The sequence below is a fragment of the Caballeronia mineralivorans PML1(12) genome (genome assembly GCF_001028175.1).
Taxonomy (GTDB): Bacteria; Pseudomonadota; Gammaproteobacteria; order Burkholderiales; family Burkholderiaceae; genus Caballeronia; species Caballeronia mineralivorans.
Genome location: NZ_AEJF01000190.1, coordinates 1 through 49,651, shown reverse-complemented (window position 1 = coordinate 49,651; position 49,651 = coordinate 1). Strand labels below are relative to the sequence as shown.

At 62.0% G+C, this 49,651-nt stretch carries 39 protein-coding genes; 24 read left to right on the top strand and 15 right to left on the bottom strand.

The window, feature by feature from the left end; all coding sequences use genetic code 11:
* Nucleotides 1-518: exodeoxyribonuclease V subunit gamma (locus EOS_RS32720; protein ID WP_047896357.1), on the bottom strand; the 518-nt coding region annotated here is incomplete at its 3' end.
* 267 nt (nt 519-785) lie between these two features.
* On the opposite strand from EOS_RS32720, the gene EOS_RS32715 reads away from it, so the two are divergent.
* On the top strand, nt 786-3,545 hold the full coding sequence (locus tag EOS_RS32715; RefSeq protein WP_047896356.1) for an FUSC family membrane protein: 2,760 nt from the start codon (nt 786-788) through the stop codon (nt 3,543-3,545).
* A gap of 52 nt (nt 3,546-3,597) precedes the next feature.
* Here EOS_RS32715 and EOS_RS32710 read toward each other — a convergent pair whose 3' ends face one another.
* Together EOS_RS32710 and EOS_RS32705 are read right to left on the bottom strand one after the other, a co-directional pair.
* On the bottom strand, nt 3,598-3,798 hold the full coding sequence (locus EOS_RS32710) for a hypothetical protein (RefSeq protein ID WP_047896355.1): 201 nt from the start codon (nt 3,796-3,798) through the stop codon (nt 3,598-3,600).
* Nucleotides 3,799-3,920: 122 nt separating this feature from the next.
* Complete coding sequence (locus EOS_RS32705; protein WP_075645426.1) at nt 3,921-4,397, bottom strand: Lrp/AsnC family transcriptional regulator; 477 nt, start codon at nt 4,395-4,397, stop codon at nt 3,921-3,923.
* A gap of 149 nt (nt 4,398-4,546) precedes the next feature.
* Between EOS_RS32705 and EOS_RS32700 the strand changes: the two genes are divergently transcribed.
* Nucleotides 4,547-5,089: a cysteine dioxygenase family protein gene (locus EOS_RS32700; protein ID WP_047896353.1), complete on the top strand. Its 543-nt coding sequence runs from the start codon at nt 4,547-4,549 to the stop codon at nt 5,087-5,089.
* A 49-nt stretch (nt 5,090-5,138) separates the two neighbouring features.
* On the opposite strand, the gene EOS_RS32695 is transcribed toward EOS_RS32700, so the two are convergent.
* Nucleotides 5,139-7,703 carry a mechanosensitive ion channel domain-containing protein gene (locus EOS_RS32695; protein ID WP_082163592.1) on the bottom strand — a complete coding sequence of 855 codons (2,565 nt, stop codon included), beginning with the start codon at nt 7,701-7,703 and terminating at the stop codon, nt 5,139-5,141.
* A 160-nt stretch (nt 7,704-7,863) separates the two neighbouring features.
* Complete coding sequence (locus tag EOS_RS32690) at nt 7,864-8,349, bottom strand: hypothetical protein (RefSeq protein ID WP_087882029.1); 486 nt, start codon at nt 8,347-8,349, stop codon at nt 7,864-7,866.
* Nucleotides 8,350-8,655: 306 nt separating this feature from the next.
* Between EOS_RS32690 and EOS_RS32685 the strand changes: the two genes are divergently transcribed.
* The 6 genes from EOS_RS32685 (at nt 8,656) to EOS_RS32660 (ending at nt 19,533) form a co-directional block, all read left to right on the top strand.
* A complete protein-coding gene (locus tag EOS_RS32685; protein WP_047896351.1) occupies nt 8,656-8,964 on the top strand; it encodes a hypothetical protein in 309 nt (102 codons plus the stop codon).
* Between the two features lie 702 nt (nt 8,965-9,666).
* Complete coding sequence (locus EOS_RS32680) at nt 9,667-10,497, top strand: IclR family transcriptional regulator (protein ID WP_047896350.1); 831 nt, start codon at nt 9,667-9,669, stop codon at nt 10,495-10,497.
* Nucleotides 10,498-11,023: 526 nt separating this feature from the next.
* On the top strand, nt 11,024-12,385 hold the full coding sequence (locus EOS_RS32675) for an MdtA/MuxA family multidrug efflux RND transporter periplasmic adaptor subunit (RefSeq protein ID WP_047896349.1): 1,362 nt from the start codon (nt 11,024-11,026) through the stop codon (nt 12,383-12,385).
* Nucleotides 12,386-12,418: 33 nt separating this feature from the next.
* The gene (locus EOS_RS32670) at nt 12,419-15,538 is read left to right on the top strand and encodes an MdtB/MuxB family multidrug efflux RND transporter permease subunit (protein WP_047896348.1); all 3,120 of its coding nucleotides are present in this window, start codon (nt 12,419-12,421) and stop codon (nt 15,536-15,538) included.
* 4 nt (nt 15,539-15,542) lie between these two features.
* Nucleotides 15,543-18,836 carry an efflux RND transporter permease subunit gene (locus EOS_RS32665; RefSeq protein WP_047896347.1) on the top strand — a complete coding sequence of 1,098 codons (3,294 nt, stop codon included), beginning with the start codon at nt 15,543-15,545 and terminating at the stop codon, nt 18,834-18,836.
* A 40-nt stretch (nt 18,837-18,876) separates the two neighbouring features.
* Nucleotides 18,877-19,533, top strand: a complete 657-nt coding sequence (locus tag EOS_RS32660; protein ID WP_047896346.1) for an SDR family oxidoreductase — start codon at nt 18,877-18,879, stop codon at nt 19,531-19,533.
* Here the strand turns inward: EOS_RS32660 and kdpE are convergent.
* The 5 genes from kdpE to EOS_RS32635 all read right to left on the bottom strand — a co-directional run bounded on the left by kdpE (nt 19,509) and on the right by EOS_RS32635 (nt 25,642).
* Nucleotides 19,509-20,207: a two-component system response regulator KdpE gene (gene kdpE, locus EOS_RS32655; protein WP_047896345.1), complete on the bottom strand. Its 699-nt coding sequence runs from the start codon at nt 20,205-20,207 to the stop codon at nt 19,509-19,511. The genes EOS_RS32660 and kdpE overlap by 25 nt on opposite strands.
* Nucleotides 20,194-23,040, bottom strand: a complete 2,847-nt coding sequence (locus EOS_RS32650; protein ID WP_047896344.1) for a sensor histidine kinase — start codon at nt 23,038-23,040, stop codon at nt 20,194-20,196. Before EOS_RS32650 ends, kdpE begins: the two co-directional genes overlap by 14 nt.
* A 366-nt stretch (nt 23,041-23,406) precedes the next feature.
* Nucleotides 23,407-24,381, bottom strand: a complete 975-nt coding sequence (locus tag EOS_RS32645) for a quinone oxidoreductase family protein (protein WP_047896343.1) — start codon at nt 24,379-24,381, stop codon at nt 23,407-23,409.
* Nucleotides 24,382-24,438: 57 nt separating this feature from the next.
* Nucleotides 24,439-24,825, bottom strand: a complete 387-nt coding sequence (locus EOS_RS32640; protein WP_047896342.1) for a methylglyoxal synthase — start codon at nt 24,823-24,825, stop codon at nt 24,439-24,441.
* A gap of 37 nt (nt 24,826-24,862) precedes the next feature.
* Complete coding sequence (locus tag EOS_RS32635; protein ID WP_047896341.1) at nt 24,863-25,642, bottom strand: SDR family oxidoreductase; 780 nt, start codon at nt 25,640-25,642, stop codon at nt 24,863-24,865.
* A gap of 356 nt (nt 25,643-25,998) precedes the next feature.
* Here EOS_RS32635 and upp point away from each other — a divergent pair, with 356 nt between their 5' ends.
* From upp to EOS_RS32570, 12 genes are all read left to right on the top strand, one after another.
* The gene (gene upp, locus EOS_RS32630; RefSeq protein WP_047896340.1) at nt 25,999-26,652 is read left to right on the top strand and encodes a uracil phosphoribosyltransferase; all 654 of its coding nucleotides are present in this window, start codon (nt 25,999-26,001) and stop codon (nt 26,650-26,652) included.
* A 407-nt stretch (nt 26,653-27,059) separates the two neighbouring features.
* Entirely contained in the window at nt 27,060-27,788 is a 729-nt protein-coding gene (locus EOS_RS32625; protein ID WP_047896339.1) for a YebC/PmpR family DNA-binding transcriptional regulator, read from the top strand.
* Nucleotides 27,789-28,347: 559 nt separating this feature from the next.
* Entirely contained in the window at nt 28,348-29,637 is a 1,290-nt protein-coding gene (purD, locus tag EOS_RS32620) for a phosphoribosylamine--glycine ligase (RefSeq protein WP_047896338.1), read from the top strand.
* A 198-nt stretch (nt 29,638-29,835) separates the two neighbouring features.
* Nucleotides 29,836-30,759: an oxygen-dependent coproporphyrinogen oxidase gene (gene hemF / locus EOS_RS32615; protein WP_047896337.1), complete on the top strand. Its 924-nt coding sequence runs from the start codon at nt 29,836-29,838 to the stop codon at nt 30,757-30,759.
* Between the two features lie 24 nt (nt 30,760-30,783).
* Entirely contained in the window at nt 30,784-31,509 is a 726-nt protein-coding gene (locus tag EOS_RS32610; RefSeq protein WP_075645425.1) for a nicotinate-nucleotide adenylyltransferase, read from the top strand.
* 4 nt (nt 31,510-31,513) lie between these two features.
* Nucleotides 31,514-31,954: a ribosome silencing factor gene (rsfS, locus tag EOS_RS32605; protein ID WP_047896335.1), complete on the top strand. Its 441-nt coding sequence runs from the start codon at nt 31,514-31,516 to the stop codon at nt 31,952-31,954.
* 67 nt (nt 31,955-32,021) lie between these two features.
* A complete protein-coding gene (gene rlmH / locus EOS_RS32600) occupies nt 32,022-32,492 on the top strand; it encodes a 23S rRNA (pseudouridine(1915)-N(3))-methyltransferase RlmH (RefSeq protein WP_047896334.1) in 471 nt (156 codons plus the stop codon).
* Nucleotides 32,493-32,560: 68 nt separating this feature from the next.
* Nucleotides 32,561-33,181 (top strand): Maf family protein, encoded by a 621-nt coding sequence (locus EOS_RS32595; protein WP_047896333.1) that lies wholly within the window; start codon nt 32,561-32,563, stop codon nt 33,179-33,181.
* A 7-nt stretch (nt 33,182-33,188) separates the two neighbouring features.
* Entirely contained in the window at nt 33,189-34,658 is a 1,470-nt protein-coding gene (rng, locus tag EOS_RS32590) for a ribonuclease G (protein ID WP_047896332.1), read from the top strand.
* Nucleotides 34,659-34,888: 230 nt separating this feature from the next.
* On the top strand, nt 34,889-35,215 hold the full coding sequence (locus EOS_RS32585) for a hypothetical protein (protein ID WP_047896331.1): 327 nt from the start codon (nt 34,889-34,891) through the stop codon (nt 35,213-35,215).
* 2 nt (nt 35,216-35,217) lie between these two features.
* Nucleotides 35,218-35,430: a hypothetical protein gene (locus tag EOS_RS32580; protein WP_047896330.1), complete on the top strand. Its 213-nt coding sequence runs from the start codon at nt 35,218-35,220 to the stop codon at nt 35,428-35,430.
* Nucleotides 35,431-35,663: 233 nt separating this feature from the next.
* The gene (locus EOS_RS32570) at nt 35,664-35,972 is read left to right on the top strand and encodes a hypothetical protein (protein ID WP_047896328.1); all 309 of its coding nucleotides are present in this window, start codon (nt 35,664-35,666) and stop codon (nt 35,970-35,972) included.
* Nucleotides 35,973-35,996: 24 nt separating this feature from the next.
* Here EOS_RS32570 and EOS_RS32565 read toward each other — a convergent pair whose 3' ends face one another.
* A complete protein-coding gene (locus EOS_RS32565) occupies nt 35,997-37,190 on the bottom strand; it encodes a glycosyltransferase (RefSeq protein ID WP_047896327.1) in 1,194 nt (397 codons plus the stop codon).
* A gap of 516 nt (nt 37,191-37,706) precedes the next feature.
* Here EOS_RS32565 and EOS_RS32560 point away from each other — a divergent pair.
* The 4 genes from EOS_RS32560 to EOS_RS32545 all read left to right on the top strand — a co-directional run bounded on the left by EOS_RS32560 (nt 37,707) and on the right by EOS_RS32545 (nt 43,458).
* On the top strand, nt 37,707-37,928 hold the full coding sequence (locus EOS_RS32560) for a hypothetical protein (protein ID WP_047896359.1): 222 nt from the start codon (nt 37,707-37,709) through the stop codon (nt 37,926-37,928).
* A gap of 543 nt (nt 37,929-38,471) precedes the next feature.
* Nucleotides 38,472-41,699, top strand: coding sequence for a multidrug efflux RND transporter permease subunit (locus EOS_RS32555; protein ID WP_047896326.1), 3,228 nt, complete (start codon nt 38,472-38,474; stop codon nt 41,697-41,699).
* 230 nt (nt 41,700-41,929) lie between these two features.
* Nucleotides 41,930-43,006, top strand: a complete 1,077-nt coding sequence (locus tag EOS_RS32550) for a TIGR03118 family protein (protein ID WP_047896325.1) — start codon at nt 41,930-41,932, stop codon at nt 43,004-43,006.
* Nucleotides 43,007-43,158: 152 nt separating this feature from the next.
* Nucleotides 43,159-43,458: a hypothetical protein gene (locus EOS_RS32545; protein ID WP_047896358.1), complete on the top strand. Its 300-nt coding sequence runs from the start codon at nt 43,159-43,161 to the stop codon at nt 43,456-43,458.
* Nucleotides 43,459-43,597: 139 nt separating this feature from the next.
* On the opposite strand, the gene msbA is transcribed toward EOS_RS32545, so the two are convergent.
* The 4 genes from msbA to EOS_RS32525 form a co-directional block, all read right to left on the bottom strand.
* A complete protein-coding gene (msbA, locus tag EOS_RS32540; protein WP_200908730.1) occupies nt 43,598-45,325 on the bottom strand; it encodes a lipid A export permease/ATP-binding protein MsbA in 1,728 nt (575 codons plus the stop codon).
* A gap of 277 nt (nt 45,326-45,602) precedes the next feature.
* The gene (locus tag EOS_RS32535; protein WP_047896323.1) at nt 45,603-46,892 is read right to left on the bottom strand and encodes an O-antigen ligase family protein; all 1,290 of its coding nucleotides are present in this window, start codon (nt 46,890-46,892) and stop codon (nt 45,603-45,605) included.
* A complete protein-coding gene (locus EOS_RS32530; protein ID WP_047896322.1) occupies nt 46,889-48,025 on the bottom strand; it encodes a glycosyltransferase family 9 protein in 1,137 nt (378 codons plus the stop codon). The genes EOS_RS32535 and EOS_RS32530 overlap by 4 nt, the downstream gene beginning before the upstream one ends.
* 59 nt (nt 48,026-48,084) lie before the next feature.
* Nucleotides 48,085-49,365, bottom strand: a complete 1,281-nt coding sequence (locus tag EOS_RS32525; RefSeq protein WP_047896321.1) for a nucleotide sugar dehydrogenase — start codon at nt 49,363-49,365, stop codon at nt 48,085-48,087.
* Between the last annotated feature and the right edge of the window lie 286 nt (nt 49,366-49,651).

Sequence of the window (49,651 nt, the reverse complement as noted above, 5' to 3'; positions counted from 1 at the left end):
GGCAGGCGCGGGCCGTTCGCGTCGAGCGCGCCGCTGGCGGAGGCCAGGATCGAGCCGCCCGCCTGCCAGTGCTGCAGCCATTCCGGCCGATACGTCAGATAGTGATCGAACACCGTCGCAATGCGGCGCGCGAGTTCGTAGCGCATGGAGTCGTCGGCGGCATCGAGGTACGCACGTAGCCGCGACGAGCCCTCCGGCGCAGCTTCGGTCATTGCACCGAGCAGCCGGAAACAGCGCCACACCAGCCGGTCGGGCGCGAACGGCGAATGCTCGGGCACTGGCAACACCCCGCCGATTTGCGCCCACAGCCATTGCGCGAGATAACACAGGTCCACGTTCGCGCAGATGCCGAAGCGCGCGGCCATGTCCAGCTCGAGCCGCCGGCGCACCGCCGCGCTCGGCACGATGATCGTCTGGCTCGCGAACGGATTGCCGTCATTCAATGCGAACGCGGCGACGTCCTCGAGCAACGCCTGCGACAGCGTTTCTTGGCGATTCGAATAAAAGAGTTCGAGCATGGATCCTGCTAGTTGAGCGTGAGTCGAACGTGTGAGTCGAACCTGATAGGAAACGGCTTGTTCTGCAAACCCAAGGACGTGTCGCGAGGTGAAACGACAGGATAGCAAAGGCCGTTCTCAACCGGGATTCGTCCGAACGGGCTAGGTTTCGATGCCATCGAGTTGGGTTAGACTCGAAGCCACATTGAACGCAGGTCCGAGTGCCCGATGTGGCAAACCGAGACTATGCCGGGACCTAAGACACCCGGGCAGCAAACTAGGAAGTCGATGCGTTACTCGCTAGAAATCAGAAAATTCATTTATAGCCAGTACTTCTTCGGTGGCTTGCGGATCGCGCTCGGCGTCTCGCTGCCGGCCATACTGATGCTGACGGTGTTTCACAATCGTGAACTCGGCTTCACGATTGCGACCGGTGCGCTGGGCGCGAGTGTCGTCGACATGCCGGGGCCGCTGAAGTACAAGCATAACGAGATGCTGGCGTGCACGGTGATCGGCTTTTTATCGGCGCTGGCTACCGGAATCGCGAGCGCGAATGCAGTGACGCTGTGGCTGAGCGTCGTGCCGCTCACGTTCGTGTTGTCGCTGATCGTGGTGTACGGCAACCGCTGGCCGCAGATCAGCTTCGCCACGCTCTTCATGATGATCGTGACGCTGGAAGAGCATTTCACGCCGATGCAGGCGCTCGTCAACGCATCGTGGATCTTGCTCGGCGGCCTCTGGTACACCTATTGGGCCACGTTCGTCAGCCGCTCGCTGGTTTATCGGATCGAGCGGCAAGCGCTGGCCGAGAGCGTGTTCAGTTGCGCCGAGTATCTGCTGGCGCGCTCCGAGTTTTACGATCTCGACGCCAATCTCGACGAGTGTTATCGAAAGCTGATCGAAAAGCAGATTGCCGCTGTCGAGCGTCAGGACGCGGCGCGCGACATCGTGCTGCGTAACCTGCCGAAGTTGCGAAGCGGCAAGCTCGACGCACGACGCGTCATGCTCTTCAACCTCTTTATCAATGTGGTCGACCTGCACGAGATGTTCGTGGGCGCACACACGGACTACCCGCTGGTACGCAACACCTTCGGCGGAGCGGACATCCTGATCTTCTATCGCGACCTGATGAGAAAGGCCGCGCTCGATCTCGAGGACATTGGCCTCGCGGTGCTGCAAAACCGGCCGGCGCGAGCGCGGATCAACGTGAAGGCCGAGTTGCGCGCGATCGAATACGAGCTCGACCAGATGCGCCGGCACGGCGTCCCGCAGAAAAACCCGGAGGCCTATTCAGCTGTGTCGTCAGCGTTCAGACGGCTTTGGAGTGCGACACGGCTGATCGACAAAATGCGTCGCCGGACGCGACATGATCCGAGCGTTACCGAGACGGAGATTCGCGTCGACCCCAAGTTGTCGCGTTTTGTGTCGAGCCGGCGCGTGCCGTTCATGCAGATTTTTTCGAACCTGACGATGGCCTCGCCAAGCTTCAGGCACGCACTGCGCGTAACGATCGCGGTCGGCGTCGGGTTCTGGCTCGGACGCCTGTTGCCGCTCACCAACGCGTACTGGATCGTGATGACCACGGTCATCATTCTCAAGCCCGGTTATTCGCTCACCAAGCAGCGCAACGTGCAGCGGATCATCGGCACGGCGATTGGCTGTGCCGCGTGCGTCGGGTTGATCCTGGTGGTGAAAAACCCGCACGTGTTGCTCGTGGCCATGTTCGCCTGCATGGTCATGAGCTACAGCTTGCTGCTCTTCAACTACACGGCGAGCGTGGTGTTCACATCGGCTTATGTACTGCTGATGCTGCACTTGCTCGCGCCGGGCGGCATGCGGCTGATCGGAGAGCGCGCCATCGATACAGTGGTTGGATGCGCCATTGCGATCGCCGCCAGCCATCTGTTTCCGTACTGGGAATACCGGCTGATGGGCAAGCAGGTGCGCGACATGATCGCCGCGATGCGCAATTACCTCGAGGCAAGCTGGTGGTGGACCGGCAAGCCCGCGGCGCAAGCTGAAGCAAAGAGCGCGGCCGACGCCAATCTTTTCGCCGATGCCAACGCCGCAACGGCGGAAGCGGCGACAGCCGCACTTGCACGGTCCGAGGCTGGCGAAGCGGAACTTGCGACTGCGGAGGAAACCTCTTCCCGCAGCGTGCTCAGTGAGACCGGCGGTGAGACCGGCGGTGTGGCCGGCGCCAGTCAGTCACCGGTCGTGAGCAACGTGGCATCTGCTTCAGCCGAAACGGCGATATCGGATAGAAGCAGCCCAGCTACCCGCACGAACGAAGCAATAACCGTGAGGCAAACGGACCCTGTTTCAGCCACGGATACGCCGGGCGCGACATACTCGGCCGCGCCCGTGAAGCCAACGGACGCCGCGACAACCAGGACCCCGGGCCAATTGGCGACACGACGCGAACCGGCTCTAGCTGAAACGAGCGGCAAGCGCTCGACGACGGCATCGGCATCGAAGAAGAAAACCGTTACCGGCGAAAGCGCGGCCGCGACCGCTAAATCTGGCGCCTCTGCCGCAGCAGCCGTGGCAGCGGAAGCACTCGACAGTGACTTCCGCTATCGCCTCGCGCGCAAGAACGTGCACATCGCGTTTGCGAATCTCGCTCAGGCGTTCCAGCGCATGATGCTCGAACCGAAGGCGCAGCAGAAGTTCGTGCCTGAACTCAACGATCTGCTGATCCGCAGCCACGTGCTCGCATCGCAGATCACGGCGGCGGGACCGTTATTGCAATCGGTAGGGAAGTCCGCTGCGGGTCATGCAGCGCAACCCGTGCAGCGCGCGCTGACCGTCATCCGCGACAATCTAACGCAGGCGCAGGAGGGGGTGCCCGTCCCCGACGATCAAGCCGAGCAGTCGAAGCTGCTCACGCGCGAACTGGATTCAATGGTGGTTGGCGCGGAGCGTGCCGAAGATATCCCGGCCGATGCCGTCCAGGATCTGAAGCTGCTCGCGCATCAGTGCAAGCAGATGCTGACGGCCTCGCTCCTGATTCGCAAGGACGCGAGCCTCATCAACTTGCCGGAGTGAATGGCGAGTCAGGCCACTCACGCATGGGCGCAAGGCGTTGCTGAAAAGCGCGTTACTGGGAAGCGCCGGCCGCGGGCGCCGCGGGTGCAGTAACGCTCGCCGGCGGGTTTTCTCTTTCGTACTCGCGCTTGTCGCGGATCGCGTTGAAGAACAATGTGCCGATCACAAGCAGCACCACGACCACGATAAGAATGCTGATCGCGACGGTGGGGTTCTTCCGCGTCGGGGCCTTTTTGCGGCGGTCATCGGTCATGAAATCGAAGCTCTGAGTGGGATTGGACGAAGCGCAGGATCTTACCCGACATGGATTTCAGAAGGGTTGCGCCAGTCTGCCATTCGCCACGCTGCAACGCGCTCCACGTCGCGCCCACAACCTCAGTTCCCTGTGACCCCGAGCGGCGGCCGCACGGGCAGCGCGGTGGAATATTTGATCTGCTCCATCGCGAAACTCGAACTCACGTCATAAAGCGGGACAGCGCGGATTAGCGACTTGTAGACACGGTCGTAATCGTCGATATCCGACACCACCACGCGCAGCAAATAATCCGTCTCCCCGCTCATTCGATATACCTCGACCACTTCGGGGATATCGCGTACGGCGCGCGTGAAGTCCTCCGCCCAGGTCTGCGTGTGCTGGTTCGTCTTCACCGCGACAAATACCGTTGTCCCAACGCCCAGCTTGCGTGGATCGCAAAGCGCGACCTGAGCGCGAATCACGCCGGTTTCCTTCAGCCGTTGCACGCGTTTCCAGCACGGCGTCTGCGAGAGATTGACGCGTGTCGCCAGCTCGGCAATCGGCATTGTCACATCTTCTTGCAGCAGTTCCAGCAACTTGCGATCGATGAGGTCCATGCCCACAGCCCGCCCCTTATAGGAAATTATTCTACTTTTCCGCGCCTTGACGAAATTATATGGAAACTTTTTCCACATGCAAACCGGTATAAATGAGACTCGGCTTTCCGCTCCTTTCTGCTTGATTCCGCTTCTTCACGAGCCTCGCCATGACCCTTGCCCTCGATCCAAAATCGCCGCTCGCGCTGTTGTCCCAAACACTCGATCAAGCCTGTTGCCTTGATCCGTCGTCGGCGGGATTCGCGCTTGGCGTGCGTGCGGCACTGGGCGGGTTATCGAGGGGAACTGGCCTTTTATCGGACGCCCAGCGTGAAAGCGGGCTGGATTGTTACCGGCGGCATTTGCTCGTCGCCGATCCGCTCGGCCGCTACGCCGTCGCCGCGCTCGTCTGGCAAGCCGGTCAGGCAAGTCCGGTGCATGGCCATCACACGTGGTGCGCCTACACGGTGATTGAAGGAACGCTGTCCGAGACGCTGTTCGCGTGGGATGCCGATGCGCATCGGGCAGTTGCAACGCGCCGCCACGAGCGGGCTTGCGGCGCGGTGTCCTTTGTCGGCCCAGGGCGCGGGGCGATTCACCAGTTGGGGAACGCGTCGGCCACGGGACAGACCGCCGTTTCCATCCATGTCTATGGCGTGCCCGGCGCGCAGATCTCGACACACGTCAACGATCTCGTCGCGGTCGCCGCTTAACGCGCGTGGGCATGGGCGTTGGGCTAATACCGATGCCGAAACACCCGCCCTACGCTTTCCCCGGCTCCGACGCCGTCGGAATCTGGGGCGGCACCTGGACGGATTGATCGGTGGGCGGCGGCGCGGGCTGCGGCTCGTGCGACACGTCCCGCGCTTTCGCGGCCGCGCTCCGCTCCACGGGCGACAATGGCACTGGCTCCGTCACCTCCTCCAGCTCCTCCCACGACGCGTCTTTTTTCGCCGATTCCCGCGACACGCGCACCTGCATTTGCGGCACGGGAACGTCCATGCCGATCTCGTCCATCTTGCGTTTTACCCTTACGTTGAACGCCCGCGCGACGCTCCATTGCTGCAGCGGCAGCGTCTTGATCTGCCCTTTCACGACCATCCAGTTGGGATCGAAACGGTCCAGTCCCCACACTTCGATCGGCCCCAGCATCTCGCGCCGGTATCGAAAATCGGCCATCAATTCCGCGCCGACTTCGCGAATCATCTGCGTGATCTGGTCGACATCTGCAGAAAACGGCACCCGCACTTCGAACACCGCAAAAGCAAAATCGCGCGACAGATTCTTCACCACCTTGATCTGCGAGAACGGAATGGCGTGAATGGCGCCCTGCCCGTCACGCAGCCGCACGGTACGGATGGTGAGCGTTTCCACCACGCCCGCGTGGCCGCCGTCGACCTCGATCGAATCGCCAACGGAAATGGTGTCCTCGATGATGATAAAAAGCCCCGTGATCAGATCGGCCACGAGCGATTGCGCGCCAAAGCCTACCGCCAGCCCGATCACGCCGGCGCCAGCGAGCAACGGCGTTACGTTCAGCCCGAGATTGGCGGCAGTAACAATCGCCGCGACGCCCAGCAGTCCGACGAACACCACGTTGCGGATCAGCGGCAGCATGGTGCGCGCGCGCATGCTCGGACCGCGCCCCTTGCCGCGCGGCGTATTCGGATTGAGCGCCTCCTGAATCCCGGTATCGATCAGGATCCACGCCAGCCAGGCGATGAGAATAGTCAGCAGGATCGCACTCACCGCGTGCGTGACGCCGCGCGCGGCAACGCTTTCTTCAGCGAGTTTCGTGAGCGAAAACCCCCAGAAACGCGACGCGAGTTCGAGGAAAACCAACCAGATCGCCAATACGACCAGACGGCCAAAAAACTTGAAAAGCCGTCGCACGTAGGCCGATTGCCGGCGCGTCTTGCGTTGCGGCAGACGCGTCACGCGCAACACGACGGCGCTAAGAAACAGTCCGACCACCAACAGCCCAGCGGTTGCGATCGCCATCTGCAGCACGTTCTCAGAGGTCCCGATGCCCGCGAGCGTCGCGATCACCGACGCTGATGCAAGCAGCAGCATCGGTACCTGCCAGAGCGAGCCCACCACTTCGAACGTCTCCGTTGCGGCCTTGTGGCGGCTGCGCTGCTCGTACGAGCGGCTGCGGAACAGATGGGACACCGGCCGCTGGAACGCCAGCGTGAAATAGCCGGTCAGGACCGCCGCGCTCATGTTCGCGACCGTCGAGAGCAGCGCGGACAGATTCGTGCCCAGTTGTTGCGCCACGTCATAGTTCGACGCGGCGTCGCCGAGTGCGCCGAGCGTGCCGATCAGGAACAACAGGCGACGTGCATGCAGAATCAGCAGATTCACCGCCACCCGCCGATGCGCCGAGCCGAACAGCGAAAACATGATCAGGCAGATCGACGAAAACACCGCACCCGCGACGATGGCGTAAGCCGTGACCATCGCGAGCGTGCGGCCCAGCGACACCGGCATCAGCCGCACAAAAGTGAGCGCGGCAATAAACGCGAAGAGATACGGCCCGACTCGCCGCAGCGCGAAGATCAAGAGCTCGCTGGTGGTCGGATTGGGACGCAGGCCGAAATGCACGTTGTAACGGGCGTGCAAGTACCGCTGGAAGTACACCAGCAGATAAGCGCACACGCCCCAACCTGCGAACATCAGGAAATAGTTGAGCAGCGTACGGCCAAAACTCTCACGGCTTTGGCCCGAGACGATGGTGAACAACTCGTTGTAGGCTGCATTCAGGCGGCCGCCCCAGTAGTTGAGCGGCGTATGGCCCCGACTGAAATCGGCCTCGATATTGGCCAGCCCCGACGCAATCGCACCCAGCAACCCGGTTTTCGGCGTGATGGCCGCGACGACCGACGACGCTGCCGTCGATGAGCTCGCCGTCGACGATGCAGCCGCGCCAGCCAACGCTGCCGTGCCGGTGCTGTCGGACTTGGCGGCTGTGTCGGCGGGTTGTGCTGCGGCATCGGCGTCGCGCTTGGCGTCGCGAAGCTTTTTCAGTTGTGCGACCAGCGCCGTGCGTTGCCGGTCGCTGTCGAGCGTAGAGATAACCGTGTCGAGCGAGCGCGCGAGGTCCGCGTCGCTGGCCGGACTCGCTGCGGTGCCCGAGGTAGCGGAAGCAGCGGCGGAAGCCGATACCGGGCTGGGTGCCGCGGGTTTGTTGAGGAGTTCCTGAAACGACGGCAGCGTGAGCGCCGGCGGTGCGGCATGTGCGTTCGGAGAGGTAACGGTGAGCGCCGCGCTGACCAACGCGGCGAATGCCAGCGCGCCAGCGAGCGCCCGGATGCGGCTTGGCTTCATGGCGGTACGAAAAAGGTAAAAGACCGCCAGTTTAGCTGCTGCGCTGAGATTATCTTTAGACAAAACAGTCACGCGGGTAACGAGATGTTAGCCCGCAGCGGCCTTGTTCGCGGCATTGAGCAGCACGACGGCACGCTCGGCAAGTCCAGTCGGCGCCCACCTATTTGTCCATATCCGTGCGTGCGTTTCCCGGGTCCGACGACGTACTGGACGAACCACCCGAGCTCGTTCCCGCCATTCCGCTGGCCGCGCCTTGAGCAGTTGCCGAGCTTGCCGACCATGCCTGCAGCTTGCGACCGGCAGCTTGCAGACCTGCGCCGGTATCGCTTGCGGCATTCACGATAGCCGCGTTTGTCGCACTGGCCGCGCCTTCCATGTTCGCGCGCGCTGCTGCCGCCACGCTGCTCGCCGACATATCCGGCAACGTACCCGCCGACTGCAGGTTTTGTTGCGCAGACTGCTTTACCGAGTCCACCTGCTGGCCGGCATAACTCGCCGCCTGGTCGAATTTCTGGCCCGCCTGGCTGGCTAGGTTATTCAGCGCGCCGACCGCCTGCCCCGCCGCGGCGTCGTGCTTCTCGCACGCAGCGAGCAACCCAAGCGCAACCACGGCGCCGGCCAGCCGGTTCATCCAGTTCTTTTGCATCGTTGTCATCATCCTGTTGGGCGTGCAGACTTGCCGCTCGCCCGATGGTTGCATTCGCCGGTTCAACGGCTCACTCGAGACGCATGATAACCGTGTGCGCTCACCCCCTTTTTTCCGGGATGCAACGTTGGCCGTTCGACCGGGTTTCGGGGATGGTCCCCACAAACAGCACTAATGCCATCAGCACCATCTCGCAACGCTCGCAATCCAACCCGCTTTAAGACGGTTCCGATGCATTTCAACGATGCCAGTTCTGCCAGTTCTTATAGTGCTGGCCATCGCTGAATTCGATATTGACGTGTTGCCATGATCCTGATGAATCTGCTGATTGCCCTCGTCGCCGGGCTGATCCTTTTCGAGCCGTTCACGCGCACGCCGATGTCGCGTTCCGTGCGTTTTTCCGGCCACCGCGACCGGGCCAAGCGCGCCTTTGCGCAAGCGGGCGTAGCGCTGGTCGCGGCCATGATCGTCGCTACGAGCAATCCCGAGCCTCAGCAGGTTTCTCCGGTACTCGTGTTCGGCAGTGCGGCAATATTGGGTATCGCAGGAATCTATTGGGCGTTGCGCGGCCGGCGCTTGCTAAAACCGGGCAAGATGTTCGCTACGCACCGCTAGTGGCATTGATAAGGACATCTGTTCTGCGCCCTGCGCGCACGCGGGTGCATCTCGCGATGTCCTCTCGCTTTAAAAAGCATAACCTTATTGGCGAAAGAACCCGTATCTTTGTAGTTCACCTGAAAATACTAAACACGCAGGGGAACGAAGCGGTATAGGGTGAAAATAAATAAGATGGCATAAGGATTTGAATAGCCGATGCGCCACATCGAGCGTCCATCGCCTTTGGCACCGCACCAAGTCCGTACCAGTCAGCAGCGCTTTTGCGCACACGCATATACGACCGCGGCACACGCCCAGGGGCCGCGACGGCCACAGCGCTTTTGCGAGAGCCTTTGGCGAACCCAAAAAAAAGGCGCTACGTTGCCGTAGCGCCTTAAAAGTTCTAGCCATTCCGAGGGCCGTGCTAGAACCTGAGAGCTGGTTATCGATCGCAATTCGATGGGCGCAACTAGCGCTTCCGTAGTGCTTTCGAAATCGGGTTCCATTTTTTACGTTATGCGAAACCTAGTCAAGCGAAATTTCGAGGATTGAGCGATTATCTGGCGGTACGGTACGCGGCTTTGATGACAAAAACGAGTCCAGCAAATGCACATTTTCATTGCTGGTTGATACGATTCAGGCATGTGGTGACGCGCGTACTCAGTCAGCGTCGATGAATGGCGTCTCCAGCCTTTTCAACGAAACCAAGTTCCAAAAATAATGCACACCACTGAGAGCCGGCCTTCGAGCCGGGAAAGGGAAAAAGGGCGTGATGGGGAAGAAGTCGTCGCGTTGTCGCGAGGCCTCGACGTACTCAGGCGAATCGCCGCCGCCGACGCTCCGGTCAGCAATCGTGAACTAGCCGAATGGACGGGCATTCCAAAGCCGACCATCTCGCGGTTGACGGCGACCCTCGTGAGCGCCAATTTGTTGTTTCAATTACCCGACAGTGAGCGGTTCGTGCTGACGGCCTCGGTGCTGGAGTTGAGCAACGGCTTTCTGCGCAACTTCGACATCCGGGCACGCGCGCGGCCGTTTCTCATCGAACTGGCGGACCGGACTACGCTGAGCGTTCATCTGGCCGTACGCGACCGGCTGGACATGGTCGTGATCGATACCATCCGGCCACGCTCGGCCGTGCTCGTGTCGCGGCTGGAAGTAGGCGCGCGGATGGATCTGGGACGCACCGCTGTCGGCCGCGCGTATCTGGCGGCGCTCGGAGAATCCGACCGGATCGGTCTGCTCGACAGTCTGCGGACCGCTTCGGGCGACGACTGGCCGAGCATCGACAGCAGCCTGAAGCCTGGCTTGGAAGACGCGGTGCGCCGTGGCTTCGCCATCTCCACCGGCGATTGGCACCAGGGGCTCAATGCCGTGGCGGCGGGTTTCGTCGGGCCGTCGGGGCAACGTTACGCGGTCAATTGCGGCGGCGCCGAGTACCAGGCGCCGCGAGACGCGCTACTGAACAAGGTTGCGCCGGCCTTGCTCGAGTGCGTCGCGAAGATCACGCATGAGATCGGCGGAACACCGTCGGCGCGCCTAAGCGAATAACGCGCCTTGCGCCTGATCGACGGCGAAACACCTCATGTGCCGCTTTGCGCGTGCACCGGCATATAGGGCGCTTCGTCGTCGATCAGCTTGTCTTCCGCATCTTCCCGGCGCACGCCGTTTCGTCCAGGGCGACGCGTAATAACGTCTTTGCGTGACTCGCAAACGCACAAGACGATACGATGTCGACCGACGTTGCCGCGCCTTCTGAACGCCCTTTTCGAATCGCCTTCTGTCCCTGCCCGAACTCGTAACGTTCGTAATCAATCGAAAGAAAGATAGCTGGACTGCAACGAAGCACGGGACGTAGCATCATGCTTCGCGCACCGACCAGTCTTTCAAAGCTTTCACTGCGGTGAACGCTCCGGGCGCCTATGCGCGTGTACGTCACATGGCGTGCTTAAAGTGCGTGACGTGATCGATGGCGTTTTCGGCACGCATCAGGACCCGTCCGCGCAAATGCCCAACCGAATGCGCCAGCACCTCAAGACAGTTTCCGAGCCCACCGACTCACCGAGCCACTGAAACGATGGACGAACAGAAAAACCACCCAGCGCCACCGCCTCACTCTGAACGCCGTTCGCCCACCTCCCAAGCCTCGACTCCCCCTCCGTCAGCCTCCCAGCCTCGCCGGCGCCGGTTTCTGTGGATCGTCGTTGCGATCCTGATCGTGGCGGGCGTGTTCGCGTGGCATCCGTGGAACCGGGGCGGTGCGAATAACCCGCAGCAGCAGGCAGGCGGCGGGCGGCGCGGTGGTGGTCCTGGCGGCCCGGGCATGCCTGCTCCGCCGCAGCCCGTGCATGTCGCCACGGTGACGCAAGGCGAAATGCCGGTGGTGATCAACTCGCTCGGGACGGTGACGCCGCTGGCGTCGGTGACGGTCAAGACGCTGCTCAACGGCACATTGCAGGACGTCGCCTTCCAGGAAGGCCAGATGGTCAGGAAGGGGGACGTGCTGGCCCAGATCGATCCGCGCCCTTACGAAATCTCCTTGCGCAATGCGCAAGGAACGCTCGCCAAAGACCAGGCGCTGCTGCAGACGGCGCGCCTGGACTTGAAGCGTTACCAGATGCTGCTCTCGCAAGACTCGATCGCGAGCCAGCAGGTGGACACGCAGGCGTCGCTCGTCCAGCAACTCGAGGGCACAGTGAAGGCGGACCAGGCGAGCGTGGATACCTTCAGGCTCGACCTCACCTATGCGCGCATCACGGCGCCCGTGTCGGGCCGTGTCGGCTTGCGGCAGGTCGATCCGGGCAATTATGTAACGACTAGTGACACGAACGGTGTCGTCGTCATCACGCAACTGCAGCCTATCAGCGTCATTTTCACGACCTCGGAAGACAATCTCACCGCCATTCTGAAACCGCTGCATGCGGGCACGAAGATGTCGGTGACGGCTTATGACCGCGCGAACACCACGTCGCTCGAAAGCGGCTACCTCGAAACCATCGACAACCAGATCGACACCACCACGGGTACCGTCAAGCTGCGCGCGCGCTTCGACAACAAGGAAAGCATGCTGTTTCCGAACCAGTTCGTGAACACGAAACTGCTCGTCGATGTCATCAAGGACGCGACCATCGTGCCCACGCCCGCGGTGCTGAACGGCTCGTCGGGCGCGTTTGTGTATGTGGTGAAGCCGGACAATACGGTGACGGTGCGTAACGTGAAGATCGGCCCGGTCGATGGTGAACGCACCAGCATCAAGACGGGCTTGCAAGTGGGCGAACGCGTGGTGATCGACGGCTCAGACCGGCTGAAGGAAGGTGCGAAGATCACCATTCCGGCAGACAAACCCAAAGCTGCTTCCGGTGCCTCGGGGGCTGCTGCTTCGGGTGCCAGAGGCGCGTCGGGCGCGCATCGCGGCCACCATCGTCCGGCGTCGCAATGATGCACTCATGATCCATAACCGCACTGCACCCGCATGAATCCATCGCGTCTTTTTATCCTGCGTCCGGTCGGCACGGCGCTGCTGATGGCGGCAATCATGCTGGTCGGCCTCGTCGCGCTGCGCTTCTTGCCGCTGTCCGCGCTGCCGGCTGTCGACTACCCGACCATCCAGGTGCAGACGTTCTATCCGGGCGCGTCGCCGGACGTGATGACCACCTCGGTCACCGCGCCGCTCGAAAAGCAGTTCGGGCAGATGGCCAGCCTGAACCAGATGTCGTCGCAGAGTTCGGCGGGCGCGTCCGTCATCACGCTGCAATTCAGTCTCGACCTGCCGCTCGACATCGCCGAGCAGGAAGTGCAGGCGGCCATCAACGCCGCGGGCAACCTGCTGCCGTCCGACCTGCCCGCACCGCCGATCTACGCGAAGGTGAATCCCGCCGACGCCCCCATCATCACGCTCGCGATCAGTTCGAAGACCTTGCCGCTCACGCAGGTCCAGGATCTCGCCGATACCCGTCTTGCGCAGAAGATCTCGCAGGTCGGGGGCGTGGGGCTGGTGTCGGTCAGCGGCGGCAATCGCCCGGCTGTGCGGATTCAGGCGAACACGCGCGCGCTCGCGTCGTACGGTCTGAACATCGACGACTTGCGCACCACTATTTCGAACCTGAACGTCAACACGCCGAAGGGTAATTTCGACGGCCCGTCGCGCGCTTACACGATCAACGCGAACGACCAGCTCACCGACGCCAGCGCCTACCAGAGCGCGGTCATCGCTTACAAGAACGGCCGGCCCGTGATGCTGACCGACGTCGCAACGGTCGTCCAGGGTCCGGAAAACACCAAGCTCGGCGCGTGGGTGGACAACACGCCGGCCATCATCCTGAACGTGCAGCGCCAGCCGGGTGCGAACGTGATCGCGGTGGTCGACGGCATCAAGGCAATCTTGCCGCAATTGCAATCGGCGCTGCCCGCCGCGCTCGACGTGCGCATAGTCACCGACCGCACCACGACCATTCGCGCCTCGGTGCGCGACGTGCAGTTCGAACTGGCGCTGTCCGTCGTGCTGGTCGTGCTGGTGATCTACCTGTTCCTCGCAAACGTCTGGGCGACGCTGATCCCAAGTTTGTCGGTCCCCGTTTCGCTAATCGGCACGCTTGCCGTGATGTATCTGTGCGGCTTCTCGCTCGACAACCTTTCGCTGATGGCATTGACCATTGCGACGGGTTTTGTCGTCGATGACGCCATCGTGATGATCGAGAACATCGCACGTTACGTGGAGGACGGCGAGCCGCCGCTCGAAGCGGCGCTCAAGGGTTCGAAGCAGATCGGCTTCACGATCATTTCGCTGACCGTATCGTTGATCGCGGTGCTGATTCCGCTGCTGTTCATGGGCGATGTGGTCGGGCGTCTGTTCCACGAATTCGCGATCACGCTAGCGGTGACCATCGTGATCTCGGCAATTGTCTCGCTCACGCTCGTGCCCATGCTGTGCGCGAAGCTGCTGCGGCATACACCGCCGAAGGAGAGCGGTCGCTTCGAAGCGCGCGCGCATCAATTCATCGATTACGTGATCGGGCGTTATGGCGTCGCGCTGACATGGGTGCTTGACCGGCAGCGCTCGACCCTGGTGGTCGCGCTGCTCACGCTCATTCTCACCGCCCTGCTCTACATCTGGATTCCGAAAGGCTTCTTCCCGATCCAGGATACCGGCGTGATCCAGGCGATTACGCAAGCACCGCAAGCCGCTTCGTACCAGGCAGTGGCCGAGCAACAGCAGGCGCTTGCCGCGCAGGTCCTGAAGAACCCGGACGTCGAGAGCCTGACGTCGTTCATCGGCGTGGATGGAACCAATATCACGCTGAACAGCGGCCGGATGCTGATCAACCTGAAACCGCGCGACGACCGCAGCAACACGTCGAGCGACGTGATCCGCGCGCTGCAGCAGGACGTGGCGAACATTCCAGGCATCCGGCTCTACATGCAGCCGGTGCAGGACTTGACCATCGATTCCACCGTCAGCCCGACGCAATACCAGTTCATGCTGACCGACCCGAACTCGGCCGAGTTTGCCGAATGGGTGCCGAAACTGACCGCGCGCTTGCAACAATCGCCGGAACTGGCGGATGTCGCGACCGACCTGCAGCAGAACGGCCAGTCGGTGTACGTGGAAATCGACCGGGCGACGGCTTCGCGCTTCGGCATTACACCGGCTACCGTCGATAACGCTCTCTACGACGCATTCGGCCAGCGCATCATTTCGACCATCTTCACGCAGTCGAACCAGTATCGCGTGATCCTGGAATCCCAGCCGACCGACGCGCACTATAGCGAGACGCTGAACGGCATCTATCTGCCATCTTCCACGGCCACGAGCGGGCAAGTGCCGCTATCGGCCATCGCGACCTTCCATGAGCGCGCCGCGCCGCTGCTGGTCACACACCTCGGCCAGTTCCCCGCGACCACGGTCTCGTTCAACCTCGCCCCTGGTGCGTCGCTCGGCGCGGCCGTGAAAGCGATCGATCAGGCGAAGCAGGATATCGGTTTGCCTGCGTCGTTCCAGATTCGCTTCCAGGGCGCGGCGCTCGCCTTCCAGGCGTCGCTGTCGAACGAGCTGTTCCTGATCCTCGCCGCGGTCGTCACCATGTACATCGTGCTGGGCGTGCTGTACGAAAGCTTCATTCACCCGATCACTATTCTGTCGACGCTGCCGTCGGCGGGCGTGGGCGCGCTGCTTTCGCTGATGATCACCGGGCATGATCTCGACATCATCGGGATTATCGGCATCGTGCTGCTGATCGGTATCGTGAAAAAGAACGCCATCATGATGATCGACTTCGCGCTGGAAGCCGAACGCGAGCAAGGCAAAAGTCCGCGCGATGCGATCTACCAGGCGTGTTTGCTGCGCTTCCGGCCCATCCTGATGACGACCATGGCCGCGCTCCTCGGCGCGTTGCCGCTGATGCTCGGCTGGGGCGCGGGCTCTGAACTGAGGCGGCCGCTGGGCATTGCGATCGTGGGCGGTTTGATCGTGTCGCAAGCGCTTACGCTATTCACCACGCCGGTGATCTATCTCGGCTTCGATTCGCTCGCGCGCCGCGTGCGCGCGCGTTTCCACCGCAACGCGCCGCCACGCCCGGCGAGCGAAACGGAGTAAGCGCATGAACCTGTCGCAACCGTTCATCGCGCGCCCGGTCGCCACCACGCTGCTGGCCATCGGCATTGCGCTCGCCGGCCTGTTCGCGTTCACCAAGCTACCGGTCGCGCCGTTGCCGCAAGTCGATTTCCCGACCATCTCGGTCCAGGCAAGCTTGCCCGGCGCGAGCCCGGAAACGGTCGCGACCAGCGTGGCGAGTCCGCTGGAGCGCCATCTCGGCTCGATTGCCGACGTCACCGAAATGACGTCGCAAAGCTCGGTCGGCTCGGCGCGGATCACCTTGCAATTCGGGTTGAACCGCGACATCGACGGCGCTGCGCGTGACGTGCAGGCCGCCATCAACGCATCGCGCGCCGATCTTCCCACGTCGCTCAGAAGCAATCCGACGTATCACAAGGTCAACCCGGCCGACGCGCCTATTCTGATTCTCGCGCTCTCCTCCCCCACGCGCACGGCGGGTTCGCTCTACGATTCCGCCGCGACCGTGCTGCAGCAAACGCTGTCCACCGTGCCGGGCGTGGGCGAAGTGGACGTAAGCGGCTCGGCAAATCCGGCCGTGCGCGTGGAACTGGAACCGAACGCGCTGTTTCACTACGGCATTGGCCTGGAAGATGTTCGTGCGGCGCTGGCGTCGGCGAATGCGAACAGTCCGAAGGGTGCCATCGAGTTCAACGGGACGCACTTTCAGCTCTATACCAACGATCAGGCGAGCAAGGCCGCGCAATATCGCGACCTGGTGGTCGCTTACCGCAACGGCGCCGCGGTGCATCTGAGCGATGTAGGTGAAGTAGTGGATTCGGTCGAGGACCTGCGTAACCTGGGCCTCATCAACAACAAGCGCGCCGTGCTTGTGATCCTGTACCGGCAGCCGGGCGCGAATATTATCGACACCATCGACCGCGTGAAGGCGATGGTGCCGCAACTCCAGGCGGCTCTGCCCGCCGACGTCGAGATTACCCCCACGGCCGATCGTTCGACCACGATCCGCTCGTCGCTGCACGACACGGAGTTCACGCTGATCGTCGCGGTGGCGCTGGTCGTGATGGTCGTGTTCCTGTTCCTGCGCAACTGGCGCGCGACGCTTATTCCGAGCGTCGCCGTGCCGATCTCGATCATCGGCACCTTCGCCGCCATGTACCTGCTCGGGTTCTCGCTCGATAACCTCTCGCTGATGGCCTTGACCATTGCGACGGGGTTCGTGGTCGACGACGCCATTGTCGTGCTCGAAAATATCTCGCGGCATATCGAGAACGGCGTGCCGCGCATGAAGGCCGCCATTCTCGGAGCGCAGGAAGTCGGTTTCACCGTGCTGTCGATGAGCATTTCGCTGGTCGCCGTGTTCCTCCCAATCCTGTTGATGGGCGGCATTGTCGGGCGGCTGTTCCGCGAATTCGCGCTAACGCTGTCGCTCGCGATCGCCGTTTCGCTGGTCGTCTCGCTGACGGTCACGCCCATGATGTGCGCGCGTTTGCTGCATGAGCCGCAAAACCAGAAGCCGCCCGGCCGGTTTTCGCGCTGGCTCGAACGCCAGTTCGTCCGCATGCAGGATGGTTACGCACGCACGCTCGGCGTCGCGCTCGCGCATCCGAGGATCGTGTTGCTGGTGCTGCTCGCCACCGTCGGCTTGAATGTGTATTTGTACATCATCGTGCCGAAGGGATTTTTCCCGCAGCAGGATACGGGGAGGATTGTTGGCGGCATCCAGGCCGACCAGAGCACGTCGTTCCAGGCGATGAAGGGCAAGTTTTCGGAGATGATGCGGGTCGTGCAAGCCGATCCGGCGGTAGAAAGCGTGGCGGGTTTCACGGGCGGGCGGCAGACCAACTCGGGCTTCATGTTCATTTCGCTGAAGCCGAAAACCGTGCGCAAGGTGTCCGCCGAACAGGTGATCCAGCGCCTGCGTGCGCCGCTTTCCGACGTCGCTGGCGTGCGGACCTTCCTGCAAGCCGTGCAGGACATTCGTGCAGGCGGCCGGCAATCGAACGCGCAATACCAGTTCACGCTGCTCGCCGATTCCACCACCGATCTCTACACGTGGGGGCCAAAGCTCACTGACGCCCTGCTCACCCGCCCTGAACTCGCCGATGTCAATTCGGACCAGCAGCAAGGCGGCCTGGAGTCGTTCGTCACGTTCGACCGGGCAACGGCGGCGCGCCTGGGCATCCAGCCGGCGCAGATCGACAACACGCTCTACGACGCCTTTGGCCAACGTCAGGTGTCCACCATCTACAACGAGCTGAGCCAGTATCACGTCGTGATGGAAGTCGCGCCGAAATACTGGCAAGACCCGGAAATGCTCAAGCAAATCTATGTGAGCACGTCGGGCGGTACTGCGAGCGGGGCTGCATCGACGAATGCGACCACGACGACGTCCAAAGTCACATCCGCGTCCACCAGTTCGAGCACCAGTACGTCATCAACCGATACAACTAGCACACTGGCGCTCGCGTCCATCCGCAATGCCGCGACAAATGCCATTGCGGCGAGCGGCAAGTCCAGTTCGTCGGCGGGCGCGGCTGTGTCGACATCGAAGGAAACGATGATCCCGCTCTCGGCTATCGCCAAGTTCGGGCCGGGCAACACGCCGCTTTCGGTGAATCACCAGAGTCAGTTCGTGGCATCGACGATCTCGTTCAACCTGCCGCCCGGCAAGTCGCTCTCCGACGCCACCGCTGCCATCTACGAGACCATGGCGACCATCGGTGTGCCCAGCACGATTCACGGCAGTTTTGCGGGCACGGCCCAGCAGTTCCAGGATTCCACCAAGGATCAGCCGATCCTGATTCTGGCGGCGCTCGCTGCGGTGTATATCGTGCTCGGGATTCTGTACGAGAGTTACATTCACCCGATCACGATTCTCTCGACCTTGCCGTCGGCGGGTATTGGCGCGTTGCTTGCATTGCTGCTGTTCAAAACGGAGTTCAGCATCATCGCGTTGATCGGGGTGATCCTGCTGATCGGCATCGTGAAGAAGAACGCGATCATGATGGTGGACTTTGCGATCCAGGCGCAGCGCAATGGGGCGGCGACGTCGCGTGAGGCGATTGAAGCAGCGTGTTTGCTGCGCTTCCGGCCGATCATGATGACGACTGCCGCGGCGTTGTTGGGCGCGTTGCCACTGGCTTTCGGGACCGGCGAGGGATCGGAGATGCGTGCGCCGCTCGGGATTGCGATTGTGGGCGGCTTGATCGTGAGTCAGTTGCTGACGCTTTATACAACGCCGGTGGTTTATCTTTATATGGACCGGATCCGGATCTGGTCGGAGGAACGGCGGGGGCGCCGGGGGCTGCTAACATAGTCGAGTAGGTTTCGCCCACTACCAGAAGGAGCCAACAGCAATGAAAGTCCTGCTCATCGGTGCGCACGGCCGGACCGGCCGCCACATTGCCCGGCAACTACGTGCCGCATCCCTCCCCTTCAAAGTCCTGCTGCGTAAATCCGCGCACCGCGGTGAGTTCGCCGCACTCGGCGCCGAAATCGTACTCGGCGACCTGACAAACGATTTCTCCCACGCCTTCGACGACGTCACGCACGTGGTCTACGCCGCAGGATCGGCGGAAAGCGAAGGCGTGAACGAAGAACGCGCGATCGATCGCGACGCAGTGCAACGCACCGCCGACTACGCCAAACGCCGCCGCACAAAACAGCTCGTGGTCATCAGCGCAATCTCCGCGTACTGGCCGGAATCCAGCCCGCTCGCGCTCAAGCATTACTCGAAAATGAAGCGCCAAGCCGACGACTACGTCCAGACAAGTGGCGTCCCGTACGTAATCTTGCGACCCGGACCACTCTCCGACGAATTCGGCCGCGGCACGATGGCACTCTCCACCCAACGCGGCTTGAACGCCGCGCCCGTTTCACGCGAGGACGTCGCCCGCGTCACGGTGGCATGCATCACACGCGACGTGCGGGACGAGGTAATCGGCTTTGTCGGCGGCGAGGTGCCGATAGACGACGTGCTCGACGCGCTTCAGACAGCCCCGATCAACCGATAACCCACACCGGTTTCAGTCACGATGTGCTCCGGCTGCGCGGCGTCACGTTCAAGCTTCTGCCGCAGATGCGCCATGTAGATGCGCAGGTAGTGGTGGCTTTCCACATGCGACGGCCCCCACACCTCACGCAGTAACTGGCGGTGCGTCAGCACACGGCCAGCGTGGCGCACGAGCGTGGACAGCAGCCGGTATTCGATCGGCGTCAGATGCACGGGCGCACCCGCACGCGTGACCTGGCGCAAGCCGAGATCGATGACGACGTCGCCGAATTTCACCAAAGGCGATTCACTCGACGCCGCCTGATTGCGGCGCCGCAAATGCGCGCGAATCCGCGCCATCAATTCCGATACGCCAAACGGCTTGGTCAGGTAGTCGTCGGCACCGGCGTCCAGCGCCGCGACCTTCTCCTCCTCCTGAGTGCGCGCCGACAGCACGATCACCGGCAGCTCGGTCCAGCTCCGCAACTCGCGGATCACGTCGAGTCCATCGGTATCGGGCAAACCGAGATCGACGATCACGAGATCCGGCTTGCGCGTCGCCGCGTCCACCAGCCCCTGCTTGCCCGTTTCCGCCTCGTGCACGGTAATGCCTTCGGCCTCCAGCGACGCACGCACAAAGCGGCGAATCTGCTTTTCGTCCTCGATCAACACGACAGTGAGGTTAGGTTCGCTCATGGGCTTTAGGGTCCGACGGAGGAAAATCGACGAAGTCCTGCTCGGCTTCATCGGAGAAACTTGGCACGGGAGGCGGTGCATCGACGGGCAAGGTGAACCAGAAGCGCGCGCCCTGAACCGGCGCGTCGGGAAGACTCACATCCAGCCGGTTATTCGCGCCGATTGTACCGCCGTGCGCTTCCACGATCGCGCGGCAAATCGAAAGCCCAAGCCCGATGCCCGGCTTGGCCGATTCCTTCTCGCCGCGCGTGAATTTCTCGAACACACGGTCTTCCATGTTCACGGGAAGACCCGGACCGAAATCGTCGATATAAACCCGCACGAACGGCTTGTTATCCACACTGACACTCTCCGCCCCGATGATGAGCTTCGAGCCCGGCGGCGTGTACTTCGCGGCGTTCTCCAGCAGGTTCGAAAACAGCCGCTCCATCAGCACGGCATCGAGTTGCAGGAACGGCAGATCGGCAGGCAAACGAACCTCGACCGGACGGCCATTCAAAACCCGCCGGCACGCCCGCAACGCGGCGCCTACCGTCTCTTCCAGCAGCGACCATTGCAGGTTCAGCCGCAAGCCACCCGCCTGCAAGCGCGCCATGTCCAGCAAATTCGTGACAATGCTCGTCATGCGCAGCGATTCGTCGTGAATTGCCGCGATCAGCTCGGCATTTGCCGGCGAATGGGTATCGCCGCGCGCTTCCGCGAGCATCGATGCAAAACCGACGATAGTCGTAAGCGGCGTGCGCAAATCGTGCGAGATGGCGGACAGCAGCGAATTGCGCAGGCGCTCGGACTCCATGCTGACGAGCGCATCGCGGGCAATCTCGACGTAATGCACCCGTTCGAGCGCCAGCGCGATCTGCGCGGCAAACGCGTCGAGCATGCGCTTTTGCTCGGGCACGTCGAGCTCGCCGGCATTGCGCGTGGCGACGGCGAGCACGCCGCGCGTGCGCATCGGCGCCTTGAGCGGCAAATAAAGCGCGGCCGCTGCAGGCAGCGTGTCCGTGCCGCGGCCGGCCGGTTTCTGCTGGTCGTACACCCATTGGCCGACGTCAAGATCCAGCGTGCTCGCATCGAGCAGCAACGCGGCAGCGGACGTATCCGATGGGTCGAGCTTCTGGCGGACCTTGTCGGTGGAATCGGGCAGTAACATAGCGACCTTCGCGCGAAACACTTCACTCACATGCCGCATGCCGATACCGACGATCTGCTCGGTCGCGAGCGCCGCGCCGAGTTCGCCGGCCATCGCGTACATCGCGCCCGTGCGGCGCTCGCGCTTTGACGCGACGCGCGCCTCGCGCCGCAAGCTCGACGTGAGATGGCTGATCACCAGCGACGTCAGCAGCATGCCGGCGAAGGTCAGCAGGTATTGGGTGTCCGAGACGGACAGCGACATGCGCGGCGGCACGAAGAAAAAGTCGAAGGCCGCGACGCTCAGGAACGAGAGCAGCACGCCCGGACCACGGCCGATGCGCGCCGCCGCGTAAATCACGCCAATGAGATAAAACATCACGAGATTCGTGAGATCGAAATGATCGCGGATCTGGCTTGCAAGCAGCGTGATGACCGCGCAGATCGCGATGGCGTACGCATAGCCACGCGACGCCGAGCGCTGCTCGCGCGCGGCGCTCAACGCGTCGCGCCGGTCGGGAGCGGTCCCTTCTTCTTGCGGCAATGGACCGCTTCCCTCTCTTCGCTCACCCTCCCGCGCGCGGATCAACGTGAGATCGAGGTCGCCCGCGTGTTCCGCCAGCCGCTCGCCGAACGAGCGTTTTAGCCAGCGCGCGAAACCGCGCCGCTTTGACGCCCCTGCCACCAGCTTCGACGCGTTGCGCGCCTGCGCATACCCGATCAGCGTCGCGACCGCATCCGCGCCGGCCAGCGTTACCGTCTCCGCGCCCAGTTCGGCAGCGAGTTTGAGCGCGGTCAGCGTGCGGTCACGACGGGTATCGGAGAGTTTTTGCAGCCGCGGTGTTTCGACGTACACCGCGATCCAGTCGGAACGAAGACTTGCCGCGAGCCGTGCTGCGGCGCGCACCAGCGTAGGCGCTTCCGGCCCCGGCCCGATGCACACCACCAGCCGGTCGCGCGCCTGCCAGATCCTGTCGATAGACCGGTCCGCGCGGTACTCACGCATCTGCGCGTCGACGCGATCCGCCGTGCGCCGCAGCGCCAGTTCGCGCAGCGCGATCAGGTTGCCTTTGCGGAAAAAATTGCGAACCGCGTGTTCCGCTTGCTGCGGCATGTAGACCTTGCCGTGACGCAACCGTTCGAGCAGTTCCTCGGGCGGAAGATCGACCAGCGTGACTTCATCGGCTTGATCCAGGACGCGATCCGGGACAGTCTCGAAGACGCGGATCTGCGTGATCTGCCCCACGATGTCGTTCAGGCTTTCCAGATGCTGGACATTGACCGTGGTATAGACGTCAATACCGGCGTCCAGCAGTTCATGCACATCCTGCCAGCGCTTCAGATGACGAGCGCCGGGGACGTTCGAGTGAGCGAGTTCGTCGACGAGTAAAAGCTGCGGGTGGCGCTGAAGCGCTCCGTCGAGATCGAATTCCTTGAGCGCATGGCCGCGATACGTCATATTCGCCGGCGGCAGTTGTTCGAGGTCTTCCAGTAACGCGGCGGTTTCGCTCCTGCCGTGCGTTTCCACTATGCCGACGACTACGTCATCGCCCTGCTCCTTTCTGCTGCGCGCGGCAAGCAGCATGGCGTAGGTCTTGCCCACTCCGGCCGACGCGCCAAAAAAAATCTTCAGCCGTCCGCGATGACTCTTTTCCTCCTCTCTTTGCAGCTTTCCGAGCAGCTCGTCTGGGTTTGGGCGGTTCATTTTTTAGCTTGTTGGCGCAATCGCATCCAGGCGAGGATCGGGTTCTTCGGGTTCGGCGGTTTCCACGCATTGACACGTGACTTTCCTAGTATGACGAACTGCTGGTTCTTGCGTTTCCGCTATCCGGTCCGTTATAGGGTCTTTCGTCAGGTTGGCTCGTCTCGCCAGCTGTTGGTCCGGGTATTGAACAATGGCTCCGAACATTAAGCGCGTCGGCATAAAAGCCGGGTCAAAGATCGGAACGCAGGCGTAAATAATGTGTAAAGGGTGCTGCGCAAAGCGTTCGCAGCGAGATGTTTTGTGGTGGTCCTGGCGCTGACGGCGCGGCACGAACGAATCCCGCCGCCCCGTCCTTTCACTCTCCCATCAAGGCAGGAAAATAGTCGATCCCGTCGTCCGCCGCGCTTCCAGATCCTCGTGCGCTTTCGCCGCTTCAGCCAGCGGATACCGCTGCCGCACGCTCGTTTTCACCTGGCCCGTGCTCAACACGTTGAACAATTCGGCCGCCATCTCCTCGAGGTCGCTGCGTTTGGCGATATAGCTGAACAACGTCGGCCGCGTGAAATAAAGCGAACCGCGCCCGGCGAACTCCGACGAATCGATGGGCGGCAACGGCCCCGACGTATTGCCGAAACTCACAAACATGCCCAACGGCGCGAGACAGTCGAGCGATGCCGTGTACGTGTCCTTGCCGATCGAATCGTAGACCACCGGCACGCCCGCGCCGTTCGTGATTTCGCGCACGCGCTTAGTGAAGTCCTCACGGGTATAGACGATCGGATGATCGCAGCCGTGCGCCTTCGCCAGTTCGGCCTTTTCGTCCGATCCAACCGTGCCGATCACCGTCGCGCCCAGCGCCTTGGCCCACTGGCACGCAAGCGTGCCCACGCCGCCGGCCGCCGCATGGATCAGGATCGTATCGCCGGCTTTCACGCGATACGTCCGTCGCAGCAGATATTGCGCGGTCAAGCCCTGCAACATGACCGACGCTGCGTCCTCGTACCCGATTGCGTCGGGCAAGCGCACGACATATTGCGCCGACATCACCCGTTCCTCGGCATACGCGCCCGGCGGCCGCGACGCATAGGCTACGCGATCGCCCGCTTTAAAATCCGTCACGCCTTCACCGACCGCGGTCACCTCGCCCGCCGCTTCCATGCCAATGCCGCCGGGCAGCGGCATTGGATAAAGCCCGGTACGGAAGTACACGTCGATATAGTTCAAGCCAACCGCGTGATGCTTCACGCGAATCTCGCCCTTGCCCGGCTCGCCCACTTCGACGTCCACCCATTTCATCACTTCCGGGCCACCGGTTTTATTGAAGCGAATTGCTTTTGTCACCCTTGTCTCCTTTTGCCGGCGTCAGCCGGTCACTGTGCAGTGCGACCTGAACTCGACCTAAGCTCGGCCCAAGCGTAGCTTCAGATCATCGAGAATCATGCGTGCCGTGGCGAGGTTCGTCGCACACGCCACGTTGTGGACGTCGCACGCGCGCACGAGCGCGTTGATATCCGGTTCGTGCGGTTGCGGCGTCATGGGGTCGCGCAGGAAAATCACCACGTCGACACGCCCCTCCGCCAGTTCGGCGCCAATCTGCAGGTCGCCGCCGAACGGACCGGAGAGCTTGCGCTCCACCTCCAGCCCATGGGCCGCCGCGATTCGCGCGCCGGTCGTACCGGTGGCCACCAGCCGGCACTGCGCCAACGTGGCCGCAAACTCGCCGGCCAGCGCCACGATGTCGTCCTTCTTCATGTCGTGCGCGATCAACGCAACGCGTGGGGTCATCGAATGCCTCTCTGTCGTGATGTTTATGGAATTCGAATCAATACGTGCCCGGATAAGCACCGCCGTCGATCAGCAGGTTCTGCCCGGTGATATAGCCCGCATGGACGCTGCACAGGTATGCGCACGCCTTGCCGAACTCCTCGGGCGTGCCGAAACGGCCAGCGGGCAGCCGGCCCATGCGGCGCTTCTTGGCCTCTTCCACCGTGATGTTGTTCGCTTTCGCGTCCGCCTGGAACGTGGTGACGAGCCGGTCGGTATCGAAGGAGCCCGGCAGCAGGTTGTTGATCGTGACGCCGCTTGCCGCGACCTTGCGCGACAAGCCCGCGACAAAACCCGTCAGCCCCGAACGCGCGCCATTCGACAACCCCAGTACATCGATAGGCGCCTTCACCGACGAACTCGTGATATTCACGATGCGCCCAAAACCACGCTCGATCATGCCGTCGAGCGTCTGCTTGATCAGTTCGATGGGCGTCAGCATGTTCGAATCGAGCGCCTTGATCCAGTCGTCGCGCGTAAATTGCCGGAAATCGCCCGGCGGCGGGCCACCGGCGTTGTTCACGAGAATGTCCGGCGCAGGGCACGCGGCTAGCGCCGCGGCGTGCCCTGCGGCCGTGGTGATGTCGCACGCTACCGCCGTCACATTCACGCCAAAGCTTGCACGAAGATGCTCGGCCGTGGCTTCGAGCGGTCCCGCCGTGCGCGCCACGATCACGAGGTTGACACCCTCAGCCGCGAGCGCCTCCGCGCAACCGCGTCCCAAACCCTTGCTGGCCGCGCACACGAGCGCCGTGCGCCCCTTGATTCCCATGTCCATTGCTGTCCCTTTGTGGTTGCCCGCGTTGAAACCGGTTGAAATCGATCAAAAGCCGGGTGATGAAATCTTGTGTCGAATCGTGGCTCGCGATCCGTCATGCGGACCGCGTGATGCAATTCTAGAAGAATGAGGGATCGGACGTCGGCCGCGCAATAGACCGGACGGCCTATCGCCCGCAATCTCCGCTTTGGCCGCGCCTAATTTGGGTAAACTGGCGTCACTGCCTAAGCTCAGCCATGCAAGACCGCACCGCCTGCGGCCCCGGACACGCCTCCCGGCAATGCGGCGCCTGAACCAGACGCATAACCCGATTTACCCGAATCCACACTTAATGCCGCGGCAACCGCGCGAATTCCATGAAACAGGACAGCCGCTTTCCCAATCTCTTCATCCTCAACCACCCGCTGATCCAGCACAAGCTGACGCACATGCGGGACAAGGACACGTCCACGCGTACGTTCCGGGAGCTGCTGCGCGAAATCACACTGCTGATGGGTTACGAAATCACGCGCAATCTCCCGCTGACCACGAAGCGTGTCGAGACCCCGCTGGTCACCGTCGACTCACCCGTGATCGCCGGCAAGAAGCTGGCTATCGTGCCGGTGCTGCGGGCCGGTATCGGCATGTCTGACGGGCTGCTTGACCTGATTCCGTCGGCGCGGGTCGGCCATATTGGCGTGTATCGCGCGGAAGATCACCGGCCGGTTGAGTATCTCGTGCGCCTGCCCCCCGATCTGGAAGAGCGCGTATTCATCCTGTGCGATCCCATGGTGGCGACCGGCTATTCGGCAGTCCATGCCGTGGACGTGATGAAGCGGCGCAAGGTGCTCGGCGAAAACATCATTTTCGTGGCGCTGGTCGCGGCGCCGGAAGGCGTGAAAGTTTTCTCCGACGCCCACCCCGACGTGAAGCTGTACGTGGCCTCGCTCGACTCCCATTTGAATGAGCACGCGTATATCGTGCCGGGCCTGGGCGACGCCGGCGACCGGCTGTTCGGCACGAAAAACTGACGCGCAGCAAGCGCAAACCAGGCGGGCGCGCACGGATGCACGCGCCGTCTGAGTAAGGCCAAAGCCTGCCGAAGCGGCGCGCCATGATAAAATTCGGGTCCGCCAAATGAGCGGTTCGTGCGGGTTGGTGCGTTGAGGGGATTGGCTGGCGTCATTCGGCTGGTGTCATTCGGCCAGCACCAGGTCGTTGGAGGATTTATTCGCAGATTCGCCGATCATCAGCGACCGGCCCGGCCCCGAAGAACCGCAAAAACAGGGCGTGCGCCGCTCCACGCCGTGCCGTTTGAGCCCTGCAACCATGCAGCGCGAACATAAAATGCCGGCCGGCGAAAAGCGCCTTTTCGGGATAGGGCGGCATCATTGACACACAGGCGTGCGAGAAAAGCTCGCGCGCGATGGAGAAAGGTATGGCGGGTCATTCAAAATGGGCCAACATCAAGCATAAGAAAGCGGCGACCGATGCCAAGCGTGGCAAGGTCTGGACGCGTCTTATCAAGGAAATTCAGGTCGCGGCGCGCATGGGCGGCGGAGAGATCGACACGAATCCGCGCCTGCGGCTCGCCGTCGAAAAGGCCTACGACGCCAACATGCCCAAGGACAACATCAACCGCGCGATCCAGCGCGGCGTGGGCGGTGTCGACGGCGCGACGTATGAAGAAATTCGCTACGAAGGCTACGGTATCGGCGGTGCGGCGATCATTGTGGACACCATGACGGACAACCGTACCCGGACCGTCGCGGAAGTCCGCCATGCGTTCTCGAAGTTCGGCGGCAACATGGGCACGGACGGCTCGGTGGCGTTCATGTTCGATCACGTCGGCCAGTTCCTGTTCGCTCCCGGCACGCCCGAGGACAAGCTGATGGAAGCGGCGCTCGAAGCAGGCGCGGACGACGTGGTGACGAACGACGACGGCAGCATTGAAGTGGTTTGCCCCGCCAACGACTTCCAGAAGGTGAAAGATGCGCTGGGAGCAGCGGGTTTCAAGGCGGAAGTGGCCGAAGTCATCATGAAGCCGCAGACCGAAGTCGAGTTCACCGGCGAAGACGCGGCAAAAATGCAGAAATTGCTCGACGCGCTGGAAAATCTGGACGACGTGCAAGAAGTTTACACCAACGCGACCATCGACGAAGAGTGATCGCCGGGCGGGTGAACCGCGCCGGACGGGCTTGGCTGAGCGCCCCTGGGGTACAGCCCGGTAGCTACTTCTGGCTCGGTTGGTGCATGTGCACTCGAAGTGGGCTAAGTATGTGTTGAGTGAGCGTTGAGCGTGTGTTTTGGCAGTGGAACACGGATGCGGACGCAAGCGAATATCGGCGGGCCATGCGCGAATAAACCCGCGGGCTCGCGCGTTATGTGAGAGGCAGCTGCGTCAGGCATGTGCGCCAGAGCGTGAGCGTGAGCGTGAGCGTGAGTATGAGTATGAGCCTGAGATGCGAGCTCGATATAGTCGTTGAAGTGAGTCGAACCCAACCGCAAGCGGTGTTTGGCAGCCGGGAAGTTGCGTGACGCAGCCGCGTGATGGCGCGAACCGCTTCCCGCGTCAATGCACACGGCGGGCATTCGGCAGACGTCCGGCAGAGATCCGGCGCACAGCAAAGCAATATCCGCGGATCAGGCGCGGCGAACCGGTTCAAAATGTCATACCGGTCCGCCCTGCTGCCGCCATGAATTTCTTAAGATCTTCGAGGATTTAAATGAAGTTACTCGTCGTCGGTTCCGGCGGTCGCGAACATGCGCTCGCGTGGAAACTCGCGCAGTCGCCGCGCGTGCAGATGGTTTATGTCGCGCCGGGTAACGGCGGCACGGCTCAGGACGAACGTCTGCTCAATGTCGACATCACCGATCCCGCAGCGCTCGCCGATTTCGCCGAGAAGGAGCAGATTGCGCTGACCGTGGTCGGCCCCGAAGGTCCGCTGGCCGCGGGTATTGTCAATCTGTTCCGCTCGCGTGGCCTGAAGATTTTCGGCCCGACCAAGGAAGCTGCGCAGCTGGAAAGCTCGAAGGACTTCGCGAAGGCGTTCATGAAGCGCCACGCCATTCCGACGGCCGAATACGAGACCTTCACGGACATCGCCGCTGCCCACGCGTATCTCGACACGAAAGGCGCGCCCATTGTCATCAAGGCTGACGGACTCGCGGCCGGCAAGGGCGTGGTCGTGGCAACGACGCTGGAAGAAGCGCACGCGGCCGTCGACTCCATGCTCGCCGACAACAAACTGGGCGACGCCGGCGCGCGCGTGGTGATCGAAGAGTTCCTGGATGGCGAGGAAGCGAGCTTTATCGTGATGGTGGACGGAAAGCACGTGCTGGCGCTGGCGTCGAGCCAGGACCACAAGCGTCTGCTCGACGGTGACAAGGGTCCGAACACTGGCGGCATGGGCGCTTATTCGCCCGCGCCGATCGTCACGCCGCAACTGCACGCGCGCGTGATGCGCGAAATCATCCTGCCGACCGTGCGTGGCATGGAGCAGGAAGGCATCCGCTACACCGGTTTCCTGTACGCGGGCCTGATGATCGACGCGCACGGTAACCCGAAAACGCTCGAATTCAATTGCCGCATGGGCGATCCGGAAACGCAGCCGATCATGGCGCGCCTGAAGGGCGATTTCTCGAAGGTGGTTGAACTGGCCATCGCCGGGACGCTGGCGACGGCGGAAATTGAATGGGACCGGCGCACGGCGCTCGGCGTCGTGCTGGCCGCGCACAACTATCCGGACACGCCGCGCAAGGGCGACCGGATCAACGGCATTCCGCCGGAAACGCCGGAAGCCGTGACATTCCATGCAGGCACCACGCTGGAAAACGGCAAGCTCAGCACATCGGGCGGACGTGTATTGTGCGTGGTGGGGTTGTCGGATTCGGTGCGCGGCGCGCAATCGGTCGTCTACGATACGATCAATCAAATCGCGTTCGACGGCATGCAGTATCGGCGGGACATCGGTTATCGCGCGTTGAATCGTAAAGCGGCGGATCGGCTGAGCTGATCCAAAACCGCTGGAAACATCGCCAGAAAGCGTCGCCGGAAACGCCGCAACGCAGCAAATTGAGCAACGCACTGCCGGACCTTCGCGTCCGGCAGTGCGTTTTAGAGGGAACGTGCTTTGGGCCACGCAACTTTGAACTAGCCCAAGGCTAACCCACCCCGCGCACCCCTTTTCCCACAAGCCGCAAAGCAGCACACGATGACCGCTCCAACCTACGACGTACAAGCTGTCCGAACTTATCTGACCGGTTTGCAAAAGCAGATCGCGCAGACGCTTGGCGCGTTCGATGGCACCGAATTTTCCATCGATTCCTGGCAGCGCGGCCCCGAAGAGCGGTTGCGCGGCGGCGGCAGCACGCGGATTCTCGAAGGCGGCCAGTTTTTCGAACGGGGCGGCATCGGTTTCTCGGATGTGGCCGGCGATGCCCTGCCGGCATCGGCGAGTGCCGCGCGTCCGCAACTGGCCGGGCGCGGTTTCGAGGCAATGGGCGTCTCGCTCGTCATGCATCCGCGCAATCCGCACTGCCCTACCGTGCACATGAACGTGCGCCTGTTGATCGCGACGAAAGCCGGCGAGCCGCCGCTGTTCTGGTTCGGCGGCGGCATGGACCTCACGCCCTATTACGGCTACGAGGACGACGCGCGCCATTTTCACGGCGTCTGCCGGGACGCGCTGGCGCCCTTCGGCGCGGATCTGTATCCGCGTTTCAAGAAATGGTGCGACGAGTATTTTTATCTCAAGCATCGCAACGAACCGCGCGGTATCGGCGGGATTTTCTTTGACGACTTCTCGGAACCCGGTTTCGACGAATCGTTTGCAATGATGCGCAGCGTCGGCGACAGCTTCCTGGCCGCGTACTTGCCGATCATCGAACGCCGTCGCAACGCGCCTTATGGCGAAGCGCAGCGGGAATTCCAGACCTACCGGCGCGGCCGATACGTGGAATTCAACCTGGTCTTCGACCGGGGCACGCTGTTCGGGCTGCAAAGCGGCGGCCGCACGGAATCCATCCTGATGTCGATGCCGCCTGCCGTGACGTGGCGCTATAACTGGCAACCCGCACCGGGCACGCCCGAAGCGCGGCTTTACTCCGACTTTCTCGTCGCGCGAGAGTGGGTATAACACAATGAGACCTGACCGCTGCACCTGTTGCAATCTGTCCCCGAAGAGGATCGTCCACTGAAACCGAACCCTCCTTGCGCTCGACGCGTCGGCTTGCTGGGCGGCACGTTCGACCCGATTCACGACGCTCACCTGGCGCTCGCGCGCCGTTTCGCCGAGTTGCTCGACCTGACCGAGCTCGTGCTGCTGCCGGCGGGCCAGCCGTGGCAGAAAAAGGATGTCACCGCGGCGCATCACCGGCTTGCCATGACCCGCGCGGCGGCGGATTCGCTGCATATCGAAGGCCTGCAAGTCACCGTCGCCACCGATGAAATCGATCACGACGGCCCGACGTATACCGTGGAAACGCTGACTCGCTGGCGCGCGCGGGAAGGCGCGGACGCATCACTGTCGCTTTTGATCGGCGCCGATCAGCTCGTGCATCTGGACTCGTGGCGCGACTGGAAACGCCTGTTCGAATTTGCGCATGTGTGCGTGGAAACCCGCGCGGGGTTCGACGTCTCGACGGTTTCCCCCGCCGTAGCTGCCGAAATTACAGCGCGCAGCGCCCCGGCTGAGGTACTGCAATCCACGTCACATGGCCATCTGCTGATTGATTCCGCGCTGACGCTCGAAGTGTCGGCGACCGAAATTCGCGAGCAGTTGGGAGAGCGCCTGCGGGCGCACGCGGCGGGTGAAATCGACGCCGAGAGTCATGTACCGTCCGCCGTATGGGACTATATTGTTCAACACCACTTGTACCATCGGTAAAAATATGGAAATTCAAAAGCTTCAACGCGCGATCATCGACGGTCTCGAAGACGTCAAGGCGCAGGACATCAAGGTGTTCAACACCACCCACCTGACCGCCCTCTTCGACCGCGTGATCGTCGCGAGCGGGACGTCGAATCGTCAGACCAAGGCGCTCGCGAACAGCGTGCGCGACAAGGTCAAGGAGCTGGGCGGCGACGTCATCAGCACCGAAGGCGAAGAGGTCGGCGAGTGGGTGCTGGTCGATTGCGGCGACGCGGTCGTCCACATCCTGCAACCTGCACTGCGCCAGTACTACAACCTCGAAGAAGTCTGGGGCGACAAACCGGTCCGCGTGAAGCTGCAAAGCTCAGGCGGCTTCGGCGGCGCCCGGGTGACCGTGTCGGACGACGACGAAGACGACGAGCCAGCCGCCAAACCGGCTCGCAAGACCACGCGCCGCTGACGCCGGTTCGACGCGAAACGTCCCGCTTTATTTTTAGAAGTGGACGCGTCGTGCCACGCATGTCGCCATGAAACTTCATATCCTTGCGGTCGGCCACAAGATGCCCGACTGGATCGCGACCGGCTTCGACGAGTATGCGAAACGCATGCCGCCCGAGTTGCGCATCGAGTTGCGCGAGATCAAGCCCGAGCAACGCTCATCGGGACGTAACGCCGAGAGCGTGATGGCCGCCGAACGCCTGCGGATCGAAGCGGCGCTACCGAAGAATGCGCGGCTTGTCGCGCTCGACGAACGCGGCCGCGACTGGACCACGATGCAACTCGCAGGCGCATTGCCAGACTGGCAGCAGGAAGGCCGCGATGTGGCGTTCGTGATTGGCGGGGCCGATGGTCTCGACCCGCAAGTCAAGGCACGCGCCGAAGTCCTGCTGCGTGTTTCAAGTCTCACGCTGCCGCACGGCATGGTCCGGGTGCTGCTGGCCGAACAGCTTTATCGCGCGTGGAGCATCACGCAGAACCATCCCTATCATCGCGCGTGAGGCGTGGCACGGAGGCGTTGAAGGAGCGCGCCTGGCTAGCCTGCGCGTGACCTTCGAGATCCGCGAACATGCCATCGCCTAGCTTCCCCTTTGTTTATCTCGCGTCGCAAAGTCCTCGACGGCAAGAACTGTTGCAGCAACTCGGCGTGTGCTTCGAGTTGCTGCTGCCCCGACCCGATGAAGACGCCGAAGCGCTCGAAGCCGAGCTTCCCGGCGAAGCGCCCGACGCCTACGTTCTGCGTGTTTGCGCGGCGAAAGCCCAAGCGGCGCATGCTCGCCGGGTGAAGGGAGAGCATCGTCCAGCACCTATCCTGGTCGCCGATACGACCGTCACCCTCGACGGCGCGATCATGGGCAAACCTGACGACGCAGACCATGCCGTCGCGATGCTCGAACGACTATCCGGACGCGATCACGAGGTCCTGACCGCACTCGCCGTGGTCGATGCAGACGGTGTTCTGCTCGCCCCTGTTCTATCGCGTTCGCTCGTGCGCTTCGCCACTGTCGAGCGTGCTGCACTGCAGCGTTACGCCGCTACCGGCGAACCCCTCGGAAAGGCCGGTGCATATGGCGTTCAGGGACGAGCGGCGGCGTTTATCGAACGGATCGACGGGTCCTATTCGGGTATCATGGGCCTGCCTCTTTTCGAAACAGCAGCACTCCTGCGCGTGGCGCGCGTCGACTTCTAAACCGTCCATGAACGAAGAAATCCTGATCAACGTCACACCGCAGGAAACCCGCGTTGCCCTCGTTCAGCAAGGCGCGGTGCAAGAGCTTCACGTCGAGCGCACGTTGTCGCGCGGACGGGTGGGCAATGTGTATCTCGGCAAGGTCGTGCGCGTACTGCCGGGCATGCAGTCGGCCTTTATCGATATCGGGCTTGAGCGCGCTGCGTTCTTGCATGTGGCTGATATCTGGCATCCGCGCATAGCCGGCGAAACGCATGCGAACACGCCGCACACGCCGATCGAGAAGATCGTGTTCGAAGGCCAGGCGCTGATGGTGCAGGTGGTGAAGGATCCTATCGGCACCAAGGGCGCGCGGCTTTCCACTCAGGTCAGCATCGCTGGGCGCACGCTGGTTTATCTGCCGCAGGAACCGCATATCGGGATCTCGCAGAAGATCGCCAGCGAGGCCGAGCGCGAGGCCATACGGGCACGGTTGACGGCTGTGCTGCCTGTGGATGAGAAAGGCGGGTATATCGTTCGGACGATTGCTGAAGATGCAACGAGTGAAGAGCTCGCCGCCGATGTCGCGTATTTGCGCAAGACGTGGGCAACGATCGTCGCGCAGGCGCAGCGTGTAGCGCCGACCTCACTGCTGCATCAGGATCTCAATCTCGCGCAGCGCGTGTTGCGCGATTTCGTGAATGATGAAACCTCGCGCATTCAAGTCGATTCGCGCGAGACGTATCAGATGCTGGCCGACTTCGCGATCGAGTTCACGCCGGCTGTGGCTTCCCGGGTGCATCACTATGCGGGCGAGCGGCCGCTTTACGACCTGTACAACATCGAAGCCGAGATTCAGCGCGCGTTGTCACGCCGGGTCGATTTGAAGTCGGGCGGTTATCTGATGATCGACCAGACCGAGGCAATGACGACCATCGACGTGAACACCGGCGGTTATGTAGGTGCCCGTAATTTCGACGACACGATCTTTAAAACCAATCTCGAAGCGGCTCACACGATTGCACGGCAACTGCGGTTGAGAAATCTTGGCGGGATCATCATTATCGATTTCATCGATATGGAAAACGTCGAGCATCGCGATCAAGTGCTTGGCGAGTTGAAGAAAGCGTTGTCGCGGGATCGGACACGGGTGACGGTGAACGGGTTTTCGCAGTTGGGCCTGGTTGAGATGACGCGCAAACGCACGCGTGAATCGCTCGCGCATGTGTTGTGCGAGCCGTGTCCAACTTGCGATGGCAAAGGTCAGGTGAAGACACCGCGGACCGTGTGTTACGACGTGCTGCGCGAGATCATGCGTGAGTCGCGGCAGTTCAATCCACGCGAGTTTCGCGTGGTGGCGTCGCAGCAGGTGATTGATTTGTTTCTCGAGGAAGAGTCGCAGCATCTGGCCATGCTGATGGACTTTATCGGGAAGCCGGTTTCGCTGCAGGTGGAGTCGAATCTGAGCCAGGAGCAATACGATATTGTTTTGATGTAAATCGCCGGATCCTTGCCCAATAAGGATTTACGCTGATCCACTGGACCAAAAAACCTGAACGGGTACCCATCTAGGTACCCATTTGGGCCGAGGTACCCGCCGATGGCAGCGCGCCTTTTTTCGGCGTTACCCGAGCGTACGCAATCCGAGGGGAACTGCTAGGAACGGCTATACGGGGCTAGCGCGGCGCGAGCAAGGGAGATGCATAGACTGCACGCTTGGAGTTCTCTATGGTGACGGATGATGTCTCGCTGCGGGATGTCAAACCCCTGCGCAACGCGCCGACACTGACCGCACTGAACCGATTGGCGAAGCAGATTCACAGCAATCGCCTGACGTGCCGAGCATCCTGGTGGCAGATTCAACAAACAGTCTGTCTGGATAATGCTCCCGTGCAGAAGCAACGCCGCACGAAGAAGGTGTTGCTACTACCTGCCGGCAGCGTCAGAACTGGCACCGCGGTCAAAAGCAGCGGCATCTATGTCCCTGGACAAGGCGTGCAAGCACGCGTGAATTGGGGAACATCCGTCACGACTGAATGGCTAGAGGAGGTCTGATCATGGCAGCCAAAAAAATTTCGCGGGATGACTATACGCAAGCGCTGGCGCGTGGACGTCAGGCACTAGCGGAGCCTCATGCAGTATCCGCCCGGTACATTGCCAGTGCTCGGGTATTGGAGTTGGCGTACAGCAATGGGCTAACACTGCGCATCCATACGAAAGAGGTGCCCGCCCTGAAAGATTTGCCGCGTAGCTGGCACGGGCTTACGTGACTCCGGGAGGGGATGGGCTCGTGTTCGGTGAAAGCGACATCGCTGCAATCAGCATCCCCGGCCTGATCGCCCGCCTGATTCCGGTGGATCTTGCCAGGCGGGCCGTCGCCGCAGCGCGCGGGCGCGTCCGCAGCACAAGCAAGGCAGAAGCCGCCCGTCGCAACGGGGCCAAAGGTGGAGGCCCTGCCAAAGCTGATCTTCAACCTATCGTTCGACACTAACGAAAGGACTCTATGAGTGCAATTTTGGGGGCGATGATCGGTCCGCTCGTTACGTATTTACTATCCATTCTTGGTCTCGCCATCGTCGCTGTCCACGCGATCTTCCGCCTGAATTCAACCCAGATCATTCGGGAAAAAGGGACCGAAGCGACCTCAGCAAGAAGAGCAAGGCGATATTCGATCGACATCAGATCGTTCGATCGTCAAGCCATGCCGGGAGCGATCGTCCGCAACTCTCGTAAATTGCTTCCCAAAAAGGCTTCAACTGAAGCAGTGGATTATCGCGCTGATGTAGGGGTGAAGGATGGCGGGCTCGCATAAACCAAGCGCTGCTCACCGTCCCGCTCAGCCCACCAGCGCCATCAGCCTCTCAGCAGCCTGCACTGGGTGATAACGCTTGACTCGATCGAAAGCGTGTTCAATAAGTCTCGCCCGCAGGTGCGTGTCCGTCAGAATCCTCCGTATCGCAGCGCTCATCGCCAGCGCATCGCCGACAGGCACTAGCAGCCCAGCGCGCCCATGGTCGAGCAAATCTCGCGGACCAGTAGGACAGTCCGTCGAGATCACTGGCACCCTAAGCGCCATCGCCTCGCCAAGCACCATTCCGAAGCCCTCATAACGGCTACTGAGCACGAGCGCTTTCGCGCTCATGATGTACGGGTGCGGATTCGACTGGAAACCGACGAAGTGAACCGTCGAATCGATGCCGAGTTCACGTGCCAACGCTTCTAGCTCACCCTGGAACGGCCCCTCGCCGACAATACACAGATCACACGAGGTCATGCCCGACTCGCGGAGCTTCGCATAGGCCTGCAACAGGGTTCTGTGATCCTTCTGCCTTTCATCCAGGCGAGCCACCGAGACGATGTAAGGCGATGTCGGAACCTGGGCCGGCTCGAGCGCGCGACGCATCAGCGCATCTGCGTCGATGATATTCGGTAGTTCCGTCAGCTTGTCAGCAAGGCAAGGGAACACCTGCATGCCTTCACGGAGCATTTCACTGGTTTGCACTGCGATCGCGTCATAGCGGACAAGCTGCGCCCCGCGCTGTTCGATCCGCTTGCGCCTGAGACCTGAAAAGCGCGCCGCAATGCTGTAGTGGTTCACGCCGAGCCACAACACGCCATACTTTCCCGCGATAGTCCTGAGCGTCATGTCGAAGTCGCAGATGACGTCGACGCTTCGCGCGAGCGCCTTGATCTTGCGATGAAACAGGGGACGTAAAACGCCGTAGGTCAGGACGTTTTTCACCACCTTCATGCGTCGCGTAAGTTTGTGCTGTCGCCTGATTTCATGCAGTGCATGCATCCAGGGTTTTGACGCCAGCACATGCACCGGCACGCCGGCAGGCAGGGAATCACGCCAAAATTCAAGGTCATCGGTCGGAAACGACACGCACACCTCAACCTCGAAGTGCGCTGCATCCAATGCGTGAAGCCAGGCAATCAGCGCTGTTTCAGTTCCACCCCGGCCGAAGTCACTGACGTGGAACAAGACGCGCGGACGCGCAGGCAGGAAATTCGAATCCAGCTTGTTCATGAGTGGCGCCGCGATAGGAAGGCGCCATTATAAGTGCTGACCTATATAAGATCTAATTTATGCAGACATATACAACTGCATTCCTATGTAATTTCTCTTACCCCCGTAAACTCCGGTCAATCGCCGCGACCGCGCGTTATCGTTTGCGGTTGGTTTGCGTCTCTCGGGCGCCTCGGTGACCGCACGGTTGAGCGTAACGTGGCACGGCGTAACGCCGTAACGCACACAGCCCCACATCCACGGCCGGGCATTTTTCGTATCGTCCGCTAAGCCTTGTCCATCAAAGGCCGACCGCGTTTTCCCGGAGCGCGGCCCGCCGTGGCACGACTCATGCATAAAGGACTACAAGCCGGGAATTGACCAGTACACCGGCGAAGCGGCTCTCCATTTAATTCGTCAGGGCCGGATTTTAATGAGGTGCCAAGCCGTAGCGGCTTTTACAAGGCATATAAAAGCCTTGAACCGAACGGCAATAACCAGCGACCGCAAAAAATGACGGCGCGACCGGGGAACACCATGAATCATCAACTCATAGAAACCGATCTTGTGCATCTGGAACACATCATCAACCGGATTGCATCGAGTCACGGACTGTCTTTATCCTATTGGCGAAAACGGGTCGACTCCGTATTGTCGATGAGTCTCATGCCGGCTCAACGCAAGCGTATTGGCCATATCGACGCCGTCATCTCGATGCTCGAGAAAACGGCTTTGGGCAAGACTGCCCATTTGGGTTGATGGATCAGCAAGGATCGACAGGCCGCCAACACGGCCTGTCGACAATCAATTATCCAAAGTGAATAGTTTGCGGTCAGGTTTTCCCACACCCATCTTTATCGGATATCACATTCGATAATAGTCCATGCATTAAAAACATAATCACAACATCCGCCGATATTAAACAATGATGAAAAGCGCCGCGATCCGGCGAGATTCAGCGGCAATTTCATTGGCAAAGCCGTGATCCACAACTAATAATGCTGGACACGATTATTTTATGTTTTTAAGATCAGTTCGCTGAAGCTTGGACGAACTCCCATCGTCTCGATTTCCAAAGCTCGCTTAATCAAGGTAACGATTGGCGTGATCCCGGGCGCGATCCTGCCTGAGTTGTCACGCGTGGTTTGATCGTGTGAACCGGACAGGTGGCGTGGAAACCCGGCGCGGCCCACCGCGTAAAACGGGGCAGGCTTCGTGCGGCACCCCGGCCACGACGGCCCCGGCGAAAGTCGGCGAATGCCGGTAGCCTCCGATAAACCTCATTGAATCGACAGGACCCGTGTGCCGTCTTTTTTCATCGATCGACCGGTTTTTGCGTGGATTGTCGCCCTGGCCATTTTCGTGGCGGGCGCGCTGGTCACGCCGTTTCTGCCTGTCGCGCAATATCCGCGGCTGACGCCGCCGCGCATCGTGATTGCCGCGATGTATCCGGGTGCGTCGCCGGAAAGCGTGGACAACACGGTCGCGAGCGTGATCGAAGAAAGCCTGGACGGCGCCGAGGGCTTGCAATACTACGAAACCACGAGCGACAGCCTCGGCGAACTCGAAATTGCGGCCACGTTTTCATCGGGCACGAACCCGGACATCGCCATGGTCGATGTCCAGAACCGGATGAAGCAGATCGAGTCGCGCCTGCCGCAACAAGTCGTTCAGCAAGGCATCACCGTCTTCAAGTCGACGGGCACGTTCCTGATGCTCGTCGCGCTCACGTCCACCGACGGCCGGCGCGATTCCGTGGAACTGAGCGACTACGTCAACCGCTACATGCTGCGCGACCTGAAGCGCGCCCCGGGCGTCGGCTCAGCCGAGTTGTGGGACGCCGGCGAAGCGCTGCGCGTCTGGATCGACCCGATGAAACTGCGCGAGTACAACCTGGCCGCAGCCGACGTCACGCAAGCCATCGCGGCACAAAACGCGACGGTCACCGCCGGCACGCTCGGTGACGTGCCGTTTGTCACGGGTCAGCAACTGACGGCATCGGTCACGGTCAGGGGACAATTGATCTCGCCGGCCGAATTCGGCGAGATCGTGCTGAAGGCGCAAATGGACGGCTCGGCCGTACGGCTAAAGGATGTCGCACGGGTCGAACTGGGCCGTGACAGCTACGCGTCGTTTTCGCGGTTGAACGGCCAGCCCGCGGCAACGGTCGGCATCCGGCTCTCCCCGCAGGGCAACGCGATGGAAACCTCCGACGCAATCCGCACAAAGCTCGCGGAATTGTCGCGCAGCCTGCCGCCGGGCGTGGCCGTGGAGATCCCCTTCGACAGCTCCAAGTTCGTCCACGTCGCGCTGCACGAGGTGGCGTTGACGCTGTTCGAAGCGGTGCTGCTGGTGTTCCTCGTCATGTGGCTGTTCCTGCGCGACCTGCGTTACGCGCTGGTGCCCACCGTGGTCATCCCGGTCGCGCTGACCGGTGCGCTGCTCGCGCTTTATGTGCTCGGCATGTCGATCAACGTGTTCACCATGTTCGCGCTGGTGCTCGCGATCGGGATCCTGGTCGACGATGCCATCGTCGTGGTCGAGAACGTCGATCGCGTGATGCGCGAGGAAGGCCTCGCGCCACGCGCTGCGACGCGCCGGGCGATGCAGCAGATGGGCAGCGCGATCGTCGGCATCACGGCTGTGCTGACTGCCGTGTTCGTGCCGATGGCGTTTTTCCCCGGCAGTGTCGGCGGGATTTACCGGCAGTTCACGGTCGCGATGATCGCGTCGATTCTCGTGTCCGCGTTCACCGCCCTTTCGCTCACGCCGGCGCTGTGTGCAAACCTGTTAAAAGCGCCGCCGCGCGACGCCTTGCGGCATGGGCTGCATGGCGCTCACCAATCACACGATGCGCACGCTTCACACGCGGGCAGTGGCCGTTCGTTCGGTTTTTCGGCGGCCTTCGACTGGACCTCGCGTGGTTATCGCGGACTGGTCGCGCGCGTGCTGCGCCGCGCGGGCCCCATGTTCGTGGTGTATCTCGTGCTGGCCGGCGCGTGCGCTGTGCTTTATCTGCATATGCCGGGTGGCTTCCTGCCTCAGGAAGACCAGGCGCAGCTTCAGGTGATGGTGCAGTTGCCGGCAGGCGCCACGCAGGCGCGCACGCTCGCGGTCGTCGAACAGGCGGAAACCATCCTGAAACGTGAATCTGCCGTCGCGAACATAACGAGCGTGGTCGGCTGGAGCTTCGAGGGCAGCGGCCAGAACGTGGCGATGTTGTTCGTCGACTTGAAGGACTGGTCATTGCGCGATACCGACGCGGGCACGCTGCGCGACACGCTGAACCGCTCGCTCTCGAAGATCATGGATGGCGACGTCGCTGCCCAGATGCCGCCGTCCGTGCCGGGCATGGGCCATTCGGAAGGGTTTGTGATGCGGCTGGAGGATCGCGGCGGCATCGGCATTGCGGGGCTGACCGCCGCGCGCGAACAGCTTTTCGATAAAGCCCGCACCAATCCTGCTTTTGCGGACGTGCATTCGGAAGCGTTGCCCGACGCGCCGCGTATCGTGCTGGACGTCGACCGCGCGAAGGCTTATGCGCTGGGCGTATCGTTCGACAAAATCGGCGACGCGCTGGGGAACACTTTCGGTTCGACGTATATCGACGATTTCCCGTCGGGCGGCCGCATGCGCCGCGTGATGGTCGCCGCAGACGCGCCTTCGCGCATGACGGAAGACAGCCTCATGAACCTCTCGGTGCGTAACGCCGCGGGGCAGATGGTGCCGTTGACATCGGTGGCGTCGCTGCACTGGACGACCGGCCCTACCGTCCTCACGCGTTACAACGGTTCGCCTTCACTCGATGTCAGCGGCCGTCCCGCCAACGGCGTAAGTTCCGGCGCGGCGATGGCCGAAATGGAGCGGCTTGCGCAGGCGCTGCCGGTGGGCGTCGGTTTCGACTGGACCGATACGGCGCTTGAGGAAACGCGTGCTGCCCGCCTGACGCCGGTGCTGATCGGCTTGTCGCTGCTCGCCGTGTTCATGGCGCTCGCGGCGCTTTACGAGAGCTGGACCATTCCGCTTGCGGTGCTCACTATCGTGCCGCTGGGTGTAATTGGCGCAGTGATCGCGATGCTTCTGCGTGACATGCCGAACGATGTTTATTTCAAGGTCGGGATGATTACGGTGATCGGTTTGTCGGCGAAGAACGCGATCCTGATCGTGCAATTCGCACGCACGCTATCCGCCGATGGCACACCGCTGGCGGAGGCGATTGTCGCCGCGGCGAGTGCGCGCTTCCGGCCAATCGTGATGACGTCGGCGGCGTTTTTGCTGGGCGTCGTGCCTTTGCTCGTGTCGAGCGGCGCGGGTGCGGAGAGCCGGCGATCGATCGGCACTGGCGTGTTCGGCGGCGCCATTACGGCGACCGTGCTGGGGCTGGTGTTCACGCCGCTGGCGTTTTATATCGTGGTGTCGGGGCAGCGATTTATTCAACGCCGGGTGAAGTCGATGACGCGAGACAAGGTAACGGCAAACGTCGAGTCCGAGGTACCCAATGGCGATGTTCAGGGCTCGCAGGAGGGGTAGATTTCGCACGCGCTTTCGCGCGGTTCTGCCAGCCCATAAGACCGAGCCGTCGCCGCGCGCAAGCAACGCCCCCCGTCCAAAAACCCGACTCGCGTCGCAGCATCAAAAAAGTTCGTATCCCGATGGAATAAGCCGGCTCGTGCGTTCGTTTAACCATGACATTGAAACAACGAACGGACCAACTAACCCAACCGGCGAAATAGCGTGCGCTGCACGCGGGAGACGACATCATGAAACGGCACGGACTGTTGCTGGGCATTGTCACGCTCGGAATAACGGCCTTCCTCGCTGCCTGCGGCGGCAGCTCGAACAACTCAATGGACACGCACTTCAAAAGTACGATCCTCGTCTCCGACGGTGCGGTCGCGGCCGCCCACGTCGACCCCAATCTGAAAAACGGATGGGGTATCGTGTTCAATCCTAAAGGCGTCGTCTGGGTGGCAAACAACGGCACGCAAACCTCCACCCTCTATGACGGCAATGGTGTCCCGCAATCGCTGATCGTGACCATCCCGGCAGTCGCATCGGGACCAGCAAACCCGACGGGCATCGTCTTTAATGGAAGCACCGACTTCGTGGTGTCGAGCGGTGGCAAGAGCGGCACCGGACTCTTCATTTTCGCGGGCGAAGGCGGAACGATCAGCGCCTGGTCGCCCGGTGTACTGCCCACCACCGCGGTCACGGCCTTCGACGGCAGCAGCGCAAACGCCGTCTACAAAGGCCTCGCGCTCGCCGCAAGCAGCAGCGGCAACCGCCTCTATGCGGCTGACTTTCACAACGCTCGCGTCGATGTATTCGACAAGACGTTCACCAAGCTGTCCCTGCCCGGCGCGTTCCAGGACACATCGCTGCCGGCCGGCTTCGCGCCGTTCGGGATTCAGGCGATCGGCACGAAAATCTACGTGGCGTTCGCGAAGCAGGACGCCACCCTGCACGACGAGGTGGACGGCCCAGGCCTTGGCGCCGTCGATGTCTTCGATACAGACGGCAACCTGCTCCAACGTCTCGCACAAGGCGGTCCGCTCAACGCGCCGTGGGGGATGACTCAGGCACCTGCTAATTTCGGATCACTAAGTAATGACATACTGGTCGGCAATTTCGGAGACGGCACGATCAGCGCGTTCGACCCGACAAGCGGCAAGTTCATGGGCAAGCTGTTGCAGGCGGACGGCAGCAACTTTGTGCAACAGGGCTTGTGGGGCATCGCGTTCGGCAACGGCGTAGATTCGCAGCCGGTCAACACGCTGTTCTTTGCAGCGGGCCCGAACCACGAAGCCGATGGCGTGTACGGGCGGATAGATATGTAGTAACGCGCCGCAGCTTCGCCACCCTGTAAGCACGTCCCTGCGCGTTGGGCGGCCAGCCCAACGCGCGTCTGTCTGCCGTTCTCATCCTGCCGATGCGCTTCCCCTATGATGGCAACATCTCGCGTGCTTTCACGCGTTTCGGGAGGCATGTCATGCAATTTCCAACCGGAGCAGTTCAGGCACTCAGTTCGGCAGCATCGACGGTGTTTTCCATCGGTATTGTGTTCCTCGGTTACTGGGGCCTCCACGAGGGGGCGCACTGGCGGTCGATCGATGTATCCGTCGCCTTCCTGGCGCTCGCCGGTTTCGCGAGTCTCGGTTTGGTCCCGTGGCTCGCCACATCTCCAACAAAAAGTCCCGACGATGAATCCCGCCTCCGTCTAGCGCGTCATGCGTTCCTGGCCGGCGTAGGCGCGCTGTGGCTGGCGATTATCGTGTCAGTGTTCACGTGATGGATATCGCCCGCGCCGTTGTTGTGGTTGGCGCTTGCATGGGCGGAACAGAGAAATGGCCCAATCGGCTTACGCCGGTTGGGCCATTTCGCTCAGGCTGACTAGCTGATTAATTCCCGACGGGCGAGCGTCGGTTAAATCAAGCCGCCTCGGGCGCCTGCTGCTGGTATTGAATCCGATGAAGATTCGCGTACAGCCCGTTCTGGCGCAGCAAATCCGCGTGACTTCCCTGCTCGGCGATTTTGCCGCCATCCATCACGAGAATCCGGTCGGCACGCTCAATGGTCGACAGCCGGTGCGCAATGACCAGCGTCGTGCGCCCTTTCATCAGCGTTTCCAGCGCTTCCTGCACATGCCGCTCGGATTCGGAATCGAGCGCGGACGTGGCTTCGTCGAGGATCAGAATGGGCGCGTCCTTGTAGATCGCCCGCGCGATGGCGAGCCGCTGGCGCTGGCCACCCGACAGGCGCATGCCGTTGCCGCCCACGCGGGTGTCCACGCCATCGGGCATCGCCGCGACCACGTCGACGAGATTCGCCGCCGCCAGCGCCGCCATCACCCGTTCGCGATCCGGCGTCTGGCCATACGCAACGTTGGCAGCGATCGTGTCGTTGAAAAGCACTACGTCCTGGCTCACCATCGCCATCTGGCTGCGCAGATCGTGCAAACTGTATTCGGGAATAGGCACGCCATCTACCAGCACCGCGCCGCTTGCGGGATCGAAGAAACGCGGCAGCAGGTTGACCAACGTGGTCTTGCCGCTTCCCGAAGCGCCCGCCAGCGCCACCATTTCTCCTGGCGCGATCTTGAACGAGATGCCGTCGAGCGTTGGCAGGCTCGACGATCCATAACTGAACGACACCTCGCGGAACTCCACCGCGCCGGTGGCGCGCTCGAGCGGCCGGCCGCCGCCTTCGGGCTCGATGGGTTCATCGATGAGACCGAAGATCAGTTCCGCTGCCGTCATGCCGCGCTGCAGCGGCTGGTTGATATCGATCAGATGCTTGAGCGGCGAGATCACCAGCAGCATGGATGTGACGAATGCTACAAAACCGCCGACGGTCGTCTGGTCGTTCGCCGACTGCACCACTGCAATAGTGATCACGATGGCAAGCGCGATTGATGCCAGGAATTGCGTGAGCGGCTGCGCCAGGCCGCCGGATACGGTCATGCGCATGGAGTAACCGCGCAGGCGATTGCTCATGTCGGTGAAACGGTCGTTTTCGTAGCGCTGGCCGTTATGCACCTTGACGACCTTATAACCGGCGACCGTCTCTTCCACGATGTACGACAGTTCGTTCGTCAGTAACTGTGACTCGCGATTGAGCCGCCGCAGCCGGCGGTTGATCTTGCTGACCAGCCAGCCGATAGCCGGCAGGATCACCGCGATGACCAGCGTCAGCCGCCAGTTGAGGATGAACAGATATCCGAGCAGGAATACCACGGTAAGCGAATCGCGCACGAGCGTGACGACCACGCTCTGGAGCACGTTGAGGATCTGGTTCACCTCGAACACAATTGCGTTGATGATCGTGCTGGCCGTCTCCCGCTGGAAGAAACCGGCGCTGGTGTGGATCATCCGGTCGAACATCTTGAGGCGCAGTTGGAGCAGGATCTTATTGGTAACGTACGCCAGCAAGTAGCCCGACGCGTACTGCGACCCTCCTCGCAAGACCGCGAGCCCGACCACGGCGAGCGGCACAAGCCACCTGGCGCTGGCGCTGCCGTGCGCGCCGAAGCCGTGATCCAGCAGGGGCTTGAGCAGCATCGGGATTCCGGCTTCGCTGGCGGCCACGAAACCCATGGCGATCAGGCCCAGCGCGACAATGCCGATCAGAGGGCGAATATACGGCCAGAGCCGGCTCATCACGGCGGCCGGCGACGTGTTATCGCCGCTGCCGATCGTTTTGCTCAAGGTGGGCTTCTGACTCAAAAGGTGTCCTTAGTCGTGGGCCGGGCGGCGGGAGAAGCAGGAATGCACCTGCTCCAGGGCTGCACTGAGCGCTTAAGTCCCGCCGACACGGCAAACCGCTATTGTAATGCGCCGCGCGCCTTGTCTCATTAAGCAGCGACCTTGTCCGGTTAAGGGCAGCAGGCCGGTTGGTTTGGCGCGACAGGCGACGGGTTTGGTGTGGCGGCAACCCCTATTGCTGCGACAAGGCCCGTCGCACCGGCGCCACTCTGCCGGCCAGGCGCTCGCCGCGCCCGAGCAGCAACCCCGAAAAACACCAAAACGCCAGCGCGGTGGTCTGCCACATGAAATCGTCGGTGAAATTCTTGGCGATCATCCCGCCCACCAGCGCCATGCCCGCCGCGCTCAGCCAGGGCACCACATGCCGCAGCCGCCAGAAACGCCAGATCAACGCGAGCAGCAGCGCCGCCTCCAGCACCACGCCGACAATCCCCGTCTCCAGCCAGGTATTCAAAAACAGGTTATGCGCATGCGTCAGCGCCTGCGGCTCCTTCTCCAGCAGCGAGGGCGGAATCTCGCCCTGAAACACCCGTCCCGGCAACGGCTTGCCAAAACCAATACCCGTCCACGTATGCGCTTCACCTTCCTTACCGTAAAACGCCCACAGTTTGGGACGGGTATCGGAAGACATCGCATCGCCAATACCGGCCAGCACCTGCGGCACATACACCTGGTCTGTGCCCAACGTCAGTTCCCGAGCAGCGGGTTTTGGCATGGCGTGGCCGTAACGCAGCCGGGCGCTCAGTTCGAGTGTGCCGACGGCAGCCACGCAGATCACGACAACGCACACGCCCGCGAGCAGCAAGTGCTTGCGGTACAGCGGATAACACGCGATCACGAGCGTGACGGCCGCGGCCGGCCAGAAGAAACGGTTGAGCGTCGCCAGGCCGATCACCAGGGCGAGCACGAGCCCGCTCAGGCCGATCGGCCACCAGCGGCGGTTCAGCATCAGGCCGGTAAAGAGCGTCATCGAAAAGATGACAAGCGTGCTCGTATGGCCGACGCGGTTGTAATAGTGGAGCAGGACATCGGCGGGATTCGTGGGCGGCTGCAAACGGCCCCAGTAATACAGGCTGCCGGCGGCGAGCAGTACGCAGGCCACCCAGTTGATCAACACGATCCGCTCGGGCTTCGTGGTCCGCGTGCCCATCAGCCAGAACGCGAAGAACGACACCAGCGGATACAGCACTTCGTCGAGCCACGCGTGCATGCTGTCACGCGGATACGGCGACCACGCAACCGTCGCAAGCGCCCAGGCACTCCACGCAGCGATCGGCCACAGCAGCGGCCAGTGCAGCGGCGACGGCCGTTCGGAAGAACACGCCGCGGCGATCGTACCGATACCCACCAGCCCCAGCGCCAGGTTTTCGAGCGCGGTCATGTGGGCGAACATCGCGACAAACATAATCACAGGACACGCCACCCACAGGACGCGTTCCACCTGCATGCACGTCTTCGTCATTGCACTCCCGGCAGGACCGTCTGCAAGCTGTTGCAAACGGCCTCAAGCGAAATAAATCCCATGCAGTCCGCATGGTCACCGCGCCACGCGACACACGTCGACGCATTGCGGTCACAGCGGCGAGCCCAAGCCACGTGCCGCCTGAAAATATTCGGTTCGTCGCGGCACGGCATGTCCGGGATAGTAACCGGCATGAACGGTGCGTCGCGCCAGTAATTTCCCGCGCCATGAATCAAGGCATTACCGGGGCCGAACAGCGTGATGGTAGGCACGCCGGTCAGACGCCCGAGATGCGCCACGCCCGTGTCCGGACAGACGATAGCCCGCGCACCGGCGAACAGGTGCCACACCTGTCTCAGGTCGATCCGGCCGGCGAAATTCGGGTAACGGGCCTCGGGATCGATTGCGTCGATGAGCGCCGTCTCACTCGGTCCGCCGCTCCAGACGGGCGTGTAGCCACGCGCCTCGACGAACGCCGCCAGTGCTTGCCAGCGCTCATCGGGCCAGCGCTTGACTGCCGTGCTCGCACCCGGATGTAAGACGACGTAAGGACCTTTCAACCGAAGCGCGTCGCTTTCTGACAACGCTGCAGGCGCAGGCGCCGGCCAATCGCTCAGCCGATACGGCCGCGGCGGCGGTCCAGACACCAGTTCGGTGGCGAGATCCGCCCACGCGGCGGGCGCGTCGGGATATGGCACGGCTTCATTGAGCGGCAGGTTTTTCCAGGCGGGGACATCCGCCGCGTGTCCGACGATCCAGCGGCACCCCGCCGCCAACGCCAGCCACGCATGCCGATTATCCCCGGCCACGATGCCAAGATCGTACGGCCCCGAACTCAGCACGGCATTGACCGAGAGGAAATCGCGCGGGTCGAAGGGAATGACGTCGAGTCCAAACGGCCGGCCCGCATAGAGCGGCACGATCGGCTTGGGGCACGTCAGCACGATCTGCGCATCAGGATATTGCGTGCGAAGTTTCGCGACGAGCGGCGTGAGCAGCAGCGTGTCGCCGAGCAGCAGATGATGCGCGATCAGGATGCGCTTCAAGACCTGTGGCTTGCGGCGCAGCGGCTTCAACGCCAGCCGGGGCAACGCGCGGGCGAAGATGCGCACGCGTCCGGAAAGTCGGCTCATCGGGTGGCGTTCCTACGTGAAATTCAAATTATGCCGGTTGGTGGTGGTGAGCCCGGATTTTATAACCGCCATACTACGAGACCTGCCGCACTGATCGCATCAAGCGACAGGCTCGACTTGACATCGGCGAACACCGCGCCCGGTTTCGCCAGCGCCAGCAAGGCGTCCGGTTTCACCAGAAAATCGCGATGCGGCACCGCCAGCACGATCAGATCGGCGGGTTGCAGCGCGTCGAAACCTGTCAGCGTCACGCCGTATTCATCGAAGGCTTCCACGGGGTCCGCGAGCGGATCGTGAAGCTGAACCTCGAGTCCGTAGTCTTGCAGGTGATGCACGATATCGATGACTTTCGAATTGCGCAAATCCGGACAATTTTCCTTGAACGTCAGTCCGAGCACGATCGCCTTGGCACGCAACGGCGCGCGACCGGTCCGGATCAGCGTCTTTACGGCGCGATCGGCCACGAAACGGCCCATGCCGTCGTTCACGCGCCGCCCGGCGAGGATCACCTGGGGCGTGTAGCCAGACACCTGCGCCTTGTGCGTCAGATAATACGGGTCCACACCGATGCAATGCCCGCCCACCAGTCCCGGCGTGAAATCCAGGAAGTTCCACTTGGTGCCCGCGGCGTCCAGGACTTCGCGGGTATCGATTTCAAGGTAATCGAAGATAATGGCCGCTTCGTTCATCAACGCGATATTCAAATCGCGCTGCGTATTCTCGATCACCTTCGCGGCCTCGGCCACCTTGATCGAACCAGCGCGATGCACGCCGGCCGTTACCACCGAGCTATAGACCTCGGCCACCAGATCGAGTGTCGCGGCATCTGACCCGGACACGATCTTCACGATATTGCGAAACGTGTGCTGCTTGTCGCCGGGATTGATGCGCTCGGGGCTGTAGCCGACGGCGAAATCGGTGCCGAGCTTCAGGCCCGATTCGCGCTCGAGGATCGGCACGCAAATTTCTTCGGTGACGCCGGGATAGACCGTCGATTCGTACACCACCACGTCGCCGCGTTTCAGCGCCCGGCCGAGCGTCTGCGACGCCCGTTTCACCGACATCAAGTCCGGCAGGGCACCCGCGCTGATCGGCGTCGGCACCGCGACTATATGAAAATTCGCCTGCCGGAGCACATCGATGCAATCGGTCAGGTCCAGGTGAGCAGCGGCCAGTTCCTCGCGGCTGGTTTCGCCGTTGCGGTCGAGGCCCGCGCGCAGATCCGCGAGCCGGGCCGCGCTCGTATCGAAACCAATGGTGCGGCGTTGCAGACCGAATGCTATGGCAACGGGCAAACCCACATAGCCCAGGCCGATGATGGAGACACGGCGATCATGCATGGCGATAAGTGCTCGGAATGGTCATGACGGGCGGGCCCAGGGTATCTTCCGGCTTGTCGCCAAGGGCTCGGGACACCGCCGGCCGGCCGTCATTTGATTTCGGGTAAAGGCGGTTGAACAGCAGCCTGCTATGCGCCCACAGACGGCTTTTCAGCCACTTATGCAACGCCCCGCTCGCTCAGGCTGTTCTGGTAGAACGCAGCCATCTCGCTCGCCATGGTGTCGACGGAAAAACGCGTCTGCGTGATTCGCACGCCGGCCGCGCCCATGCGGCGGCGCTCGTCGG

Coding starts and splice junctions, on each gene's coding strand:
- EOS_RS32715 (WP_047896356.1), top strand. CDS start 786: ATGCGTTACTCGCTAGAAATCAGAAAATTCATTTATAGCCAGTACTTC.
- EOS_RS32710 (WP_047896355.1), bottom strand. CDS start 3,798: ATGACCGATGACCGCCGCAAAAAGGCCCCGACGCGGAAGAACCCCACC.
- EOS_RS32705 (WP_075645426.1), bottom strand. CDS start 4,397: ATGGACCTCATCGATCGCAAGTTGCTGGAACTGCTGCAAGAAGATGTG.
- EOS_RS32700 (WP_047896353.1), top strand. CDS start 4,547: ATGACCCTTGCCCTCGATCCAAAATCGCCGCTCGCGCTGTTGTCCCAA.
- EOS_RS32695 (WP_082163592.1), bottom strand. CDS start 7,703: ATGAAGCCAAGCCGCATCCGGGCGCTCGCTGGCGCGCTGGCATTCGCC.
- EOS_RS32690 (WP_087882029.1), bottom strand. CDS start 8,349: ATGCAAAAGAACTGGATGAACCGGCTGGCCGGCGCCGTGGTTGCGCTT.
- EOS_RS32685 (WP_047896351.1), top strand. CDS start 8,656: ATGATCCTGATGAATCTGCTGATTGCCCTCGTCGCCGGGCTGATCCTT.
- EOS_RS32680 (WP_047896350.1), top strand. CDS start 9,667: ATGCACACCACTGAGAGCCGGCCTTCGAGCCGGGAAAGGGAAAAAGGG.
- EOS_RS32675 (WP_047896349.1), top strand. CDS start 11,024: ATGGACGAACAGAAAAACCACCCAGCGCCACCGCCTCACTCTGAACGC.
- EOS_RS32670 (WP_047896348.1), top strand. CDS start 12,419: ATGAATCCATCGCGTCTTTTTATCCTGCGTCCGGTCGGCACGGCGCTG.
- EOS_RS32665 (WP_047896347.1), top strand. CDS start 15,543: ATGAACCTGTCGCAACCGTTCATCGCGCGCCCGGTCGCCACCACGCTG.
- EOS_RS32660 (WP_047896346.1), top strand. CDS start 18,877: ATGAAAGTCCTGCTCATCGGTGCGCACGGCCGGACCGGCCGCCACATT.
- kdpE (WP_047896345.1), bottom strand. CDS start 20,207: ATGAGCGAACCTAACCTCACTGTCGTGTTGATCGAGGACGAAAAGCAG.
- EOS_RS32650 (WP_047896344.1), bottom strand. CDS start 23,040: ATGAACCGCCCAAACCCAGACGAGCTGCTCGGAAAGCTGCAAAGAGAG.
- EOS_RS32640 (WP_047896342.1), bottom strand. CDS start 24,825: ATGACCCCACGCGTTGCGTTGATCGCGCACGACATGAAGAAGGACGAC.
- EOS_RS32635 (WP_047896341.1), bottom strand. CDS start 25,642: ATGGACATGGGAATCAAGGGGCGCACGGCGCTCGTGTGCGCGGCCAGC.
- upp (WP_047896340.1), top strand. CDS start 25,999: ATGAAACAGGACAGCCGCTTTCCCAATCTCTTCATCCTCAACCACCCG.
- EOS_RS32625 (WP_047896339.1), top strand. CDS start 27,060: ATGGCGGGTCATTCAAAATGGGCCAACATCAAGCATAAGAAAGCGGCG.
- purD (WP_047896338.1), top strand. CDS start 28,348: ATGAAGTTACTCGTCGTCGGTTCCGGCGGTCGCGAACATGCGCTCGCG.
- hemF (WP_047896337.1), top strand. CDS start 29,836: ATGACCGCTCCAACCTACGACGTACAAGCTGTCCGAACTTATCTGACC.
- rsfS (WP_047896335.1), top strand. CDS start 31,514: ATGGAAATTCAAAAGCTTCAACGCGCGATCATCGACGGTCTCGAAGAC.
- rlmH (WP_047896334.1), top strand. CDS start 32,022: ATGAAACTTCATATCCTTGCGGTCGGCCACAAGATGCCCGACTGGATC.
- EOS_RS32595 (WP_047896333.1), top strand. CDS start 32,561: ATGCCATCGCCTAGCTTCCCCTTTGTTTATCTCGCGTCGCAAAGTCCT.
- rng (WP_047896332.1), top strand. CDS start 33,189: ATGAACGAAGAAATCCTGATCAACGTCACACCGCAGGAAACCCGCGTT.
- EOS_RS32585 (WP_047896331.1), top strand. CDS start 34,889: ATGGTGACGGATGATGTCTCGCTGCGGGATGTCAAACCCCTGCGCAAC.
- EOS_RS32580 (WP_047896330.1), top strand. CDS start 35,218: ATGGCAGCCAAAAAAATTTCGCGGGATGACTATACGCAAGCGCTGGCG.
- EOS_RS32570 (WP_047896328.1), top strand. CDS start 35,664: ATGAGTGCAATTTTGGGGGCGATGATCGGTCCGCTCGTTACGTATTTA.
- EOS_RS32565 (WP_047896327.1), bottom strand. CDS start 37,190: ATGAACAAGCTGGATTCGAATTTCCTGCCTGCGCGTCCGCGCGTCTTG.
- EOS_RS32560 (WP_047896359.1), top strand. CDS start 37,707: ATGAATCATCAACTCATAGAAACCGATCTTGTGCATCTGGAACACATC.
- EOS_RS32550 (WP_047896325.1), top strand. CDS start 41,930: ATGAAACGGCACGGACTGTTGCTGGGCATTGTCACGCTCGGAATAACG.
- EOS_RS32545 (WP_047896358.1), top strand. CDS start 43,159: ATGCAATTTCCAACCGGAGCAGTTCAGGCACTCAGTTCGGCAGCATCG.
- msbA (WP_200908730.1), bottom strand. CDS start 45,325: ATGAGCCGGCTCTGGCCGTATATTCGCCCTCTGATCGGCATTGTCGCG.
- EOS_RS32535 (WP_047896323.1), bottom strand. CDS start 46,892: ATGACGAAGACGTGCATGCAGGTGGAACGCGTCCTGTGGGTGGCGTGT.
- EOS_RS32530 (WP_047896322.1), bottom strand. CDS start 48,025: ATGAGCCGACTTTCCGGACGCGTGCGCATCTTCGCCCGCGCGTTGCCC.
- EOS_RS32525 (WP_047896321.1), bottom strand. CDS start 49,365: ATGCATGATCGCCGTGTCTCCATCATCGGCCTGGGCTATGTGGGTTTG.